The organism is Haloarcula sp. DT43 (assembly GCF_037078405.1).
Lineage (GTDB): Archaea > Halobacteriota > Halobacteria > Halobacteriales > Haloarculaceae > Haloarcula > Haloarcula brevis.
In genome coordinates, this window is the sequence record NZ_JAYMGZ010000001.1 from 1 (window position 1) to 56371 (window position 56371).

At 68.1% G+C, this 56371-nt stretch carries 54 protein-coding genes, 1 rRNA gene and 2 pseudogenes (1 of these 57 cut by a window edge); 33 read left to right on the forward strand and 24 right to left on the reverse strand.

What is annotated here, in order from left to right; all coding sequences use genetic code 11:
• Window positions 1-117 (reverse strand): 16S ribosomal RNA (locus tag VI123_RS00005); the annotation flags it as partial.
• Window positions 118-779: 662 nt separating this feature from the next.
• The gene (locus VI123_RS00010) at window positions 780-1088 is read right to left on the reverse strand and encodes a non-histone chromosomal MC1 family protein (RefSeq protein WP_004516406.1); all 309 of its coding nucleotides are present in this window, start codon (window positions 1086-1088) and stop codon (window positions 780-782) included.
• Window positions 1089-1335: 247 nt separating this feature from the next.
• Here VI123_RS00010 and VI123_RS00015 point away from each other — a divergent pair, with 247 nt between their 5' ends.
• The 3 genes from VI123_RS00015 (at window position 1336) to VI123_RS00025 (ending at window position 3198) form a co-directional block, all read left to right on the forward strand.
• Window positions 1336-1533 carry a hypothetical protein gene (locus VI123_RS00015; RefSeq protein ID WP_004516407.1) on the forward strand — a complete coding sequence of 66 codons (198 nt, stop codon included), beginning with the start codon at window positions 1336-1338 and terminating at the stop codon, window positions 1531-1533.
• Between the two features lie 93 nt (window positions 1534-1626).
• Entirely contained in the window at window positions 1627-2679 is a 1053-nt protein-coding gene (locus VI123_RS00020; RefSeq protein ID WP_336336044.1) for a quinone-dependent dihydroorotate dehydrogenase, read from the forward strand.
• Between the two features lie 39 nt (window positions 2680-2718).
• A complete protein-coding gene (locus VI123_RS00025) occupies window positions 2719-3198 on the forward strand; it encodes an RDD family protein (RefSeq protein WP_336336045.1) in 480 nt (159 codons plus the stop codon).
• A 197-nt stretch (window positions 3199-3395) separates the two neighbouring features.
• On the opposite strand, the gene pheT is transcribed toward VI123_RS00025, so the two are convergent.
• The 5 genes from pheT to VI123_RS00050 form a co-directional block, all read right to left on the reverse strand.
• The gene (gene pheT / locus VI123_RS00030) at window positions 3396-5132 is read right to left on the reverse strand and encodes a phenylalanine--tRNA ligase subunit beta (protein WP_336336046.1); all 1737 of its coding nucleotides are present in this window, start codon (window positions 5130-5132) and stop codon (window positions 3396-3398) included.
• A complete protein-coding gene (gene pheS, locus VI123_RS00035) occupies window positions 5132-6643 on the reverse strand; it encodes a phenylalanine--tRNA ligase subunit alpha (RefSeq protein WP_336336047.1) in 1512 nt (503 codons plus the stop codon). The genes pheT and pheS overlap by 1 nt, the downstream gene beginning before the upstream one ends.
• Before the next feature lie 275 nt (window positions 6644-6918).
• Window positions 6919-8553 carry a tryptophan--tRNA ligase gene (locus VI123_RS00040; protein ID WP_336336048.1) on the reverse strand — a complete coding sequence of 545 codons (1635 nt, stop codon included), beginning with the start codon at window positions 8551-8553 and terminating at the stop codon, window positions 6919-6921.
• A 111-nt stretch (window positions 8554-8664) separates the two neighbouring features.
• Window positions 8665-9666 (reverse strand): tRNA-intron lyase, encoded by a 1002-nt coding sequence (gene endA, locus VI123_RS00045; protein WP_336336049.1) that lies wholly within the window; start codon window positions 9664-9666, stop codon window positions 8665-8667.
• 58 nt (window positions 9667-9724) lie between these two features.
• The gene (locus VI123_RS00050) at window positions 9725-10447 is read right to left on the reverse strand and encodes a PDDEXK family nuclease (RefSeq protein WP_336336050.1); all 723 of its coding nucleotides are present in this window, start codon (window positions 10445-10447) and stop codon (window positions 9725-9727) included.
• 304 nt (window positions 10448-10751) lie between these two features.
• Here VI123_RS00050 and VI123_RS00055 point away from each other — a divergent pair, with 304 nt between their 5' ends.
• A complete protein-coding gene (locus VI123_RS00055; protein WP_336336051.1) occupies window positions 10752-13877 on the forward strand; it encodes a methyl-accepting chemotaxis protein in 3126 nt (1041 codons plus the stop codon).
• A 125-nt stretch (window positions 13878-14002) separates the two neighbouring features.
• Here the strand turns inward: VI123_RS00055 and yciH are convergent, their stop codons facing one another.
• Window positions 14003-14302, reverse strand: coding sequence for a stress response translation initiation inhibitor YciH (gene yciH, locus VI123_RS00060; RefSeq protein ID WP_407066966.1), 300 nt, complete (start codon window positions 14300-14302; stop codon window positions 14003-14005).
• A gap of 142 nt (window positions 14303-14444) precedes the next feature.
• On the opposite strand from yciH, the gene VI123_RS00065 reads away from it, so the two are divergent.
• Window positions 14445-15101, forward strand: a complete 657-nt coding sequence (locus VI123_RS00065; RefSeq protein WP_336336052.1) for an HAD family hydrolase — start codon at window positions 14445-14447, stop codon at window positions 15099-15101.
• Between the two features lie 106 nt (window positions 15102-15207).
• Here VI123_RS00065 and VI123_RS00070 read toward each other — a convergent pair whose 3' ends face one another.
• Window positions 15208-15447 (reverse strand): hypothetical protein, encoded by a 240-nt coding sequence (locus tag VI123_RS00070; protein ID WP_336336053.1) that lies wholly within the window; start codon window positions 15445-15447, stop codon window positions 15208-15210.
• Between the two features lie 205 nt (window positions 15448-15652).
• On the reverse strand, window positions 15653-18022 hold the full coding sequence (locus VI123_RS00075) for a DEAD/DEAH box helicase (protein ID WP_336337350.1): 2370 nt from the start codon (window positions 18020-18022) through the stop codon (window positions 15653-15655).
• A gap of 174 nt (window positions 18023-18196) precedes the next feature.
• Here VI123_RS00075 and VI123_RS00080 point away from each other — a divergent pair, with 174 nt between their 5' ends.
• The 12 genes and pseudogenes from VI123_RS00080 (at window position 18197) to VI123_RS00135 (ending at window position 31522) form a co-directional block, all read left to right on the forward strand.
• Window positions 18197-19078, forward strand: a complete 882-nt coding sequence (locus tag VI123_RS00080; protein ID WP_336336054.1) for an NmrA/HSCARG family protein — start codon at window positions 18197-18199, stop codon at window positions 19076-19078.
• Between the two features lie 101 nt (window positions 19079-19179).
• Window positions 19180-20115: pseudogene (gene lipA, locus VI123_RS00085) on the forward strand (lipoyl synthase); the annotation flags it as partial.
• 172 nt (window positions 20116-20287) lie between these two features.
• Window positions 20288-21394, forward strand: a complete 1107-nt coding sequence (pdhA, locus tag VI123_RS00090) for a pyruvate dehydrogenase (acetyl-transferring) E1 component subunit alpha (RefSeq protein ID WP_336336055.1) — start codon at window positions 20288-20290, stop codon at window positions 21392-21394.
• Window positions 21391-22386 carry an alpha-ketoacid dehydrogenase subunit beta gene (locus VI123_RS00095; protein ID WP_336336056.1) on the forward strand — a complete coding sequence of 332 codons (996 nt, stop codon included), beginning with the start codon at window positions 21391-21393 and terminating at the stop codon, window positions 22384-22386. Before pdhA ends, VI123_RS00095 begins: the two co-directional genes overlap by 4 nt.
• A 3-nt stretch (window positions 22387-22389) precedes the next feature.
• Window positions 22390-24033, forward strand: coding sequence for a dihydrolipoamide acetyltransferase family protein (locus VI123_RS00100; protein WP_336336057.1), 1644 nt, complete (start codon window positions 22390-22392; stop codon window positions 24031-24033).
• Between the two features lie 175 nt (window positions 24034-24208).
• Entirely contained in the window at window positions 24209-26554 is a 2346-nt protein-coding gene (locus tag VI123_RS00105; RefSeq protein ID WP_336336058.1) for a PAS domain S-box protein, read from the forward strand.
• Between the two features lie 62 nt (window positions 26555-26616).
• Window positions 26617-28035: a dihydrolipoyl dehydrogenase gene (gene lpdA / locus VI123_RS00110; protein WP_336336059.1), complete on the forward strand. Its 1419-nt coding sequence runs from the start codon at window positions 26617-26619 to the stop codon at window positions 28033-28035.
• 141 nt (window positions 28036-28176) lie between these two features.
• Window positions 28177-28806, forward strand: a complete 630-nt coding sequence (locus tag VI123_RS00115; RefSeq protein ID WP_336336060.1) for a hypothetical protein — start codon at window positions 28177-28179, stop codon at window positions 28804-28806.
• Between the two features lie 82 nt (window positions 28807-28888).
• Window positions 28889-29728, forward strand: coding sequence for an aldo/keto reductase (locus tag VI123_RS00120; RefSeq protein ID WP_336336061.1), 840 nt, complete (start codon window positions 28889-28891; stop codon window positions 29726-29728).
• Between the two features lie 70 nt (window positions 29729-29798).
• Entirely contained in the window at window positions 29799-30614 is an 816-nt protein-coding gene (pheA, locus tag VI123_RS00125; protein ID WP_336336062.1) for a prephenate dehydratase, read from the forward strand.
• A gap of 45 nt (window positions 30615-30659) precedes the next feature.
• Window positions 30660-31067, forward strand: a complete 408-nt coding sequence (locus VI123_RS00130) for an Hsp20/alpha crystallin family protein (protein WP_336336063.1) — start codon at window positions 30660-30662, stop codon at window positions 31065-31067.
• 2 nt (window positions 31068-31069) lie between these two features.
• A complete protein-coding gene (locus tag VI123_RS00135) occupies window positions 31070-31522 on the forward strand; it encodes a peroxiredoxin (RefSeq protein WP_336336064.1) in 453 nt (150 codons plus the stop codon).
• Between the two features lie 30 nt (window positions 31523-31552).
• Here VI123_RS00135 and leuS read toward each other — a convergent pair whose 3' ends face one another.
• The gene (leuS, locus tag VI123_RS00140; protein WP_336336065.1) at window positions 31553-34249 is read right to left on the reverse strand and encodes a leucine--tRNA ligase; all 2697 of its coding nucleotides are present in this window, start codon (window positions 34247-34249) and stop codon (window positions 31553-31555) included.
• A 147-nt stretch (window positions 34250-34396) separates the two neighbouring features.
• Here leuS and VI123_RS19255 point away from each other — a divergent pair, with 147 nt between their 5' ends.
• The 4 genes from VI123_RS19255 (at window position 34397) to VI123_RS00160 (ending at window position 35922) form a co-directional block, all read left to right on the forward strand.
• Entirely contained in the window at window positions 34397-35194 is a 798-nt protein-coding gene (locus VI123_RS19255; RefSeq protein ID WP_407066967.1) for a response regulator, read from the forward strand.
• A gap of 116 nt (window positions 35195-35310) precedes the next feature.
• The gene (locus VI123_RS00150; protein ID WP_336336066.1) at window positions 35311-35496 is read left to right on the forward strand and encodes a hypothetical protein; all 186 of its coding nucleotides are present in this window, start codon (window positions 35311-35313) and stop codon (window positions 35494-35496) included.
• Window positions 35496-35663 carry a hypothetical protein gene (locus VI123_RS00155; RefSeq protein ID WP_336336067.1) on the forward strand — a complete coding sequence of 56 codons (168 nt, stop codon included), beginning with the start codon at window positions 35496-35498 and terminating at the stop codon, window positions 35661-35663. Before VI123_RS00150 ends, VI123_RS00155 begins: the two co-directional genes overlap by 1 nt.
• Window positions 35664-35706: 43 nt before the next feature.
• Window positions 35707-35922 carry a DUF7535 family protein gene (locus VI123_RS00160; protein WP_336336068.1) on the forward strand — a complete coding sequence of 72 codons (216 nt, stop codon included), beginning with the start codon at window positions 35707-35709 and terminating at the stop codon, window positions 35920-35922.
• Here the strand turns inward: VI123_RS00160 and VI123_RS00165 are convergent, their stop codons facing one another.
• Window positions 35923-36918: an ornithine cyclodeaminase family protein gene (locus tag VI123_RS00165; RefSeq protein WP_336336069.1), complete on the reverse strand. Its 996-nt coding sequence runs from the start codon at window positions 36916-36918 to the stop codon at window positions 35923-35925.
• A gap of 76 nt (window positions 36919-36994) precedes the next feature.
• On the opposite strand from VI123_RS00165, the gene VI123_RS00170 reads away from it, so the two are divergent.
• On the forward strand, window positions 36995-37852 hold the full coding sequence (locus VI123_RS00170; protein ID WP_336336070.1) for a hypothetical protein: 858 nt from the start codon (window positions 36995-36997) through the stop codon (window positions 37850-37852).
• A 316-nt stretch (window positions 37853-38168) separates the two neighbouring features.
• On the opposite strand, the gene thsB is transcribed toward VI123_RS00170, so the two are convergent.
• Window positions 38169-39848, reverse strand: a complete 1680-nt coding sequence (thsB, locus tag VI123_RS00175) for a thermosome subunit beta (RefSeq protein WP_407066968.1) — start codon at window positions 39846-39848, stop codon at window positions 38169-38171.
• A gap of 174 nt (window positions 39849-40022) precedes the next feature.
• Window positions 40023-40412, reverse strand: coding sequence for a DUF7383 domain-containing protein (locus tag VI123_RS00180; RefSeq protein ID WP_336336071.1), 390 nt, complete (start codon window positions 40410-40412; stop codon window positions 40023-40025).
• Window positions 40413-40524: 112 nt separating this feature from the next.
• Between VI123_RS00180 and mutS the strand changes: the two genes are divergently transcribed.
• Window positions 40525-43296 (forward strand): DNA mismatch repair protein MutS, encoded by a 2772-nt coding sequence (gene mutS, locus VI123_RS00185; protein ID WP_336336072.1) that lies wholly within the window; start codon window positions 40525-40527, stop codon window positions 43294-43296.
• Between the two features lie 13 nt (window positions 43297-43309).
• Window positions 43310-43474: pseudogene (locus VI123_RS00190) on the forward strand (HalOD1 output domain-containing protein); the annotation flags it as partial.
• A 31-nt stretch (window positions 43475-43505) separates the two neighbouring features.
• On the opposite strand, the gene nucS reads toward VI123_RS00190, so the two are convergent.
• Together nucS and VI123_RS00200 are read right to left on the reverse strand one after the other, a co-directional pair.
• Window positions 43506-44225 (reverse strand): endonuclease NucS, encoded by a 720-nt coding sequence (gene nucS / locus VI123_RS00195; protein ID WP_336336073.1) that lies wholly within the window; start codon window positions 44223-44225, stop codon window positions 43506-43508.
• 9 nt (window positions 44226-44234) lie between these two features.
• On the reverse strand, window positions 44235-44672 hold the full coding sequence (locus tag VI123_RS00200) for a hypothetical protein (protein ID WP_336336074.1): 438 nt from the start codon (window positions 44670-44672) through the stop codon (window positions 44235-44237).
• Between the two features lie 179 nt (window positions 44673-44851).
• Here VI123_RS00200 and VI123_RS00205 point away from each other — a divergent pair, with 179 nt between their 5' ends.
• From VI123_RS00205 to VI123_RS00230, 6 genes are all read left to right on the forward strand, one after another.
• The gene (locus VI123_RS00205) at window positions 44852-45139 is read left to right on the forward strand and encodes a zinc ribbon domain-containing protein (RefSeq protein WP_336336075.1); all 288 of its coding nucleotides are present in this window, start codon (window positions 44852-44854) and stop codon (window positions 45137-45139) included.
• Window positions 45140-45291: 152 nt separating this feature from the next.
• Window positions 45292-46275, forward strand: a complete 984-nt coding sequence (locus VI123_RS00210; protein WP_336336076.1) for a Gfo/Idh/MocA family protein — start codon at window positions 45292-45294, stop codon at window positions 46273-46275.
• A gap of 106 nt (window positions 46276-46381) precedes the next feature.
• Window positions 46382-47176 (forward strand): aldo/keto reductase, encoded by a 795-nt coding sequence (locus VI123_RS00215; RefSeq protein WP_336337352.1) that lies wholly within the window; start codon window positions 46382-46384, stop codon window positions 47174-47176.
• Window positions 47177-47180: 4 nt separating this feature from the next.
• The gene (locus VI123_RS00220; protein WP_336336077.1) at window positions 47181-47366 is read left to right on the forward strand and encodes a hypothetical protein; all 186 of its coding nucleotides are present in this window, start codon (window positions 47181-47183) and stop codon (window positions 47364-47366) included.
• A gap of 74 nt (window positions 47367-47440) precedes the next feature.
• Complete coding sequence (locus tag VI123_RS00225; protein WP_336336078.1) at window positions 47441-47578, forward strand: hypothetical protein; 138 nt, start codon at window positions 47441-47443, stop codon at window positions 47576-47578.
• A 184-nt stretch (window positions 47579-47762) separates the two neighbouring features.
• On the forward strand, window positions 47763-48476 hold the full coding sequence (locus VI123_RS00230; protein ID WP_336336079.1) for a type 1 glutamine amidotransferase: 714 nt from the start codon (window positions 47763-47765) through the stop codon (window positions 48474-48476).
• Between the two features lie 12 nt (window positions 48477-48488).
• On the opposite strand, the gene VI123_RS00235 is transcribed toward VI123_RS00230, so the two are convergent.
• From VI123_RS00235 to VI123_RS00245, 3 genes are all read right to left on the reverse strand, one after another.
• On the reverse strand, window positions 48489-48956 hold the full coding sequence (locus tag VI123_RS00235; protein ID WP_336336080.1) for a cupin domain-containing protein: 468 nt from the start codon (window positions 48954-48956) through the stop codon (window positions 48489-48491).
• Between the two features lie 87 nt (window positions 48957-49043).
• On the reverse strand, window positions 49044-49208 hold the full coding sequence (locus VI123_RS00240) for a DUF6757 family protein (protein ID WP_004516452.1): 165 nt from the start codon (window positions 49206-49208) through the stop codon (window positions 49044-49046).
• A gap of 54 nt (window positions 49209-49262) precedes the next feature.
• Window positions 49263-50039, reverse strand: coding sequence for a PHP domain-containing protein (locus VI123_RS00245; protein WP_336336081.1), 777 nt, complete (start codon window positions 50037-50039; stop codon window positions 49263-49265).
• A 146-nt stretch (window positions 50040-50185) separates the two neighbouring features.
• Here VI123_RS00245 and VI123_RS00250 point away from each other — a divergent pair, with 146 nt between their 5' ends.
• Window positions 50186-50473 (forward strand): DUF5789 family protein, encoded by a 288-nt coding sequence (locus VI123_RS00250; RefSeq protein ID WP_336336082.1) that lies wholly within the window; start codon window positions 50186-50188, stop codon window positions 50471-50473.
• 128 nt (window positions 50474-50601) lie between these two features.
• Here the strand turns inward: VI123_RS00250 and VI123_RS00255 are convergent, their stop codons facing one another.
• The 4 genes from VI123_RS00255 to VI123_RS00270 form a co-directional block, all read right to left on the reverse strand.
• Window positions 50602-51012, reverse strand: coding sequence for a hypothetical protein (locus tag VI123_RS00255; protein WP_336336083.1), 411 nt, complete (start codon window positions 51010-51012; stop codon window positions 50602-50604).
• Complete coding sequence (locus VI123_RS00260; RefSeq protein WP_336336084.1) at window positions 51009-51695, reverse strand: RAD55 family ATPase; 687 nt, start codon at window positions 51693-51695, stop codon at window positions 51009-51011. Before VI123_RS00260 ends, VI123_RS00255 begins: the two co-directional genes overlap by 4 nt.
• A 73-nt stretch (window positions 51696-51768) precedes the next feature.
• Window positions 51769-52476, reverse strand: coding sequence for an Nmad3 family putative nucleotide modification protein (locus VI123_RS00265; RefSeq protein ID WP_336336085.1), 708 nt, complete (start codon window positions 52474-52476; stop codon window positions 51769-51771).
• Between the two features lie 59 nt (window positions 52477-52535).
• On the reverse strand, window positions 52536-53441 hold the full coding sequence (locus VI123_RS00270) for an acyltransferase (protein ID WP_336336086.1): 906 nt from the start codon (window positions 53439-53441) through the stop codon (window positions 52536-52538).
• A gap of 131 nt (window positions 53442-53572) precedes the next feature.
• On the opposite strand from VI123_RS00270, the gene VI123_RS00275 reads away from it, so the two are divergent.
• Together VI123_RS00275 and VI123_RS00280 are read left to right on the forward strand one after the other, a co-directional pair.
• Window positions 53573-54586 (forward strand): CPBP family intramembrane glutamic endopeptidase, encoded by a 1014-nt coding sequence (locus VI123_RS00275; protein WP_336336087.1) that lies wholly within the window; start codon window positions 53573-53575, stop codon window positions 54584-54586.
• Between the two features lie 24 nt (window positions 54587-54610).
• Complete coding sequence (locus tag VI123_RS00280) at window positions 54611-55663, forward strand: aldo/keto reductase (protein WP_336336088.1); 1053 nt, start codon at window positions 54611-54613, stop codon at window positions 55661-55663.
• 427 nt (window positions 55664-56090) lie between these two features.
• Here the strand turns inward: VI123_RS00280 and VI123_RS00285 are convergent, their stop codons facing one another.
• Window positions 56091-56371, reverse strand: partial view of a PAS domain-containing sensor histidine kinase gene (locus VI123_RS00285; protein WP_336336089.1) — the end only. Its footprint extends 778 nt past the window's final position; 281 of the gene's 1059 nt are visible here — the last part of the coding sequence; its start codon lies off the right edge, out of view — the gene reads right to left on this strand; the stop codon is at window positions 56091-56093.

The following is a 56371-nucleotide window of genomic DNA, read 5'->3' on the forward strand; positions in this document are numbered from 1 at the left end:
CTGTAGGGTAGTTTGGCCACGTGTTACTGAGCTATATGCCACGAGTCTAAACTCGTGCGACTAGCATGGCTAAATCGGACTCCGATAGCAATGGCCTCCGGCAGGATCAACCGGAATGTATCCCGGCACGAGGCCGGGGGGTTAGGCGGGATCACACCCAGATGATGGGTGTGGTCGCTATCGAAGGGTGTTCGAGGACACCCGTCGACCGAGTGTCACCGAACTATCAGGGCTAACATCAGATCCCATCTTGACGGCGGACCGCAGGGGTGGAATCCTCATTTCTTCGGACCTGATTGTTGTCTCGAAGCCACCATAAAGGCTTCGAGTTTCGTTGGCGAGCAGACCCCGCCAGGCCCGTGTCGGCAGGGGTTCGAGCACCCCGACCGAACGTCGTTCGCGTTCTTTCCGAGTGCCCTGTTACACTTAAGGGCATCGGAACGGGCTCGCGTCGAATCGCACGACGCGAGCGACCTTCGCGTTCATTCCGAACACCCTGTTACACTTAAGGGCGTCGGAACGAGTCCGTTCGTTCGGGGGGCGTCGCCCCCTGACCGCGTTCGCATTACATTCCGATGGGTGAGCCACACTTAACCCCGTCGAAGGAAGTCGCCCGCGAGACGGAATTACACGGGTGTGAGTGTCCCACACGTGTATTGACGGAACGTACGTGCTATCGAGTAGACGGACTACAGAGGCACACTTCTGCCCGCGCGCACACGCGAGCGTGGCTACTGAACCACCAGTGATGTCGTCACCGAAAACGTCGGGATTGCGACCTAGATTTCGTCTAGGTGTTCGACGCCCTGCTTCGAGACGTTCCCCTTCGTGATGTCGCCGGGCATCCAGTCGGGTTTGTCGTCCGGTGCCTCCTCGACCCACGCCCACGCTTCGTAGATGTGGACCTTGTGGGTCCCTTTCTCCCGGAGTCGTATCTCCTCGGGGTCAGCCTGGTCTTCGCCATCGGCCGGTTCGAGTCGACGTGCTGCCTTCAGTGCAGCCTGCCGAGGTGTGCCGCCGGAGAAGACGCTCGATTCGTCACCGTCTTCGCGCAGTGCGAAGTTGCGCTTGTCACTGTCGGGTGCCATGGATTTCACCGCTCCATGCCAATTCAGCACATGCCAGAACATAAATATACCCCCCAATCCGGCCTCCGTCTGGGGGTGTTTATATACGCTCGCACAGTCACACGCCCTCTGACCGCCCAGACCGGCCGCTTCAGCCCGGATATTCGGGTCGAAATCGTCACGCGCGCCTGTGAAACCACCAGCCAGCGGCCGGCGGCACGGTAGACTTAAGTGTATCCTGCAGTGAAGTGCGGAGTAGGATAGCGCGATGGTGCGAAAGAAGAAGCTCAGCCCGAGTGGCGCCAAAGATGAGGACGGCGAGTACCACAACGTACATATCAACATTCATGAAGACGAGCTAGCCGTCGCCGGGATGGAGATCGGCGACGAGGTGTTCGTTCGCGTCCGCGACAACAAGATTATCATCCAGAAGGCCGACCCCGAAGAGGTCGAGCACGACTTTTGAGGCACCATCGACGGTGACACAGTGCCACCGGGCGGGGCCGACGACGCCCGCTGTCGGCCGTTCACCACCGTTCTTCGAGCCAACACAGCACACATGAGACCCTACGATATCGCGAAGCCACTCCTGTTTTCACTGCCAGCGGAAACCGCCAACCGGAGCGTCCACCGACTGCTGGAGGCAGTCGACGGTACGCGGGTCGCCGACGCGATGGCCGACCGCTACACCGTCGCCGACGACCGCCTCGCGGTGAAAGCGTTCGGCCACACCTTCGACAACCCGGTCGGCGTCGCCGCCGGGTTCGACAAGAACGCGACTGTCCCGGAGGCCCTGGCGTCGCTTGGATTCGGGTTCGCGGAGGTCGGCGGCGTCACGGCCGAGCCACAGGCGGGGAACGCGCGGCCGCGAATGTTCCGGCTCAGGGAGGACGAAGCCATCATCAACCGGATGGGGCTGAACAACGACGGTGCCGTCGTCGTCGGCGAGCGGCTGAAGCACGTCGACGCGCCGTTCCCAGTCGGCGTCAACATCGCCAAGACGGAACACGTCGGGACGGACGCGGCCCCCGGCGACTACCGGACCACGTACGAACACGTCGCCGAGGGCGGGGACTTCTTCGTCGTCAACGTCTCTTGCCCCAACTCCGAGGGGTTCGAGGAACTCCAGAACCGCGACGCGATGGAAGCCATCCTCGGCGAACTACAGGACGCGGGCGCGGCTCCCCTGCTCGTGAAGCTCTCGCCGGACCTCCCCGAACCGGCCGTCGAGGACGCGCTCGACCTAGTGACCGAACTCGGTTTGGACGGCGTCGTCGCGACCAACACGACGACGGAGCGGCCCGCGAGCCTGCGCTCGCCCAACGCCGTCGAGACCGGCGGCCTCTCCGGAAAGCCCATCGAGAACCGGGCGACCGAGATGGTGCGGTTCGTCGCCGAGCATGTCGACGTGCCCGTCGTCGGCGTCGGCGGCGTCTCGACGCCGGAAGGCGCGTACCGGAAGATTCGCGCCGGGGCCTCGCTCGTCCAGCTGTACACCGGCCTGGTCTACCGCGGCCCGTCCATCGCCCGCGAAATCAACGAGGGCCTGCTCGAACTACTCGCGGAGGACGGCTTCGACTCGGTCGAAGACGCCGTCGGTACGGACCTGTAGCCGGCGAATCTTGAAGTGCCGGTGCGGCGAATCACCGCCATGGCCGACAGTCCCCACACCCTGTACATCGCCGCCTGGGACGACCGCTTTCTCGCGTGGCTCCTCGACGTCGTGCTCGTCGGCATCGTCCTCTCGGCATTGGGGGAGGCCGCGGGCGCGTTCTCGCTCGTGACCGGCAGCCTCTCGTTTACCTCGCCGTTTGCCGGTCTGAACGGACTCGGCCTGTTCGTCTACTGGACGGTCCTCGAAGGTCGTCAGGGGCAGTCAGCGGGGAAGGTCGTCATGAACATCGCCGTCAGGGACGAGCGTGGCAAGGCCATCGGCTACGGCACGGCGGCCATCGAGAGCTTCGGAAAGGCGTTTCTGCTTCCCCTCGACGTCCTCGTCGGGTGGCTGGCCTACGAGGAGGAAGGGCTGCGGCTGTTCAACAAGCTCTCCTCGACTATCGTCGTCGAGACTGACGAGGAGGAGACCGGGAAACCCAGCGACGTGGAGTACGTATACCCGAGCGAGAAGTGAGAGCCCGAAAACCGACTACGCTCCGCTCGCAGTGAAGCTACGCCAGCGCGTCCAGTCGGAACTCGAACGCCGCCACCGGCAGTTCCAAGTCGTGTTGCAACCACCTTTTTCCGCATCGGGTAGCCTCGCTCACTCCGTTCGCTTCGGCACCACTCGCGCAAAAACGTGGGCGAAAAACCGACTGCTCGGAGTCGAGGCTACGCCAGCGCGTCCAGTCGGAACTCGAACGCCGCCACCGGCAGTTCCAAGTCGTGTTCGACGAGCACCTTCGGATGAATCTCGCCGACGACGCCGACCGACTCGCCGTCGAGGACGACCTCGGCGGCGCGGCCGCCGATGAACGACGGATGCGTGGTCGGGGGCGTTTCGAGGTCCTTGTCGAAGGCGTCGGCCAGCGCCTGCAGGCGGGCCTTCGCGTCCTCATAGGAGGCGTCCGTGCGCGCGAGCGCGCCCGAAACGGTTCGGTGTTCCGCGACGCCGGTGTTCTCCGAGTCGTCGAGGCCGGCGGCCAGCCCGATTTCGGCGAGGTCCTGCGGGTAACTCCGGTGCGTGTTGTTCTCCAGGACCATCATGATGGAGGGCAGCGCCCACGTCCGGAGGATGGTGTAGTCCTCGCTGTAGGGCTCCTGGATTGTGACCGGGTCGGCCAGGCCGACGGCCTCGGCGTCGCCGTCGTCCGGCATCGGGAGGTTCATCCGCTCGAAGTTCTCGGCCTCGTTGGTCATGTGGAAGTTCAGCAGGTCCTCGAAGCCCAGGCCGACCAGGGCGTCGCGGGCGGCATCCTCCAGTCTGGACCGGTCGTGGCGGCCGCCGACCGTCGACACGTCGGGATAGGTCGGTTCGAGGCTGTTGAACCCGAGCGCCCGGCCGATGTCGTCGATGATATCCAGCGGGTGGATGACGTCGACGCGGTAGGGCGGGACCTCGACCTCGTAGGCCGCGGCGTCGGTCTCGATGGCGTCGAGGCCCGCGCGCTCGGCGTAGTCGACGACCTCGCGGCTGTCCAGCGAGACGCCGAGGATAGACTCGATGCGGTCGTGCGTGACCGTCTTCGTCCGCACCGAGAAGTCCGGCCGTTCCAGGGTCTTGCCGGCGTACTCGCCGGGCGCGTCGTCGGCGTAGGACACGTCGACCTTCTCGACCTGGCCGCCGCGGGCGGCGAGCGCGTAGCAGACGATGTTACACATGTGGTCGATGGTCCACTGGTCGGTCCCGGTCATCTCGATGAACAGGTCCCGGGAGTCGACGCTGACCTCGGTCCGGCGACCGTTGATGACCGGCGGGAACGAGAACAGACCGATTGCGTCGTAGATGGCCGGCACGCGGTCGAAGTCGGCCACGAGGTCACCGTAGGTCTGGCCGGTCTCGTGGGACGCCATGACCTCGCTGGGCGTCATCTCCGCGTCAGCGTCCAGCGGGACGAACGTCGCCTCGTCGGGGTCGGCGCTGGTGTAGGTGATGGACTTGCCTGTCTCGTCCGTGACTGAGTCGCCTTTCAACATCGTGAGGTCGTGGACCCCAATCGCGCCTTTCGCCCGCTTGCGGCCCATCGTCGCGTGGAGCTTCTCCTGCAGTTGGATGAGCGACTCCAGCGCGGCGTCGTCCATGTCCAAGCCACGGACGACGGCCCCGGTGACGTACGGGCGCTCGTCGGGCTGGTCCTCGACCTCGATGGTCCAGTCGGCGCTGTTCGTGTTGGGGACGTCCACACCCCGGTCGTCGCCGTAGTGGTACCGCAGCGACCGCGCGACCCCCTCGACGGAGAGGCGGTCGAGGCGGTCCGGGGCGAACTCCAGTTGGAACTCGTCGTCCTCGGTCCAGCCCTCGAACTCCAGGCCGAGGTCGAACAGGTCGGACTTGAGTTCGTCGTCGTCTTTCTCGTCGTGACCGGTCAGGTACCGCAGTTCGTCGGGGTCGACGTCGACGACCGGCATCAGTGCATCACCTCCGTCTCCCGAAGCAGTTCAAGGTCACACAGCGTCCCGTGCACGTCGCGGATGTCCTCGAAGCCGTACATGAGCATCAGCAGGCGCTCGAGAGAGAGCCCCCACGCCATCACGTCGCAGTCGACGCCCAGCGGCGTGAGCACCTCGTCGCGGAAGATACCGGAGTTGCCGACCTCGACGACCTCGCCGGTCTCGGGGTGGGTGCCAAAGAGTTCGAAGCTCGGCTCGGTGTAGGGGTTGTAGTGGGGCTTGAACTCGATGTCGGTGATGCCGAACTGCTCGTAGAACTCCGTGAACGTCCCCATCAGGTCCCGCACGGAGAGGTCCTCGGCCATCACCCACCCCTCTATCTGGAAGAACTCCAGCAGGTGGGTCGGGTCAAGCGTGTCGTTGCGGTACACCTTCTCGACGCTGAAGTAGCGCTCGGGCGGTTCGAGGTCGCCGACCTGGTGGCCCGAGAGGTAGCGCATCGACAGCGAGGTGGTGTGGCCCCGCAGGTCCATCCCGCGGGCGATGTCCTCGGTCCAGGGCGAGTGATACCCCTCGCCGTCGGGGCCGACACCCTCCTTGTGGGCCGACCGGACCCGCTCGACGAGGTCGGCCGGTAGGTCCCGAATCTCGTCGGGCCGTTCCAGCGCGAACTGGTCCCAGTGGGTCCGTGCCGGGTGGTCCTGGGGCATGAACAGGCAGTCGTTTATCCAGAACTGGGCGTCGGCGTGGGGGCCCTCCATCTCCTGGAAGCCCATCCCGACGAGCGTGTCTTTCACGCGGTTGGCGGTCTGGCGGAGGATGTGCTCCTTGCCGTGGCGCACGTCCTCGGCGTCGGCCTCGACGTTGTACTCGGTGAACGCCACGTCCTCCCACTCGCCGCTGGTGAGCAGTTCGGGCGTCAGCTGGTCGACGGTCTCGGCAGCCTCGACGCCCTCCATCAGCGCGGTGACGCCGTCGTCGGTCAGCCGCACTGAGCGGACGGTCTCCTCGCGTACGTCGACGAGGCCGCGTCGCTCCAGTTGGTCGAGCGCGTCCGCGTTGGCGTCCTCGACGCGCCCGTCGGCGACGGCTTCCAGCGCGAGCATCTCGGGGTCCGCGCCGGGATCGGCGTCGGGGTTGGCCGTGATCTCGCCGCTGTCGATGTCGCCGTAGGCCTTGCGGGCGTAGTTCGACAGCGCGATGTCGACGGCGCCGCCTTCGAGACCCGAGGCACCGATGACCTGCCCCATCTGGACTGGGGCGTCGGCCGCGCCGGCGTCCGTCGCCGCGGCGTAGAGGTCCTGTTCGGGCAGGCTCTCGCGGACGTACTCTGCGCCTTCCTCGGTGAGTCCGTAGTGTTTGAGCGTCTCCTCGGAGACGGCAACGAGGCCGTCGTCTTCGAGTTCGAACGCCGCTCTGGTGGCTGCTTCGGGCTTGAGGCCCGCGTCCTCGGCCACCTCGTCGATTCGTCTGTCCTCCTGTGCGTCGGCGGCCTGCAGGACGGCCACCTGTGCCTGTGGTCGTTTCATACGGGTGTCTCGGTCTTGTGGGGATAACCGCGGGTCGCTCAGTTAACGGTTCTCACTTCCCGCTCGTGGTTTCGTCCGCCAGCGTCTCTCGACGCCGTCAGAGTCCACGCACGGTCAGGCGGCGAAAAAGAAGCCGAACCCCTGTCTGTCGGATGGCTGGCGCGCGACGCCGGCACGGTGGGATTCGGGTGCCATGTCTCAGCGATTGTGACTGACGAGCAAAAGCGTTGCGCGTGTGGCCGTCCCGACACGAGCCGGGAGAGGCGACCTGCCGCTCAGTCCGCGCCCGAGCGCTTGCGGTCGGAGTCAAGGTCGATGTCCAGGTCGTCGAGCTTGTCTTCCCACTCCGCGCGTTTCTCCTGGTGCTCTTCGAGGAACTCCGCCATCAGTTCGGCGGCCTGCTCCTTGCAGCCGCCACAGAGGCGCTCGCCGCCGACGCATTCCTCGTAGACCTCCGTGGCGAACTCGTCGTCGTCGCCCGACAGCAGGTAGGCGTACAGCTCGTAGACCGGGCACTCGTCGGCCTTCCCGCCCTTCTCGCGCTGTTCCTCGGCCGTGGAGCGGCCGCCCGTCGTCGCCGACTTCACCTTGTCGTAGCCGTCTTCGGGGTCGTCGAGCAGCGAGATGTGCGAGGCCGGAATCGAGGAGGACATCTTCCCGCCGGTGAGACCAGTCATGAATCGGTGGTAGATAGAGGACGGCGGGAGGAAGCCGTAGCCGCCGGTGTCGAGTTCGACCGCTCGGGCCAGGTCTTCGGCCTCTGCGTGGTCGAGGTCGAAGGCGTCGACGTGCTCGTCGTAGACGCGCTTCTCCCCGTCGATAGCCTCAATGAGCGCCTCGAAAGCCCCCTCAGTGGCGTTACGGTCGAGGAACCGAACCCGCGGTCGGAGTGGCTCCTTGCCCGCCTCGTCCAGTTTCGCCGCGACGGCCGCCAGCGCGTCCGCGGGGGCCTGCCGGTTCTCGCGGAGCCAGTCGGCCGCCTCGCCACAGCGGGGCCGGTCGGGCTCCTCGGCGTAGTCCTCGCGGGCGTCGTAGGCCTGGCGGAGGAGCGTGCGCTCGGCCGCGTCGGCCGCGAAGCTGGCGAACGCCTCCGTGACGCCGAAGTACCGCATCCGCGCCGCGAGGTCCCGCGCGAGGCGCATGTGCGGGTCCTGGTCCGGGCCGACGGGGATGACCGTCGGCTTGGGCTCGTCCAGTTGCGGGTAGAGGATGTCGGCCATCTGCGTGACGACCGACTGCATGTGCGAGACGTCGGTCTCGCCGTCGAAGTCGTAGATGGCCTGCAGTTCGGAGAAGTTCGCCTCAGCCCCGAGTTCGAAGGCGAGGTCCTGCACCTCTCGGTTGTCGGACTGGCGGTAGAGCGTGCCGTCCTCGGGGTCGAACCCGAGCGCGAGCAGCGAGAGGACGTAGTCCGTCGCGTGCTCGTCGATTTCGTCCCACGTGAGCCCGCGGGCGCTGTGGGCCTCCAGGTCGGCGATAAGCGCGTGTGCGTCCCCGCCCTGCTGCTGGTGCCAGATTATCTCGTCGAAGACGAGCTTGTGGCCGATGTGGGGGTCGCCGGTCGGCATGAAGCCCGACAGCGCGGCGAAGGGGTCGTCGTTGCGCATCGCCTCGGCGACGGGGCGGTAGTCGCGGTGGCCGAAGATGACGCCCCGGCGCATCAGGTAGTGGGGGTTCGGCACCTCGGGGAGCACCTCGTCGAACGCCTCGATACCGAACTGTTCGAACAGTTTGCGGTAGTCAGCGATGGTCGAGGAGCCCCACGGGTCCAGCGTCGCCTCGTCGGCCCCTTCGGCCTCGGTGCCGCCGTCGGCGCGCAGGGGCGAGTCGGACGCCCGCCACTGCCCGCCCGACTTGTGGCGGTCCTCGTCGGGCGCTGCGTCGTCGTGGTGGGAGTCGTCCGTCGTCATGGATGTGGTCGGCTCGCGGTGAGCCACGTTACAGGTGCTTTGGTCCCGGTCGGCGCAAAAAGGGTTCGTTTCCGTGCGCCGAGCTGGCGGCGGTCCCAGCGCCCGACCGACTCAGGGCGTCAGCCGTTCGACGGCCACCCACTCGGTGTCGTCGCCGGTCGTGAGCGCGAACACCATCGTCTTCCGGACGCCGTGGGCCAGGCGCACGTCCAGCGCGAGGTCCCGCGGCTCGAAGCGGTGGTCGGCCGACAGCACCCGGACCAGCAGCTCCGAGTGGCCGAGGTTCTCGGCGCTCTCGACGGCGGCGTAGGTCCGGAAGTCGGCGCCGAACTTGAAGCCGGTCTTCGGGGCGACACCGCTGGCCCGGAGCGCCGTGTACACGGCCAGCCGGCGGTCGAACCGGTCGCCCTCGACCTCGCGGCCGCGCTCGACGACGGCGTCGGTCCCGCCGTCGACGGTGAGCAGCCCCTCACGGGCGAGATACGCGGCCTCCACGAGCGAGAGCTGGACCGCGCCGTCGTCGCCGAGCCGCTGGCCGTAGAAGGCCTGGTCGTACAGTTCCGCCGGCGGCTCCCAGCAGACCACCCGCTCGGCGAGCAGTTCGCCCGCCGTCGCCGGCACGACGGCGTCGCTGGTTCCGGAGACGTCGCGCTGCTCGGTGTCGAGGTAGGTCACTTCGCTCTCCTCGTCGACGACGGCGAGGACGCACTCGCCCAGGGCCGCCGCGTCGACGGTGTCGCGCTCGCCGACGACCCGGACGCGGTAGGCCACGTCGTCGTCCCACGGCCCCTCGCCCCGCGGGTAGACCACGAAGTCCGCGCCCGCGGCGTCGTCGACCCACCCTTCGCGGGCCGGCGTGAGGTAGAAGCCGCGGTCCCGCAGGTCTTTGTAGACGGCGAAATCGACCTCTGAGACGGCGGCCGACCCCAGGAACGCGCGGAAGTCCATCCCGTCGATGCTCTCGATGTCCCCACGGTAGAGGAGGTGTGCGGCCTCCACCGGGGCCAGGTCGATGTCGCCGTCGCGGACCCGACCGTAGCCACGTGAGTCGTAGAACCGCTCGCGCGCCTCGTACCCGGCCCGGACGACGTCACCGTCGAGCGTCAGTTCCATGCTCCGACGTGGCCGCCGCGGCGACAAAGCCCCTGCGGGTCCGGGCCGCTAGCGGCGGTCACTCGGACGCCGCGCAGGCGCTGTCCAGGCATCGGCGGCCGCCGGCTGTCTCGAACAGGGGCAGGCCGCAGTCGCAGTCGCCGACGACGAGTCCGGACGGCATCGAGAAGCCGGTGTCGCAGTCGGGGTAGTGTTCACAGCCGGCGAGGAGGCCGCCGCGGCGGAGAATCAGCAGGTCGCCTTCGCAGTTCGGACAGGCCCACTCGCGGTCGAAGGCCGCGGTGACGGCGTCGTCCAGCGAGTCACACGCCCGGTCGAGACACAGTTCGAAGGCCCGACCGCGTTCCACCCGAACCGTCGGCAGGCCGCAGTCGGCACAGCGACCGGCGGTGACCTCCGCGTCGGTCGGAATCCCGTAGGAGGCGTCGCAGGCGGTACAGTCGACGGCGCTCCGGGCGCGGACCAGGGTGCCGGGACAGTCGGGGCACTCGGCCACCGGGACGCCCGCGCTCGTCGCCGGGTAGCGGGCGGTGCCGTGTTCCTCGTGGGAGACGACGCGGAGGAGTTCGTCGCCGTCGCGGGCGGTCACCGTCCCGTCCGCCACGGCGACGCTCTCGGCGCGCGTGAGCCACGCGACCGGCTGGTACCCCTCGGCGTCGTGGACGAGCACGGTGTTGTCGGGCTTGACTACCACGAGGACGGTCCCGCGCTGCTCGCGCTCGCGGGAGCCCTCGAAGACGGTCGTACACTCGCCGGCCAGCACGTGAAATCCGTCGTGCATGGACCGGCCTGGGCCCGTGCTGGTATTTGAACGTTCACACGCGGTCCGTGTCGCATAACTATTATATCAAACAAATATTTGAATCGACAATACGTCGGAACATGACAGCGGTCAGTTCAGTCGTAACTGTGTGAAGTCGAATCCGCTAATCCACGTATATTAGCGTTGTGGCCGTTGGTTATCAACGTGGAGAATCGGGAGTAAGAGTTAACTTCGATATTATACGAGCCGAGGTATGGACCTACAAATAAAGCTAATAGTTTTACTTCTTACAATTTCGCTGGCACCGCTTGCCGGGGTCGGAGTGCTCTCGGCCAACAGCATGGGCGAACTGAACCAGAACGCTCAGACCCAGAGCGGGAACTACTTGCGGGGGGCGATGACCGACCAGTTGAACAACAGCGTCGAGGCGCGACAGGAGGGCATCCAGAACCAGGTCAATCAGCGCGAGGTCGACGTCCGGTCGCTGGCGAACTCCGGGACGATGGAGAACTACCTGGCCGCACAGGACGGCGAGATGGAACTCGTCCAGGCGTCGAGCCAGCGGCAACTCGGCTACATGTCCCTCCAGATGCGCACCAGCATCGACAACGCGATGCAGATGGTGCTGGAAAAGCAGTACGACGGCCGGGACTGGGAGGACCTCTCGCCCTCGGAACAGGCGCAAGTGAAGCAGGAAGTCGAGACGATGATAAGCGGCACGTCGGGCGACCGGACGCGGGCGGGCGGGACCATGTACGACTCGTTCCAGCCCGGCTACCTGGGTGACACTGGGTACGCGTACATCACCGACAGCGACTCCGACGTCGTCGTCCACCACAGCCTCGACGACGGACACAACCTCGTCGAGGACAGCGGCGGGACGCTGGTCGTCTTCGAGGACATCGAGTCCGAAGTCGAGTCCAACCAGACCATCCGCGACGGCGAGGCGTGGGGCATCGCCGAGTACGAGTGGGAGGACACGACCCAGGAGGGCAACCCCGAGATGACGAAGTTCATCGCCTACACCTACTACGAGCCCTTCGACTGGGTCATCGCGCCGAGCGTCTACTACTACGAGCTCCAGCAGACCGCGGTCGAGGACGCCGAGGGCGAGATGGCAAACTCCTTCGAGCGGTACCTCCTGACGCGGACGGTCACCGTCGGAGACGAGGAACACCTTGCCTACGAGCAAATCACGTTCGCGGGACCGGACGGAACGGAGATACTCCACGCCGACCGGAGCGGCCGGGACGTGACCACCGGCTCGGACAGGGCGACGTCCTACGCCGACGAGAACTGGTTCACCAGCGCGAAATCCGGCACGCAGGGCGAGGCCTACTTCGACGAGATAGAGACCAGCGACGGCCACGAGACGCTGTACGTCTCGACGCCGGTGTACGACGACAGCGGGACCTTCCGGGGCGTCATCGCTGCGCAGTTCAACTACTCTATCATCACCCAGACGACGAACCGCGTCACGGTCGGCGAAACCGGCTACCTCTACATCCTGAACGACGCGGGCGAGATAGTCAGCCACCCCGACCAGCGGATGGTCGACCAGCGGACGAACGTCGCCGACGGAGAGTACGGGGCCGAGCTGGGCGAACTGGCCCAGTCACGGATGCTCGCCGGCGAGTCGGGGATGACGACCCACACGAAGACCGTCGAGGGCGAGGGCAACGAGACGCGGTACGTCGGCTTCGCCCCGCTCCAGTTCGGTGACAAGCAGTTCACGCTCGTCGCGACGGTCCCGGCCGAGGACATCAACGGACCGATTGCCGCGCTCGGGGCGGCGCTCGAATCCACGACGGCGTCGGCCCGGAACCTCCTCATCGCGCTGTCGGGCCTCGCGGCCGTCGCGGTCGCGGTGACCGGGTACGCCGCCGCCAGGTACATCTCGAAACCTATCGTGCAGGTCCGCGACCGCGCGATGGCGCTGTCTCAGGGCCAGTTCGACCGGACGGAGGACATCTCGACCGGCGACGACGAAATCGGCGAGATGGTCGACGCCTTCGAGGAGATGCAGTCGAACCTGAACCGGCAGGTCGACCAGATAGAGTCCGTCAGCGACTCGCTCAGCGAGGGCCACCTCGACGAGGACATCGAGACCGACCTGCCCGGGAAGTTCGGCGAAATAATGGAGGGGCTCGAAGACGGGATGACCCAGCTCGGGGCGAGCTTCGACGAAATCAGCCGGGCGAGCCGGAACGTCCGTGCCGGGGAACTGGACCAGGACCTCGACACCGACCTGCCCGGTGACTACGGGGCCGTGATGCGGGAACTCGGCTCCGGGCTCGCACAGCTCTCGGAGAGCTTCGACCAGCTCGAAGCCGTGAGCGCGGACCTGCGGGAGGGGCACCTGGACCAGGACCTCGATACCGACCTGCCCGGGGCTTACGGCGAAGTACTCGAAAACATCGACGAGGGCCTCGACGCGGTCGACGAGAGCATCGCCAGGGTCCAGTCGATAGCCCAGGACGTGAGCGAGGCCAGCCAGGAGGTCGCCACGAGCACGGCCGAAATCGAGGAGGCCAGCCAGGAGGTCGCCGAGTCGGTCCAGGAGATATCCAGCGGTGCCGACACCCAGTCGGAGAACCTCCAGGAGGTCGTCGACGAAATGAACGACATGTCCGCGACTGTCGAGGAAATCGCGTCTTCGTCGGTCGACGTGGCCGGAACGGCTCAGGAGGCCGCCGAGCGGGCCCAGGAGGGGAGCGAACGGGCCGCCGAGGCGTCCTCGGAGATACGGGAAATCGAGGACGGGGCCGACGAAGCGGTCGAGCAGGTCGCCGCCCTGGAGTCGGAGATGGAGGAGATAAGCGAAATCGTCGGGATGATAACCGACATCGCCGAGCAGACCAACATGCTCGCGCTGAACGCCTCCATCGAGGCCGCGCGGGCGGGCGAAGCGGGCGAAGGGTTCGCCGTCGTCGCCGACGAAATCAAGTCCCTCGCGACGGAGGCGGGCCAGGCGACCGAGGAAGTCGAATCGCTCATCGACGAAATCCAGTCGTCGACGGGCGAAACCGTCGAGGACATCGAGGAGATGCGCGACCAGGTCGAGGAGGGCGTCAGCACCACCGAGGACGCTATCGAGATGTTCGAGGAGATAGAGGAAGTCGTCGACGACGCCGAGAGCGGCGTCGCGGAAATCAGCGACGCCACGGACGAGCAGGCCGCCACCACCGAGGAGGTCGTGGCGATGGTCGACGAGGTCAGCAGCGTCAGCGAGGAGACGGCCGCCGAAGCGAGCAACGTCTCGGCCGCCTCCGAGGAGCAGTCCAGTTCGCTCACCAGCGTCTCCGAGAACGTCCGGTCTGTCGCCGGCCTCGCGGACGACCTGGAGGAACTGGTCGACGAGTTCGAGGTCACCGACGACACGGCCGACGCGAGCGGACCGGAGTCGCTGGGCGGGGACGGAACCGGGTCCGCCGTCGGGGACGACTGAACGGCGGCGTCCCTACTACCCGGTCGTCGAAGCCCACGAGATGTCGACAAAACGCAAGACTGCTTTTCAATCGCTCGGTGCGTCAAGCAGACGTGTCCAACGCGGCTGCGGGCTACCGCTGCGAATCAACCGTCGACCGCGAACCCTTCGTCGTCGAGCGCGTCGCGGAGTCGTCTCCCGTGGTCGCCCTGGAGTTCGATGCGGCCGTCGCTGACAGTGCCACCGACCGCGAGGCGGCGCTTGAGTGTCGATACGAGCGCGTCGAGGTCGGTCGAGTCGTCCTCGAACCCGGCGACGACGGTCACCGGCTTGTCGTACCGCCGGGACTCGACGCGGATGGAAACACGTTGCTGTGCCCGAGCGAGGTCGTCCCCGACGCCAACCTCGTCGGGTAGCCCCGTGATGTCGCTGAAGTCGTTGCTCACTACGGATTACAGTACGTCGGCCGCGAGCTTACGGGTGTCGTCGGCGCACGCCGAACGACTCGCCGGTCGCCCAGAGCGCGGCCCGGGCGGGGAGTGCCGGAAGTCACAACAGCCAAAGCCGTCGGCGCTCGATTGGGTGGCAATGAGCGACATTCCCGCCGGCGTCTGTTTCGACATGGACGGCGTGCTCGTCCAGTCCGAAAACCACTGGGTCCGCGCACAGCGCGAGGACATCCTCCCGACGGCCGCGCCGAACGACGACATCCCCGTCGCGGCGATTACCGGCCGCGATTACACCGAGGTGTATCCGGACCTCGCCGCCGAGTACGACCTCGAAATCAGCCGCGAGGCGTTCGAGGCGCTGTTCGAGGAGCACGGCGAGCGCATCTACGGCGAGCACGCGACACTGCTTGCGGGCGCACACGACCTGCTCGACGACCTCCGGGAGGCCGGCGTCGCGCTGGCGCTGACCACGTCGGCCCCGTGGGCCTGGATAGACGTGGTCGACGAGCGGTTCGACATCCTCTCGAAGTTCGACGCGGTGGTCAGCGCCGAGGACGTCGACGGGCCCGGCAAGCCCGAACCGGACATCTACGAGCGCGGCGCGGCGGAACTTGGACTCGCCCCCGAGGACTGCTGGGCCGTCGAGGACTCCACCATGGGCGCGCGTGCGGCCGTCGCCGCCGGCATGCGAACAATCGGGTTCCGGGGTGACGGCGACGAGACGGACCTCTCGATGGTCCACGCGGTCGCAACGGACGCCGAAACGCTCCGCGAACGGCTGTTAGGCGGTGTGTAACGGACCGAAGAGGGGCACTACTGTCAGGCACATCGGGACGAGAGTGCGTCGAGCGCGCGAAAACGAACGTCGAGGAGCCAGCGTGGCGGGGAGGACACCGGCCAGGTCAGGCTGAGTCGGCGTAGCCTCGACCCGCCAGCAGGCCGAAGACGTTGAGGGCGACGACACCCACGAAGACGAGGAAGCTCTGGCTGTCCAGCCCACCCAGCAGCAGCGGCGGGTACGCGAGCGGCGTGACGATAGCCAGCCAGAACGCGACGAACTGTAGGGGACGAGTGAGTGACTGGAGGTCGACGCTGCTGGGGGCGGCCTTCGTCGGGGAGCGGAAGGGCGATGCACTGGACATTGTGGGCTTCCTCGATTCTTCCTATGGACCCATACCCCCATATAAACGCCAGACCCTTGCGGTGAGTTCGCGTTCTTTACCGAGCGTTAACGGGATTTCAGCACCTTTCAGCGATGTTTCACGGACCGGCGTAACGCTTTCAAACACCTTTGTAAATTTTATAACGCGTTTTGAAGCCGTCTCGGGAATCCGGGACGGACGCCGCTTACCGGACCAGAACCGACCGGGTTTCGGTGACCGTCGGGAGCGGCAGCGCGGGGAACGCGACCTCGACAGTGAACGTGAGTTCGTCGGCGTCCGCGCCGAAGACGGCCACGGGGAGCGTTGCCTCGCCGAGGTACGACGGCTTGGCGGTCATCTCACGGCCGTTGACCGTGACCCGCAGGCCCGCGCGGGCGCTGCCGCCGGTGTTCCTGACCGTCACCTCCCGCATGTCGTTGTCGCCGGGCGCAATCGTCTCGGGGAACTCGCCCCAGTCGACGGCGACGACGGGGAGGTCCCGGGCGTTCGAGAGCACCTGTTCGGCGACGCCCTCCGAGAGCCCGGCACGGACCAGGCCGTCTTCGCCGGCCTCGACCACATCGGCGGGCGAAGACAGGCCCGCGGCGGCGAGCTTGCCCGCGCGACCGCTGCCGACGCCGTCGATGGCGGTCAGTCCCACCGCGTCGGCGCTGATGCCGTGTTCGACGCGGGCCTCGACCCGGCAGGCCAGGTTCGCGTAGCGGGCCGGCCCGAGCGTGTCGACGAACTCCCGGAGCGCGGCCAGCAGGCGGAGCGCGTTCTGGCGGATGACCCACGCGTCGCTCTTGAGTTCGGTGGGCGTCGTCCCGGTCATCCCCGACCGGAGGATGGCCAGCACCTTCCGCTGGCCGGCGTCGAGGGACTCGTCGACGCTGTCCCCCAGCACCGCGTGGACGGCGTCCTCCTCGTCGGAGCGGGCGCTGACGCTGTCGAACTCGGTCGCGCCGGCCACCGCAGTCAGCAGGTCGTCTTCGTCGACGGTGACTCCGGTGTCGGGGTCGGCGGCGTCCTGACACCGCTCGGCGATGTCGGCGAACCGTCGGGCCGTCGACAGCCGGAGGTAGAACTTCGAGGCCAGCTGGCCGAGTCGCGTCGGCTCGACCGAGAGGCCGTCCTGCTCGACGAAGCCCTCCGAGACGAGCGCCGAGAGGGTGTCGCTGACCCGCTGGCGCAGGTCGCTGCCGGCGTCGTACTCGTCGGGCGCGGACTGCGAGCGGGCGTAGTAGAAGGTCGTGGCGAGCCAGTCCATCACGTCGTCCACGTCGCCGATGGTCCCGAGCGCGATTTCGGCGTTGAGGTGGGCGTCGAGTTCGGCCGCCAGCCGCGACTCGATTTCCTTGCCGTCCCTGAGCAGCCGGCGGTACTTGTCGGCGTCCGAGCGGTCGCAGACGACCCAGGCGTAGCCCATATCGTCGTAGCCGGGCCGGCCCGCGCGGCCGAGCATCTGGAGCACGTCGAGCGGGCTCATGTCCACCTCGCCCTCCAGGGGGTCGTGCAGTTTGGTGTCGCGGATGACGACGCAGCGGGCGGGGAGATTTACCCCCCACGCCAGCGTCGAGGTCGAGAAGAGCAGCTGAATCTTCCCCTGCTTGAACCACTCCTCGACCCGGTTCTTGTCCTCGCGCGCGAGGCCGGCGTGGTGGAAGCCGACGCCGTCGAGCACGGACTGCCGGAGCGTGTCGTTCGAGAGGTCAGCGGCGTCGTTGTGGAAGTCGTAGTCCCCGCGTGCGCCCATCGGCACGTCGCGCTCGGTAATCTCGTCGCGGGCCTTCTTCGCCGCCTGGACGGTGTCCTGCCGGGAGGAGACGAACACGAGCGCCTGGCCCTCCTCGCGGATGTGGGGCTCGGCGAGGTCGAGCGCCCGGTAGAGGCGGCGGTACTTGTCGGCGAAAGCGTTCTCGCCGTGGGAGTAGGTCTTCACGTCGGCGTTCAACGGCACGGGCCGGTACTCCTCGCCGAAGGCGAAGGTGGTCTCGTCGGGGGCGTCGAGCCAGTCGGCCACGTCGTCGATGTTCGGCATCGTCGCCGACAGCGCGACCACGCGCGGGTCACAGAGCCGGCGCAGGCGCGAGACGGTGACTTCAAGCACCGCCCCGCGACGGTCCGAGTCGAGCAGGTGGACCTCGTCGATGACACAGCAGTCCACGTCCGTGATGAAAGAATAGCGGCTCGTCTCGTGTTTCCGCGTGGCCGAATCGGCCTTCTCCGGCGTCATCACGAGGATGTCGGCCCGCTCGGCCCGGCGGGGGTTCAGGTCCCGCTCGCCGGTGACGACGTACACCGAGTACCCCAGGTCCTCGAAGCGCTCCCACTCGCTTTCCTTCTCGTTTGTGAGCGCGCGCAGCGGCGCGAGAAAGAGCGCGGTCCCGCCCTCGGCGAGGGTCTTGCAGATGGCCAGTTCCGCCAGCGCGGTCTTCCCGCTGGCCGTCGGGGCGCTGACGACGACGTTGTCGTCGCGGTTCAGCAGGGCCGGCAGGGCCACCGACTGCATCCGGTTGAACTCCTCGAACGGGAAGGCGTCGGCGAAGTCGGGGAGCACCTCCGCGACCGCCACAGTCGGCTCGCTGTCGGTTCGGGATGGCACGTCACAGTCGCAGTTCCGCGACGGCAAAGGCGTTTCTATGGGCGCGCCTGCGCCGGCGATGGGCCGACGTGCCGCCCCTCTGACGACCGTGCTATCACGGCTCCCTGCTAGTTTATCTATATCTTCGTCGTATACTCATACGTTATGAGAAACATACTCGTCACCGGCGCAACTGGCACCCAGGGCGGCGCAGTCGTCGACCACCTCCTCGCTGACAGCGAACAGTGGGAAATCTACGGCCTGACACGCGACGCGTCCAGCGACGCCGCCGAGGCCCTCGAAACCCGCGGCGTCACCGTCGTCGAGGGAGACATGACCGACGCCGACCGGATGGCAGAGCTCGTAGAGGGCATGGACGCCGTCTACGGCGTCACGGCGTTCATGGAACACGGGACCGATGTGGAAGTCGACCAGGGCGTCACGCTGGCCGAAGCCGCGGCCGATGCCGGCGTGGACCACTTCGTTTACAGCTCCGTCGGCAGCGCGGACGCCGACACGGGCCTCCCGCACTTCGAGTCGAAGTGGGCCGTCGAACAACGCATCGAGGAACTCGGACTTCCCGCGACGGTGGTCCGCCCGGTGTTCTTCATGCAGAACTTCGCGTACATGATGCGTGAGGACATCATGGACGGCCAGCTAGCGATGCCCCTGGAGGAGGGCGTCTCCCTGGCCGTCGTCGACGCGGACGACATCGGCCAGACCGTCGTGGCCGCACTGAGCGACCCCGACGCGTTCCTCGGCGAGGTCGTCACGCTGGCCGGCGACGACCTGACGCTCGAGGAGTTCGCCGCGGCGTTCAGCGAGCAGTTGGGCCACGAGGTCCGGCCGGTCCACGTGGACGTCGCGGACTACCGGGAGATGGCCGGCGACGAACTGGCCGACATGTTCCAGTGGTTCAACGACGTGGGCTACGACATCGACATCCCCGCGCTGGCCGAGTGGGGCATCGAGACCACGACCTTCGAGGCGTTCCTCGCCGACAGCGAGGCCTGGCAGCCGACGGCGGCAGCCGCCGGCGCACAGTAGGGCCGTCGTCCGGGGTAGGGACCGTTTTACATCGTCTTCGAATCGCTCACTGGCCGCGCGCATAGGGGAACCCAACTTCTTTTGACCGGAGTCACCAAGAGAGACCAATGAGTCGTTCGCGCAAGCCCGACTGGCTGAAGATGCGGCCGCCGTCGGGCGAGCGGTTCACCGACATCAAGCGGACGCTCCGAGACCGGGACCTCAACACGGTCTGTGAGGAGGCCAACTGCCCCAATCTCGGGGAGTGCTGGAGCGGACGCGACGGCCCGGGGACGGCGACGTTCATGCTCATGGGCGACCGCTGCTCGCGGGGGTGTAACTTCTGTGACGTCGAGACGGGCGGGATGGAGCCACTGGACCCCGACGAGCCGGAGCGGGTGGCCGACGCCGTCGCGGAAATCGGGCTGGACTACGTCGTCCTCACGAGCGTCGACCGCGACGACCTCCCCGACCAGGGCGCGAGCCACTTCGCCGAGACCATCCGCGCCATCAAGGACCGGGACCCCTCGATTCTCGTCGAGTGTCTCGTTCCGGATTTCCGGGGCGAGCCGGACCTCGTACGGCAGATTATCGACGCCGACCCCGACGTCATCGCCCACAACGTCGAGACGGTCGACCGCCTCCAGTGGCCAGTCCGGGACCGCCGGGCGGGCTACGAGCAGTCCCTCGCGGTGCTCCGGCAGGTCGACCGCGAGAGCGACGTGTACACGAAGACCAGCCTGATGTTGGGCGTCGGCGAGTACGCCCACGAGGTGTACCGGACCCTCTCGGACCTCCGGCAGGCCGGCGTCGACGTGGTGACGTTGGGCCAGTACCTCCAGCCCTCCCGCTCGCACCTCGAAGTGTCCGAGTACCTCCACCCGGACGTCTTCGACACCTGGCGGCGGGTCGCCGAAGAGGAGTTCGGCTTCCTGTACTGCGCTTCGGGACCGATGGTCCGCTCGTCGTACCGGGCGGGCGAACTGTTCGTCGAGAGCGTCCTGCGCGAGGGGCAACGCGCCGACGAGGCGCGGGCCGACGTCCGCGCGAGCGACTGATACGTTCGAGTTATCCCGGCGAGGCGTCGTTGGGCTGGAATCGGAACAAACGGGCCACGGCGAACGAATTGTCGGTAATACCTACGTGAGAAACTGGATTCAGCCCCGCGAAAGCTCTAAGCGTGGCGCGAGTGAACAGTTATCGTATGCTATTTCGAGGGAGGCGGTTCCCGTGAGCGTCCTCCAGCGCGACCCCGCCGACAGGGTACAGGTCCTCGACGAGGACGGGACGGTGGTCGACGGCGCGACGGTCCCGGACCTCCCGGACGACGACCTGGTCGAGATGTACCGCTACCTCAAGCTCGGCCGCCACTTCGACCAGCGGGCGGTGAGCCTCCAACGGCAGGGGCGGATGGGGACCTACCCCCCGATGTCGGGCCAGGAGGCGTCACAGGTCGGCAGCGCCTTCGCCCTGCGGGACGGCGACTGGCTGTTCCCGAGCTACCGCGAACACGTCGCCCTGGCCGTTCGAGGGTGGGACCTGTCCGACGACCTGCTGTACTGGATGGGCTCCGAGCGGGGCAATTCGCCGCCGGCGGACGTACAGGTGTTCTCGCTCGCGGTGCCGATTGCGACGCAGATACCACACGCGACCGGGGCCGCGTGGGCCGGGAAGCTCCGGGGCGACGACACCGCCGTCCTCGTGTACTTCGGGGACGGGGCCACCAGCGAGGGGGACTTCCACGAGGGGCTGAACTTCGCAGGCGTGTTCGACGTGCCGGCAGTGTTCTTCTGTAACAACAATCAGTGGGCCATCTCCGTGCCGCGGGAGCGCCAGACCGCCAGCGAGACGCTCGCCCAGAAGGCGAACGCCTACGGCTTCGACGGGGTCCAGGTCGACGGGATGGACCCCCTCGCGGTGTATCAGGTGACCCACGAGGCCGTCGAGAAGGCCCACGACCCGCCGGAGGGACAGCGCCGCCCGACGATGATAGAGGCGGTGCAGTACCGCTTCGGCGCACACACCACCGCCGACGACCCGTCGGTGTACCGCGAGGACGCCGAGGTCGAGCGCTGGAAGCGGAAAGACCCCATCCCGCGGATGGAGCGGTTCCTGCGGGACCGCGGCCTGCTCGACGACGAGCGGGTCGCGGCCATCGACGAGTCGGTCCGGGAGGAAGTCGCGGCGGCCATCGACGCCGCGGAGGCGACCGAGCGGCCCAGGCCCGAGGAGCTGTTCGCGGACGTGTACGCGGAGATGCCGCGGCGGCTCGAACAGCAGTTGCAGTACCTGGAGGAGCTCCAAGAACGGCACGGCGACGAGGTGCTACTGGAATGAGTACTGACACACCGACACAGAGTCTCACGCTCGTCCAAGCCGTCCGCGACGGGCTCTACGGCGAGATGGCGCGCGACGAGGACGTCGTCGTGATGGGCGAGGACGTCGGGAAGAACGGCGGCGTCTTCCGCGCCACGCAGGGCCTCCACGAGGAGTTCGGCGACGACCGAGTCGTCGACACGCCGCTGGCCGAGTCGGGCATCGTCGGCACCGCCGTCGGCATGGCGGCCTACGGCCTGCGGCCGGTCCCCGAAATCCAGTTCTCGGGGTTCATGTACCCCGCCTTCGACCAACTCGTGAGCCACGCCGCCCGCCTGCGGACCCGGAGCCGCGGGCGATACAACTGCCCGCTGACGCTCCGTGCGCCCTACGGCGGCGGCATCCGCGCGCCGGAGCACCACTCCGAGTCCAAGGAGGCGTTCTACGTCCACGAACCCGGCCTGAAAGTGGTCGTCCCCTCGACCCCGCGGGACACGAAGGGGCTGCTCACCGCGGCCATCCGCGACCCCGACCCCGTCGTGTTCCTCGAACCGAAGCTCATCTATCGGTCGTTCCGCGAGGACGTTCCAGACGAGTCCTACACGGTGGAACTCGGCGAGGCCAAGACCCGCCGCGAGGGGTCGGACGTGTCGGTGTTCACCTGGGGCGCGATGACCCGGCCGACGCTCGAAGCCGCCGAGGAACTGGCCGGGGAGGGCATCGACGCCGAGGTGGTCGACCTGCGGACGCTCTCGCCGATGGACACCGACGCCATCGTCGAGTCGTTCAAGAAGACCGGACGGGCGGCCGTCGTCCACGAGGCCCCAAAGACCGGCGGGCTGGCCGGCGAAATCATCGCCACCATCCAGGAGGAGGCGCTGCTGTACCAGGAAGCGCCGATAACGCGCGTCACGGGCTTCGACGTGCCCTACCCGCTGTACGCCCTGGAGGACTACTACCTCCCCGAGCCCGCCCGCATCAAAGACGGTATCAGAGAGGCAGTCGAGTTCTGAGTCATGTTCGAGTTCAAGCTCCCGGACCTCGGCGAAGGGGTCGCCGAGGGGGAGGTACTCGCCTGGCACGTCGCGCCGGGCGACGCCGTGACCGAGGACCAGGTGCTGGCCGAGGTGGAGACCGACAAGGCCGCCGTCGACGTGCCGTCGCCGGTCGACGGCGTCGTCCGGGACCTGCACGCCGAGGTCGGCGACGTGGTACAGACCGGCGAGGTGCTGGTCACCATCGCGGAGGACGGCGATGCGGAGAGCGAAGCGGCCGGCGCGGAAAGCGAAAGCGTCGACGAGGTAGGAGACGACGCGACAGCGGAGGGCGAAGCGGATTCGAGTACTGACGGCGACGCCGCGGCCGAGAGCGGAACCGCGTCGGCCCGCGGCGGCCGCGTGTTCGCGTCGCCCAGCGTCCGCCGCCTGGCCCGCGAGCGTGGCGTCGACGTGACGGCCGTCCAGGGGAGCGGCCCCGGCGGCCGCGTCACGGAGAGCGACATAGAGGCGGCGGCGCAGTCGGCCGACGAGAGGGACTCAGAGGAGGAGGACGGTCCAACGTCGGTCGTCTCGAAGGTATCGGACGCCGACGAAGGTGACGAGAGCGACGGCCCCACATCGGTCGTCTCGCGGGTCGACGACGGCGAGACGGACGAGGGCGACGACGGGCCGGCCGTGAAGTCGGCCGTCCGGAAGGTCAGCGAGGAGCCACAGGCCGAGCGGCGCGAGCAGACGCTGGCGACGCCCGCCACCAGGAAGGTGGCCCGCGACCTCGGCGTGGACATCGACGCCGTCCCGACCGACGAGCAGCGGGACGGCGAACCGTACGTCGACGCGGGGGCGGTCCGGGCCTACGCAGAGGCTCAGCAGGCCGCGCAGGCGGCCGACGCCGAGGCGGTCAGCGGCGACGGGGCGGCGAGCGACGCCGGGACCGGGGCGGCCGACACCGGCGTCGAGGCGAGCGATGGCGACCGGCGCGAGCCCTACCGCGGCATCCGTCGGCGCATCGGCGAGCAGATGGCGCGCTCGCGCCGCGAGGTCCCCCACGCCACCCACCACGACATGGCTGAGGTCTCGGGGCTGGTCGCGGCCCGCGAGCGCCTCGAACCGCTGGCCGAGGAGCGCGGCGTCCGTCTGACGTACACGCCGCTCGTGCTGAAGTGCGTCGCCGCGGCGCTGGACCAGCACCCGATTCTCAACACGGCGCTCGACACCGAGGCCGAGGAAATCGTCTACCGCGACAGCTACAACGTCGGCGTCGCGACGGCGACCGACCACGGGCTGGTCGTCCCGGTCGTCGACGACGTGGACGAGAAGGGCATCCTGGAAATCGCGCGCGAGGTGAACGACCTCGTCGAGCGGGCGCGCAGCCGCGACATAGAGCGCGCGGAGATGCAGGGCGGGACGTTCACGGTGACGAACTTCGGAGCCATCGGCGGCGAGTACGCCAGCCCGATCATCAACGTCCCCGAGACGGCGATTCTCGGCATCGGCTCGCTAGCGGAGCGGCCGGTCGCGGAAGACGGGGACGTCGTCGCCAGCCCCACGCTCCCGCTGTCGCTGGCTATCGACCACCGCGTCATCGACGGGGCCGACGCCGCCCGCTTCGGCAACACGCTCGAGGCGTATCTGGCGGACCCGACGCGCCTGTTGCTGGAGTAGGCCGTTCCACGTCGGTCACGTCGGCGTGGGCGTCGCCGGAAGCTGCGCCGTAGCTGTGCGTCTGCCATGCCGATGGGGACGGCCACCACCGTGCCATAGTTTGCCACTGAGTACTGCTGTCAGGATTTGAAATGCTGCCCACAGCGTTATACGCGCCAACTGTCGATGACTAGCCATGGAATTACCGGCGGTCGTCCTGTACGTCGGGACGGAGGACGGCGCGGACGCCGTTCGTCGGCGGCTGCCCGCCGGCAACGGAATCGCCGTCGAGGCCGCCGCCGGACAGCGGGCTGGACTGGCCGCCGTCGAGTCCGGGGTCGTCGACTGCGTCGTGACCGAACAGTCCCTCAGCGACGGCGACGGGCTCTCGCTCCTGCGGGCCGTCCGAGCGGCCGACGAGACGCTGCCCGTCCTCCTCTTCGCGGCAGGCGACGACGAGTCGCTGGCCAGCGAGGCGCTGGCGAGCGGCGTGACCGGGTTCGTCCCGCGGGTCGGTGACGCCGGCTACGACCTGCTCGCCGACCGAATCGAGGCGGTCCTCGACCACCGGTCGGCCGAGCGGCGCGCGACGCGGTACGAGCACATCGCCGCAGTCAGCCGGGAAATCAACCGAGCGCTGCTGTCGGCCCGCGACCGGCAGACGCTGGAGGGGCGCGTCTGCGACATCATCACCGAGTCCGAGCCGTACCGTTTCGCTTGGATCGGCTGTCACGACCCGGAGACAGACGCCATCGAACCGCGCGCCGGCGGCGGCGACGAGCAGGGCTACCTCGACGAGATTTCCGTGACGGCCGCAGAGAGCGAGCGGGGCCGGGGTCCCGCCGGACGGGCGATACGGAACGGCGAGATACAGGTCTGCCAGGACATCGAACGCGACTCCTCGTTCGAGCCGTGGCGGGAGGCCGCACTGGAGCGCGGTTTCCGGTCGGTCGCGGCCGTGCCGCTGACCTACGACGGCGTGTCCTACGGGGCGCTGTTCGTCTACGCCGACCGGACCGACGCCTTCGACGCGTCGGAGGTAGAGCTGCTGAGCGACGTCGGCCGGGACATCGCCTACGCTACCAACACGCTGGAACTCAGAGACGAAGTGGAGAAGCTGGCCGAGTTCTTCGAGCACGCCCCGGTCGGGGTGTTCGTGACCGAGCCGGTCGAGGACGGTGTCGTCCTCGAAGCGAACCCGGAGATGGCGACGCTACTCGGGGCCGAGAGCGCCGACGACCTCGTAGGTCGGAAGGTTATCGAGGCGTACGCGAACCCGGCGGAACGCGAGACCGTCCTCGAAGCGATTCGTGAGCGCGGGAAAGTGAGCCGGGAACTGGAGCTGGAGACGGTCGGCGGACAGACGGTCTGGGGGCTCCTGACGGAGATACTGAGCGAGCGCCGGGACGGCCGGCCCGTCATCGTGGGGATGGTCAAGGACATCACCAGCAAGAAGCACATCCAGGAGCGCCTCGGCGAGCAGCTCGCGTTCATCGAGTCCGTGCTGGAGTCGAGCCCGGTCGCTATCGCCGTGCTCGACCGCGACGGGACCGTCCTCCGCGCCAACGGCTACGCCAAGGAGGTGCTGGACCTGGAGACCGTCGAAATCCTCGGTCGACCGACCGAGGGCACGGAGTGGCGGGTCTTCGACGACCGGACGGACCTGCTCGACATCGGCGACCTGCCGTTCGACCGCGTCGTGGCGACCGGTGAGCCGGTGTACGGCCACGAGCACGCCGTCGAGCAGTCGGACGGTGAGACGGTGTGGCTCTCGACCAACATGGTCCCGGTGACGAACGGCGACGGCGAGGTCGTCCGCACGGTGGCTGCCATCGCGGACGTGACCGAACTCCGCAGAAAGGAGTCGGAACTCGAGGCGCGCCAGTCCCAGATAGCCTTCTTCAACAACCTCCTCCGGCACGAGGTGCTCAACGGGATGACCGTCGTCCTCGGCGGGACGGAACGCCTCCTCGACGCGATGGACGAGGACGACGAGCGGCGGGCGCTTGTCGAACAAATCGACGACCGGGGGGTCGAGATGGTCGACACGGTCCAGCGGGTCCGTCGCGTCCTCCGGCAGATTGCGGACGAGTCCCCGGCGGTCGAACCGCACGACCTCGCGTCGGTCGTCGACGACTGCGTGGCGCGACTCGAACTCGACTATCCGGCCGCCGCCGTCACCGTCGACGCGCCAGCGGCGGCCCCGGTCCTCGCCGACGAACTGCTCGAAGAGGTCGTGTACAACGTCCTCGTCAACGCCGTCGAGCACAACGACGGCGACGACCCCAGCGCGTGGGTCTCGGTGACGGTCGAGGGCGAGACGACGGTCATCCGCATCGAGGACGACGGCCCCGGCATCGACCCGGCGATTCGAGACAGGGTGTTCGGCCGTGACGGTTGGCAGACGGCACCGGTCAGCGCGAACGGGTTCGGCCTGCACTTCGTCGAGACGATGGTGACGCAGTACGACGGGTCGGTCCGCATCGAGGACCGCGAGCCCCGCGGGACACGAATCGTCGTCGAACTGCCGACCGCGGACTGACCGGGCACGGCGACGGCACGGGAAGGGCGATACCTTTTCACCGGCCCCTGCGAGAAGCCGCTATGGTTGTCGGAGACGTCACTACGGGAACCGAACTGCTCGTCATCGGCGGCGGTCCGGGCGGCTACGTCGCCGCCATCCGGGGCGCGCAACTGGGACTTGACACGACGCTCGTCGAGCGCGACGCCTACGGCGGGACCTGCCTGAACCACGGCTGCATCCCGTCGAAGGCCCTCATCTCGGCGTCGGACGTGGCCCACGACGCCGGGCAGGCCGAGGAGATGGGCGTGTTCGCCGACCCGGCCGTCGACATGGCCGGGATGACCGAGTGGAAAGACGGCGTCGTCACGCGGCTGACGAGAGGCGTCGAGGCGCTGTGTGAGAGCGCCGGCGTCGAACTGGTGGAGGGGGCCGCCGAGTTCGTCGACGACGGGACGGTCAGGGTCGCCCACGGCGGCGAGGGGCAGGGCTCCGAGTCCATCGCCTTCGAGCACGCCGTCGTCGCCACGGGGAGCCGACCGGTCGAGGTCCCGGGCTTCGAGTTCGACGGCGAGCGAATCCTCTCCTCGAAGGACGCGCTAGCGCTTGAGTCGGTCCCCGAGAAGCTCGTCGTCGTCGGCGCGGGGTACATCGGGATGGAGCTGTCGACGGTGTTCGCCAAACTGGGTGCGGAGGTGACGGTCGTGGAGATGCTCGAGGACGCGTTGCCCGGCTACGAGGACGACGTGGCGGCGGTCGTCCGGGAGCGGGCCGCGGACCTAGGCATCGATTTCAACTTCGGCGAGGCGGCCGACGGCTGGGAGGAGACGGCCGATGGCATCCGGGTCCGGACCCTCGACACCGACGACGAGGTCACCGAGTACAACGCCGAGCAGTGTCTGGTCGCGGTCGGGCGCGAGCCGGTCACCGACACGGTGAACCTCGACGCGATAGCCCTCCAGCCCGACGAGGACGGGGCCCTGCCGACCGACGAGCAGTGCCGGACGGCCGCCGAGAGCGTCTTCGCCGTCGGCGACGTGGCCGGCGAGCCGATGCTGGCCCACAAGGCGATGGCCGAGGGGAAAGTCGCCGCCGAAGCCGCCGCCGGGGAGCCGGCCGCCTTCGACCACCAGGCGATTCCAGCCGCGGTGTTTACCGACCCCGAAATCGCCACCGTCGGCATGACCGAACGCGAGGCCGAGGCGGCCGGCTTCGACCCGGTCACCGGGGAGATGCCGCTACGGGCCAACGGCCGCGCGCTCACCGTCAACGAGCGGGATGGGTTCGTCCGCGTCGTCGCCGACGCCGACGAGGAGTTCCTGCTCGGGGCCCAGATAGTCGGCCCGGAGGCGTCCGAACTCGTCGCCGAACTCGGCCTGGGAATCGAGATGGGCGCGCGGCTGGAGGACGTCGCCGGGACGATTCACACGCACCCGACGCTCTCCGAGGCGGTGCACGAGGCGGCCGCGGCCGCCCGCGGCGAGGCGGTTCACACGCGGTAGCGTCACCCTGCGACACGTGCGCCACAGTAGCGAATACCGGCGGCACAGCCGCTCTGGCGTGGATAGTGGCGAGATTTACACCGTGCAAAAAGGTTATATGGGGGATTGAGTAAACAGACGGTGGATAGGAAGCGGTAAGACATGTCTACTGACTCACAGCCCGACGACACCATCGCCCAAGCCATCATTTCAGGTTCGACGTACGAGCGCGTCCGCTACGAGCGCCACTCGTATCTCAGACAGACCGTTCCGCGGACGCTCGCGCTACAGAGCGCCCTGCTCGGGGCGCTGGCACTGTTGCTCCCGATGTACGGCCTGTACCCGGACAGCACCGCGGCGTTTCTCCCGGCCGTCGACCCCGCCGTCGCCTCGCCGAAGGTGCTGTTGCTCGGGCTGTTCGGCGCGTTCCTGCAGCTGTTCGGCGCGACGTTGCTCGTCGGGTCGGTCCTCTACCGGGTCCGGTTCACCCCGCTGACCGAACGGCAGGCTCACGCGGCGCTCAACGCCGAGGACTTCGCGCGATACGTCGCGCTCGGCACCGGCGGCCTGGCCATCGCGCTCTCGCTCTGTCTGTTCGCCGTGGGCCTGGGCGGCGGCGACGCAGTGTCGACGTACATCGCGGCGATGGGCCGGAACCCGTTCGTCGACTCCGGGTTCGGCGTGTCGGTCGCGGAGGCCTCGCTGTTTGCCTTCGTCGCCAGCGTCACGGTCTTTTACGCCTCGCGGTATCTGCTCGTGCACCTCGCGCTGTTCCACCGCGACGGCGAGTGACGGCGGCCGGCGCGACGGCCCGACCACGGTAACGGTTGTAACATGCACGTCAGTTTTCAGGCGCGGCGACGACGGTACCGGTATGATCTCAAACGAGAGCGACACGTTCGACATCGGCGGAGAGCTGACGGTCCACCGGCTCGGGTTCGGCGCGATGCGGCTCACCGGTGAGGACATCATCGGCGAACCGGACGACGAAGAGAACGCCCACGCCGTACTGGAGCGGGCGGTCGAACTCGACGTCGACTTCATCGACACGGCGGACTCCTACGGGCCGGGCGTCTCCGAGCGGCTCATCGGCGAGGCGCTCGACACCGAGCGCGAGGACCTCGTCATCGCGACGAAGGGCGGCCTGCTGCGCAACACCGACGCCGACTGGCTGGCCCACGGCGACCCGGACTACCTGCGCAACGCCCAGCTGTGCTCGCGGGACCGACTGGGAATGGACCCCATCGACCTGTACCAGTACCACCGGCCGGACCCCGACACGCCGTTCGAGGACTCCGTCCACACGCTCGCCGAGATGAAAGACGAGGGGCTGATTCGCCACGTCGGCCTCTCGAACGTCTCCGTCGAGCAACTGGACCGCGCCCGCGACATCGTCGACGTGGCGACGGTCCAGAACCAGTACAACGTCGCGCACCGCGACGACGAGGACGTGCTGGAGGCCTGCGAGAACTACGACATCGGTTTCATCCCGTGGTTCCCGCTGGGCGCTGGCGACCTCGACGACGTGGACGGCATCGACGACATCGCCGACCGCCACGACGCGACGCCGTACCAGATTGCGCTGGCGTGGCTGCTGGGTCACTCGGACGTGACGCTGCCGATTCCAGGGACCGGCAGCGTCGCCCACCTCGAACAGAACGTCGCCGCCAGCGCCATCGAGCTGTCCGACGAGGAACTGGCCCGGCTGTCCTGAGACGGGGCGACGACGCTGTGGCGTCGTCGCTGACCGCGGTTCTTTTGGTTCCCACCGCTGTACCCCGGGTATGACCACTGTCACGCTGGGTCCGGAGGGGACCTACTCCCACCGCGCCGCGCAGGCAGTCACCGACGGCGACATAGCCTTCTCCGAGTCGGTGACCGCCATCGTCGAGGCCGTCGCCGACGGCGAGGCCGAACGCGGCGTCGTCCCCGTCGAGAACAGCATCGAAGGCTCCGTCACCGAGTCGCTTGACGCCTTCGCGGAGCACGACGTCGCCGTCGTCGAGGAGATTATCACGCCCATCCGCCACGCCCTGCTCGCACAGGACGACGCTTTCTCGCTGGTGGCTAGCCACGCCCAGGCGCTGGCCCAGTGTCGCGGCTGGCTCGACGAGCACTACCCCGGCGTCGACGTGGAGGCCGTCGCCTCCACGGCCCGCGGCGTCGAACGTGCCCGCGAAGACCCGAGCGTCGCGGCCATCGGCCACCCCGAGAACGCGACCAACGGCACCGAACTGCAGGTCCTCGCCGAAGACATCCAGGACCGGTCCTCGAACGCCACCCGCTTCGTCGTCGTCGCCCCGGCGAGCGAGCGCAGCGAGGCCGGCGGCAAGACCTCCTTCATCGTCTACCCCGACGTGGACTACCCCGGCCTGCTGCTGGAACTGCTGGAACCGTTCGCGGACCGCGACATCAACCTCACGCGCGTCGAGTCCCGCCCCAGCGGCGAGCGACTCGGCGACTACGTCTTCCACATCGACATCTCGGCCGGCCTCTACGAGGAGCGCACGCAGGACGCGCTCGCCGACATCGAGGCCATCGCCGAGGGCGGCTGGGTCCGCCGACTGGGGTCGTACGACTCCCGGACGGTCGTCAACTGACCCGGCGGGGCGTTTCTTAAGTCCCGGGCACTCGTACCCCCGGACATGTCAGACAGAGACCCGTTCAGCGAAATCGAGCGCGCGTTCGACATGCTGGGAGCGCAGTTCGGCGTCGACGTGGGCGCTGTCCCGGTCGACGTACTCGACGCGGGCGACGCCTTCGTCGTCCGCGCGGACCTGCCCGGCTACGACAGCGCGGACATCGACGTGCAGTTGGTCGAGGACCGCAAACTCACTATCAGCGCCTCGGCGAGCGAGGAGCACGAGGCAAGCGACGGTCAGTACGTCCAGCGCGAGCGCCGCCAGCAGTCGCTGAGTCGGTCGCTACACCTCCCGGAAGCAGTCGACGAGGAAGAGACCACCGCGAGCTACGACAGCGGCGTCCTCACGGTGCGGCTGGGGAAGGTCCGACACAGCGAGGACGACGACGGCACGGACATCCCCGTGAACTGACGATGGTGCTGGAACCCGGAACCGAGGTGCCGACCATCAGAGCGCGGAACCAGCACGGCGACGCGGTCCGGCCGGCGTTCGCGGAGCCGACAGTGCTGTACTTCTACCCGGCCGACGACACGCCGGGCTGTACGACGGAGGCAAATCAGTTCGAGGAGTACGCGGCGCGGTTCGCGGACGCCGGCGTCGAACTGTACGGCGTCTCGACCGACGGCGTCGAGAGCCACCGCGAGTTCGCCGAGAGCGAAGCCCTCTCGTTCGACTTGCTCGCCGACCCCGAGGGACGTATCGCGGCGGCCTTCGACGTGGACCTGACCGACGGCCGAGCCCAGCGGACGACGTTCGTCATCGCACAGGGGCAGGTCGTCGGCGTCTACGAGGGCGTCGCGCCCGAGGGCCACGCCGCGAACGTCTACGAGGACCTGCTCGACACCGGGCTGGTCAGCGCCGACTAACACGGCGGAGAATCGGCGGACGCGAGCGCGTCACTTGGCGATGTCGATTGCGGGGCGACCGGGGCCGGCCTTGCTCACGAGGTCCGGGTCCGCCTCGTCGGGCCCCTGCACGACGACCTCGGCCCCGAACTCTCGCTCGATGAGCCACGCGGCGCGTTCGAGCGCCTCGCGCTCGCGTTCGGGCGGCAGTTGCTCGTCGAGCGACTGCGCGCGGCCGGCCACCTCCTTGGCGAAGTCCGCGGCCGCCTCGCCCTGTTCGCGGAGGTCCTCGTCCTGCATGACGGTCCCGACGACGTTGCCGTCGGCGTTGCGGGCCAGGTCGAGCACGCGGTGTTTCCACTGGGGCGCGACCGCGAGGGTGATGGTCTGGGGGTCCTCGATGCCGACGGTGTCGACGATGTCGCGGACGTCCTCGCGGGTGTTCTCGACCAGGCGGCGCTCGATGTCGTAGCCGTCGGGGGCCCGCGCGGCCGGCCACTCGGCCTCGGCGATGAGGCCGTCCCGGTCCAGTTCCGCCCACATCTCCTCGGCGGCGTGGGGGGCGACCGGGGCGAGCAGTTTCGCTGCCGTCGCCAGCCCGCGCTCGAAGGTGTCGGCGTCGGGGGCTGTCGCCTCCTGGTACCGGCGCAGCAGCGACACCAGTTCCCGCACGGCCTGGAGCGCGTGGTTGAACCGGAAGTCTTCGAACTCCGCGGTCGCCTTCGCCGCGGTGGCGTCGATTTCGCGGGCGACGTAGTCGGCGATTTCGTCGGCGTCGCCGGCGTGCGCGGTTTCCGAGGCGCTTCCCGCCTCGCCGTCGGCGTACTCCGAGACCAGCGTGTACACGTTCTGGAGGAAGCTGTGGGCCGACTGGACGCCCTCGGGGCTCCAGGCGAACTCCTTCTCGGGCTGGGCGGCCTCCATGATGAACAGGCGGGCCGTGTCAGCGCCGTACTCCTCGATGATGCGCTGGGGCGAGACGCCGTTGTCGAGGCTCTTGGACATCTTGTTGCCGTCCTCGCCCAGCACCATGCCCTGGTTCGTGAGGTTCGTGAAGGGCTCGCGGACGCCGTCGACCATGTCGAGGTCGTCGAGCACCTTCGTGAAGAAGCGGGCGTACAGCAGGTGCATGACGGCGTGTTCGATGCCACCGACGTACTGGTCGACGGGCATCCAGTCGCTCGCCCGCTCGGCGTCGAAGGGGGCGTCGTCGAGGTCGGGCGACGTGTAGCGCAGGAAGTACCACGAGGAGTCCACGAACGTGTCCATCGTGTCCGTCTCCCGCACCGCGTCGGCTCCGCACTCGGGGCAGTCCACGTGCTTCCACTCTTCGGCGGCGTCGAGCGGATTGCCGGTCGTGTGGACGAACTCGGGCAGTTCGACGGGCAGGTCCTCGTCCGGGACCTCGACGTAGCCGCAGTCGTCGCAGTGAATCATCGGAATCGGGGTGCCCCAGTAGCGCTGGCGCGAGATGCCCCAGTCCCGGAGGTTGTACTCCGTGCGGTGCTCGCCGTCGAACTCGGAGACGAAGCGGTCGCGCGCCTCCTCGCTGGTGAGGCCGTCGAACTCGCCGCTGTTGACGAGCAGCCCGTCCTCGGGGTAGGCTTGCTCCTGTACGTCGACGTCCTCGGGGTCTGCGTCGGCGTCGTCGGTCGGCTCGACGACCTGTACGACGTCGATGTCGTGGGCCTGGGCGAACTCGTGGTCGCGCTCGTCGTGGGCCGGGACGGCGTACAGCGCACCAGTGCCCACGTCGGTCAGGACGTAGTCAGCGACGTAGACGGGAATCTCCTCGCCGGTGGCTGGGTTCGTCGCGTACTCGCCGGTGAAGACGCCGGAGGTCACGTCGAGGTCGTCCTCGTCTGCGTCCTCGGCCGTCTCGATGTACTCGGCGACCGCCTCGTTGTCCTCGGCGATTTGCTGGGCGACCGGGTGACCGGGGGCAAGCGAGAAGAAGGTCGCCCCGTGGATGGTGTCCAACCGCGTGGTGAAGATGTCCACGTCACCGTAGTCACCGACCTCGAAGGCGACGCTCGCGCCCTCCTGCTTGCCGATCCAGTTGCGCTGCATCTCCCGGACGTTGTTCGGCCAGCCGTCGAGGTCCTCGAGCGCCCCCAGCAGTTCCTCGGCGTAGTCGGTGATGGTGAAGAACCACTGGTCCATCTCGCGGGCCTCGATGGGCGTGTCACACCGCCAGCAGAGTTCGTCTTCCCCCTCGACCTGCTCGTCTGCCAGCACCGTCTCACAGGAGGGACACCAGTTCAGTTCGGCGGCCTGTCGCTCGACCAGTCCTTCCTCGCGGAACTGCTTGAACAGCCACTGGTTCCACTGGTAGTACTCGGGTTCACAGGTGGCGAGTTCGCGGTCCCAGTCGTAGCCAAAGCCCATCTCCGTGAGCTGCTCGCGCATCGACTCGATGCACTGCATCGTCCAGTCGCGGGGGTTGGTGTCCCGTTCCTCGGCGGCGTTCTCGGCGGGCAGCCCGAAGGAGTCCCACCCCATCGGGTGCAGGACGCTCTCGCCGCGCATCCGCTCGAAACGGGCGAAGGCGTCCGTGATAGTGTAGTTCCGGACGTGACCCATGTGGAGGCTCCCGGAGGTGTAGGGGAACATCGCCAGGACGTACTCCGGGTCGGTCTCGTCGTCGTCGATGCGGAACACGTCGGCCTCGTCCCACGTGCGCTGCCACCGGGGCTCGACCTCGGTGTGGTCGAACCCCCGCTCGCGTTCCTCGCCGGTCGTGGTCATGATATCGGAACATCCGATAGCGACGGTGCTATACCTTTCCCTTCGAGAGACCCAGCGGCCGCCACGGGCGACGCGAGCGGTCCTGTCGGCGCATCGACCGGTCCCGCCGAGATGCTTTTGTCGGCCGGGAACAGTGGTTACTGCAGCGTGCCCGAACCGATTGCCGTTCTCCACGTCGACGACGACCCCGACTTCGCCGAACTGGCGGCGACCCTCCTGGAACGGCAGGACGACCGTCTCACCGTGGTCCGGGCAGACAGCACCGGCGATGGCCAGGAGGTGCTGGCGGAGCGTCCCGTCGACTGCGTCGTCTCCGACTACGACATGCCGCGCCGGAACGGCATCGAGTTCCTGCAGGCGATACGCGAGCAGCATCCCGACCTCCCGTTTATCTTGTTTACCGGGAAGGGAAGCGAGGAAATCGCCAGCGAGGCCATCTCCGCCGGCGTCACCGACTACCTCCAGAAGGGCAGCGACGTCGAGCGGTACGAACTCCTGGCCAACCGGGTCACGAACGCCGTCGCGCAGAACCGGGCCCAGCAGCGGGCGCTCGAAACCACACAGCGCTACGAGACGCTGTTTACGCACACGACGAACGCGATTGCCTCGGTCGAACTGCGGAACGGGGACCCGATAATCCAGTCGGTCAACCCCGCGTTCGAGGCGACGTTCGTCCCGCCGGGAACGGACGTCGCCGGCCGGAACCTGGACCGGGTCATCACGGCGACCGACGCCCAGCGGGAACAGGCCGAACGCATCACGAGTCGTGCGGAGACGGGTGATATTACGACCACGGAGGTCACGCGCCAGACGGTCGACGGCCCCCGGACGTTCCAGCTCCAGTCGGTGCCGATAAACCCCGACGATGCGGACGGGTTCTGTTCGGCCTTCGCGGTGTACACCGACATCACCGATATCGCCGGGGACGGCGGGACGCCGCCGTAGCCGCGTCGGCGACACACCGGCAGTCGCTGTGTGTAACCGGACCCGTCGCGGCACCCGGGCCGACGAAGGGGGACCCACACAAGATTTTTGCCGGACTCGACAGGTGTCACGGACGTATGGTACACTGCCCTGACTGTGAGACCGCGCTCGAAACGGCCGACGACATCGAGTTCGTCGAAGTGGACTCGGCGGTCGGCTTCATCAAAGCCTCCAAGCGCTTCTACACCGCGAACTGCGCGGCCTGTGGCGTCACTATCGGCAGCGGCGTCGCCGGCGCGAAGTCCAACGGGGGTGCGGCCTGATGGTCCACTGTCCCGAGTGCGACGCGGAGCTGACCGACCAGGACGACGTGGAATTCCTCGACATGGACTCGACGACCGGCTTCTTCACGGCCTCGAAGCGGTTCTACCTCGTCGCCTGTGGCGACTGCGGGGCCGCCATCGGCAGCGGCGTCGCCGGCGCGATGTAGCCGCCGGGGCTAGGCTTATACACGTATCAGCGCAAGAGAGCGTATGGCAGATTCACCTGACGACACGGACGACAGCGGACGACTACCGGCGGCGCTCCGGTCGGTCACGCCGGGGACGCGGAGCCGTCCCAACGAGGGCATGGACATGATCGGCTGGGGCATGCTCGCCGGCCTGCTCGTCCTGCTTTTCCCGCTCCTGCCGTTTATCGTCATCGTCTGGGGCATCTCGAAGGTCACGGACGCCCTCACGCCGACCTAATCAGGTCGCGTCGGTGTCGACCAGCGGGAACGCCGTCCCGTCGCCCTCGGCGCTCGCGTTCTCGTAGACGACGTGTGCCGCGGCCACGTCCTGGATGGCGAGCCCCGTCGAGTCGAAGACGGTGAGGCCGTCGTCGTCGGTCCGGCCGTCGAGCGTGCCGGCGACGATGGCCCCGAGTTCCCCGTAGAGGTCGGCGTCGGTCAGGACGCCCTCGCTCCAGGGGACGTTTATCTCGCCGGAGTGGGTACACTGTTCGTAGTTGTCGATGACGACTTTCGCGTCCAGCAGCGTGCGCGCCTCGTGTTCCTGCTTGCCGGCGGCGTCGGCCCCGATGGCGTTGACGTGCGTGCGCTCGCCGAGCCACGCCCGCTCGACGATGGGTGACTCGACGGGCGTAATCGTCGACAGCACGTCACAGCCGGCGGCGTCCTCGATGGTGCCGGCCCGCACGTCGAACCGGTCGTCGAAGGCGTCGACGAACGCCCGCTGTTTCTCCGCGTCCCGGTCGGCGACGACCACCGTCTCGATGTCCCGGACCGACGAGATGGCCGCCAGTTGCGTGTAGGCCTGCGTGCCGGCCCCGACGAGCCCCAGCGAGTCCGCGTCGGCGACGGCGAGGTGGTCGGTGGCGACGGCGGCCGCCGCCCCGGTCCGCAGGCGCGTCAGGACGGTGCCGTCCATCACGGCGAGCGGGAACGCCGTCTCGGGGTCCGAGTAGATGAGCGTCCCGAGCACGGTCGGCAGGTCGTGGTCGCGGGGGTTGTCCAGGTGGACGTTGACCCACTTGACCGCGGCGGCGTCCCACGTCTCAGCGTCGACGTAGGCCGGCATCGACCTAAAGTCGCCGTTGTACTGTGGCAGGTCGATGTAGGACTTTGCCGGCATGACGGTGTCGCCCCTCGCGTCGGCGGCGAAGGCGGCGGCGACCGCGTCGATGACGGCCGGCATCGTCGCGTGAGTCTCGACCGCGTCCGCGCCGAGAAGCAGCGTCTGCATACGAACCGTTGGCACTCGACCCCACTTATACCCACGCCGTCACAGGGACTATACCGCCACGCGACCAGGTACTGGTATGCGTCGCGGGGCGGCGATTGCCGCGGTCTGTCTCTGCCTGCTGAGCGCCGGGTGCACCGGCCTGTTCGGCGACGACGCCGCAGGGGGGACGGTGACGCCGGCACCGGTCCCGACCGCGGACACCCCGACGAGCCCGGACCGACACGCGCCGGGCATCGTCGGCGACCGCGTCGGCAACGCCACCGCGCTCGCCCGCGCCCACGTCGCCGGGCTCTCGAACACCTCCTACCAGGTCCGCCACACCAGAACCGTCAGGCGCGACGGCGACCTGTACAGGCGCGTCCGGACGCGAGCCAGCGTCAGCGCGGGCTACCGGTCGTACACGGCCACCCGAACGGTGACCGGCCAGGGGGTTCACGCGCGGGAGGTCCACGAAACCTGGCGGGACGGCCGCGCACTCAGGCGGACCACCGTCAACGGGTCGACGACGACCGCTGTGGTCGCGGACAGTCGCGGTATCGGCGGCCCGCCGCGCCCCCCGCGGGCCGCGCTGTTCTTCGAACCCACGTTCAACGGCCGGCTCATCGACCTGCTTTCGGCGACCAACGTAACATCGGTTCGCCCCGGCCAGCCGGTCGTCGAGCAACTGTACGGAGTCTCGCTGTACCGCATCGAGGGCACCGGCGCCGCCGAAGCCGGCGCAGTCGCCACCCGCCCCGCCGACCGCGTGAGGAACGTCTCCCTCTCCGCGACCGTGACGCCCGGCGGCGTGGTCCGGAGCTACGCCCTCCAGTACACGGTCGTCGACGGGTCGGACGCGCACCGCGTGACGGAGACGCTCCGCTACAGCGACCTCGGGACGACCGAGGTGGTGTTCGACGCCCGCGAGCGAAACCGGACGGCACGGCCGGACTGACGCGGGTACAGAAACAGCCTCGAACCCCCACCCACCGTCACCGGTCCGTCCCACCAGGCGGACCGGGACAGTCGGTAGTTCGCAGCGACACAGGTGACTGTTCGTTCAGTTTCACGGGTCGATTCCGCGTTTGGCTAACACGGGTGCGAACGCCGTGCCCGGTCGAGACAGTTCGGCCTACGCGGCGAAACAGCGGAAAACGGATTCGTCGTTCGTGCGTTCGGAAGTCTCCGCTCGACCGTGAGGTAGGCCCTCGCTTCGCTCGGCCCTACCCTGCTCGCGTATACGAGGTGTTTCGCGTTGCTCAAAACCTCGCTTACATCATGCCGCCCATGCCGCCGCCCATACCGCCCATGCCGCCGGGCGCGCCGCCGGGGCCGCCGGCACCCTCGTCCCCGTCGCCGGAGGTCGAGAGTTCGCCGGCAGCGATGATGTCGTCGATCTTGAGGACCAGGTTCGCGGCCTCGGCAGCCGAGGAGATGGCCTGGCGCTTGGCGTGGGTCGGCTCGACGACGCCGGTGTCGAGCGTGTTCTCCACGTCGCCGGAGAAGACGTTCAGGCCGGCGCTGACGTCGCCGTCCTCGTGGGCGGCGCGCAGGTCGACGAGCGTGTCGATGCTGTCGAGGCCGGCGTTCTCCGCGAGGGTGCGCGGGATGATTTCCAGCGCGTCGGCGAAGGACTCGATGGCGAGCTGCTCGCGGCCCTCGATGCCGTCGGCGTAGTCGCGGAGCCGGCGGGCGACCTCGACTTCGGGTGCGCCGCCGCCGCCGAGGACGCTGCCGTTGGCAACGGTGGACGCGACGACGTCCAGCGCGTCCGTGACACCGCGTTCGAGTTCGTCGACGACGTGGTCGGTCGAGCCACGGAGCAGGAGCGTGACGCCGTGGGCGTCGTCGCCGCTGCCCTCGACGTAGAACAGGCCCTCGGCCTCGTCGCGGGTGACGGAGCCGTGGCCGAGGTCCTCCGCGGTCGCGGAGTCGAGGTCGGAGACGATGCGAGCGCCCAGGACCTCTTTGAGGAACTCGATGTCGGACTTCTTGGCGCGGCGCACTGCCAGAATACCCTTCTCGGCGAGGTAGTGCTGGGCCATGTCGTCGATGCCCTTCTGACAGAAGACCACGTCAGCGCCGGTGTCGGCTATCCGGTCGACCATCTGCTTGAGCTGCTCCTCTTCCTTGTCGAGGAAGTTCTGGAGCTGGCTCGGGTCGTCGACGGAGAGCTGGGCGTCGACCTCGGTCTCGTCGAGTTCGATGGCGGTGTCGACCAGCAGCACGTCGGCGTCGTCGACCTCGGTCGGCATCTCCTCGTGGACTGGGTCCTTGTCGATGACCGCGCCCTCCAGCAGCTCGGAGTTGCCGGCGGAGCTGCCGGTCTGGGTCTCGATGTTGAGGTACTCGAGGTCGGCGATGACGGAGCCGTCCTCGGCCTCGACGGTGACGGCGTTGACCGCGTCGACGATAATCTGGGCGAGCAGCTCCTTGTTGAGCTCCGCGCCCTTGCCCGTCATCGAGGTCTCGGCGACCTTCTTCAGGAGTTCCTCGTCGTCGGGTTCGACGTCGGTGGCGATGTCGTCGAGTTCGTCCTTGGCCTGCGTGGCGGCCATGTTGAAGCCCTTGATGATGGCCGTCGGGTGGATGTCCTGTTCGAGGAGGTCCTCGGCGTTCTTGAGGAGCTCGCCCGCGATGGCGACGGCGGATGTCGTGCCGTCACCGGCCTCGTCCTCCTGTGTCTCCGCGACCTCGACGATCATCGAGGCTGTCGGGTTGTCGATGTCCATCTCCGAGAGGATGGTGACGCCGTCGTTGGTGACGGTCACGTCGCCCATCGAGGAGACGAGCATCTTGTCCATCCCCTTCGGGCCGAGCGTCGAGCGTACCGACTCGGCGACCGCGCGAGCGGCCGAGATGTTGTGTTCCTGTGCGGACTTGTCCTTCATCCGCTGGGAGTCCTCTCCCAGGATGATCATCGGCTGGCCCTGCATCTGGCGTTGGCTCATAATCAAGCGAAGATTGCATGTGGTTCTATATAAAAGTAGGGGTTATAGGGTGCTCGCCGACCACCGGTCGACGCGGCCGGAACAGGTGAAATCACCCGACTGAGGTAGTACTGTCTGTCAACAGTGGTAGCTGTTGGCACGCCCCATCGGGACGGCGACGGACTGTTTATATATTCACTCGACGGGCTCCGTCCAGTGGACCGTGACCGACCCGACGACGAAGGCGTCCTTCGAGTCGGGGTTCCGGCGGAACTGAATCGTGTTCTCGCCGCGGTGGAGGCGCTCGGGGGCAATCGTGTCCATCCAGAGCTGCCAGCCCTCGCCCGGCGCGATGTCGAACCCCGACAGCGGGTCGCCGTTGACCACGATTTCGTGGTCGAAGTCCGCGACGTCGAACACCTGCATCTCGACGTACGGGTCCGCCGGCGACGCGGTCGGGAGGTCGAACGCGACCGGGTCGGTGGCGTCGCCGGTGAACTCGGCCCAGGGGACGGCGAGCGAGTCCGCCGACGGACCGAGGTGTTGCTGGAACTGACAGAGCGCGTAGTTGGCGCGACGTGACATACAGCCTACGTCTCTCGGACGGTATAAAAATCAGTGGCCGGACGGCGACGGCGGGCGGTCACCCGGGGCGGAGAGCGGAGCGCCTATCAGGAGTCGGCTGTTGCCAACGGGTATGGACGCTGCGCTTGGCCCGCCCGAGCAGATGGCCGAGCTCGAGGAGGACCTGACGCCGATGATGGCACAGTACTACGAGCTGTGCCGCCAGTACGACGACGCCCTGGTCCTCTTTCAGGTCGGGGACTTCTACGAGACCTTCTGTGCGGCCGCGAAACGGGTCGCCCGGCTGTGTGAGATTACGCTGACTCAGCGCGAGGACTCGACCGGCGAGTACCCGATGGCCGGCATCCCCATCGACAACGCCGAGTCCTACGTCGAGACGCTGCTGGACGCGGGCTACCGGGTCGCCATCGCCGACCAGGTCGAAGACCCCGACGAGGTCAGCGGCGTCGTCGAACGGGCGGTGACCCGCGTCGTCACGCCGGGGACCCTCACCGAGAGCGAACTGCTCGGCGGCGCGGACAACAACTACGTCGCCGCGCTCACCGCCGGCGAGCGCTACGGGCTGGCGCTGCTCGACGTGTCGACCGGCGACTGCTACGCCACGAGCGTGGGCTCGGAGGCCGCCGTCGCCGACGAACTCAGCCGATTCGGGCCGGCCGAGGCCATCGTCGGCCCGGACGTGGACGTGGACCGCGACACCGTCTTCGGTCCGGCCTGTCTGGTGACGCGCTACGAGGCGGCGGCCTTCGACCGCGAACGGGCCGACGAGCGCGTGGCCCAGTACTTCGGCCCGCCCGAGCGTCTGCTGGGCAGCGACGCGGAAATCCGTGCCTGCGGCGCGCTGCTGGCGTACGCGGAGTACACGCGCGGCAGCGCGGGCGCGGTCGGGCCCGACGGCGAACCGGTCGACCCCGACGTGGACCCCGCGGGGACGCTCGACTACCTCAATCACCTCACGCGGTACGACCCGCGGGAGTACATGCTGCTGGACGCGGTGGCCGTCGAGAGCCTCGAACTGTTCGAGCGCCGGTCGGTGCGGGGCCACGAGAACCGCACGCTCGTCGACACGGTCGACGAGACGGCGTGTGCGCTGGGCCGGCGGAAACTGACCGACTGGCTCCGCCGCCCGCTGCTCGACGCCGACCGCATCGAGGCCCGCCACGGCGCGGTCGCGGAACTCCAGCGGGACCCCGCGACCAGGGAGGCGCTCGCGGACCTGCTCGCGGACGTATACGACCTCGAACGGCTCATATCGCGCGTCTCTCGCGGCCGGGCGAACGCACGGGACCTCCGGTCGCTGGCCGCCACGCTGTCGGTCGTGCCGGACATCCGGGACCGCCTCGCCGACGCCGACGCCCGCCTGCTCGCGGACCTGCACGCGACGCTGGACCCGCTCACGGCGGTCCGCGAGGAAATCGAGGCGGCGATTCGCCCGGACCCGCCACAGGCGGTGACCGAGGGCGGGGTCGTCCGCGAGGGCTACGACGAGGAACTGGACCGACTCCGCTCGACCGAGCAGTCGGGCAAACAGTGGATAGACGACCTCGAAGCGAGCGAGCGCGAGCGCACCGGCATCGACTCGCTGAAGGTCGGCCACAATTCGGTGCACGGCTACTACATCGAGGTGACCAACGCCAACCTCGACTCCGTGCCCGACGACTACCAGCGCCGCCAGACGCTGAAAAACAGCGAACGCTACTACACGCCGGAACTCAAGGAGCGCGAGGAGGAGATTCTGCGCGCCGAGAGCGCGGCCGACGACCTGGAGTACGACCTGTTCTGTGCGGTCCGGGACGAGGTGGCCGGCGAGGCCGAGCGCGTCCAGGCCCTGGCCGACCGACTGGCCCGCCTCGACGTGCTTGTCTCGTTCGCCGCGGTCGCGGCGCAGTACGACTACTGCCGGCCGACCGTCGGGAGCGACGGCATCGACATCACCGCCGGCCGCCACCCGGTCGTCGAGCGGGCCGAGGACGCGTTCGTCCCCAACGACACGGGGCTGGGCAGCGGGCCAGTCCAAGCGAGCGGGGACAGCAGCGACGACGGCGTTGCTGCGGACGATATCCGGCCCTTCCTCGCCGTCGTCACAGGCCCGAACATGAGCGGGAAGTCGACGTACATGCGCCAGGTCGCGCTGATATGCCTGCTCGCGCAGGCGGGCAGTTTCGTCCCCGCGAAGGCGGCCGACCTCCCGATACTGGACCGGGTGTTCACCCGCGTCGGGGCCAGCGACGACATCGCCGGCGGCCGCTCGACGTTCATGATAGAGATGACCGAACTGGCGACGATTCTCGACGCGGCGACCGCCGACTCGCTCGTCCTGCTGGACGAGGTGGGCCGCGGCACGTCGACGGCTGACGGACTGGCTATCGCCCGCGCCGTCACCGAGTACCTCCACGACGAGGTCGGCGCGTACACGCTGTTTGCCACCCACCACCACGACCTGACCGCCGTCGCGGCCGACCTGCCCGGCGCGACCAACCGCCACTTCGAGACCAGCCGGGAGGACGGCGATGTCCGCTTCGACCACGAACTCGCGCCCGGGCCCGCGGCGGCCTCCTACGGCGTCGAGGTGGCGAGCATGGCCGGCGTGCCCGAGGCCGTCGTCGAGCGGTCGCGAGCCCTGCTGGCGGACGCCGACGGAACGGCGGCCACTCCCGATGCGGAGACGGACCCAGCGACGACAGGGCCGGCGGAGAACGGGGCGACAGCGGCGAACGGAGCGGCCCCGGCCGACGAAGCGACGGCGGACGGCGAGGCGCTCCGGACGAACGGGCGCGAACTCCCGGCGTCGGTGGCCGCGGAGTTGGCGTCGCTCGACGTGGCGACGATGACGCCGATAGAGGCGATGAACGCGCTCGCGGACCTGCAGGACCGGCTCGAATGAGTCAGCCGTCGTTCGGGCCGTCGCGGTCCCAGAGGGACGGCCGACGCGGACCCTGCCACCGCTGGCCGACAGCATCAATCCGGACGCACTGACGGCGTGCACCGTCGAATCGGACACCGGCGGGCACGTCGCGTTCGATTACAGGGGCCACCGCGTGGTCGTCGACACCGCTGGGACGGTCGCGGTGGACTGGGAGCCGACACGGGGCGTTACGGCGGCTCCAGCGGGACGAACTCCAGTCCCTTCTCCGCGAGCAACTGGCGTGCCCGGTCGGTCACCGACGGGGCGACGAGGACGCCGCGGACCTCGGTGTCGGCGTGCAGGTCACGTTCCAGCGCGTCGACGTACCGACCGAGCTGGCCGACCGCGTCGGGGCCCACGCGCCGGCGCTTGAGTTCGAGTATCGTCGTCCGGCCGTCGGCGTCCTCCCCGTAGATGTCGACCGCACCGGCGGGCGTCTCGCGCTCGGTCGCGAGCGGCGTAAAGCCCGACTCGACCAGGGCCGGCTCCTCCAGGATGCGGTCTTTCAAATCGGCCTCGGTCCCGGTGAGCGCGAGGTCCTCGGAGTCGGTCACGTCGAAGGCGGCGGCGTGGGCGACCGTCTCGAAGACAACCTCCAGGAATTCCTCGGGCGTCGACCGCGTCGACCGGACGACGAGCGAGCCGTCGGCGACGTCGACGCTGTGTTCACAGCCCGGCGGCTGCCAGTTCACCGGCTGCTGGCCCTCGTCGGTGTGGACCAGCGCGGCCCCGTCGGGCTTGAGCATCACGTGGCGGTCCCCGGGCCCCAGCGAACTGGCCGCTCGGCCCTCGTACTCGACCGTACAGGTGCCCACGAGCGTCACCAGCGCGCCGCGGTCGGTGGCCCGCGACGCGAGGTCCAGGGCGGCGGCGGGGTCGGGGTACGTCAGCGTCTCGACGGCGGTCACGGGCGGCGGTTAGCGGTCCCCGCGTAAAAAGGACGCGTCGTCGGGGGAGTGGACCGACGGAACGCAGTCCCGGAGAGCGTCGAGGAGGGCGCGCCGGACGGTCACCGGGTCCCGGTCGGCGCGGTCGAGCGTCCGACAGGCCTCGTCCTTGCGGTCGACCCACCACTGCCGGAACGCGCCGGGGTCGGCAGTGCGGGCCAGGACGATGTCCGTCGGGTCCGACAGCGTCGGGTCGAGCCAGCAGACGGCGAACGAGCGGACCGCGCCGTCGCAGACGACCAGCCGGTCGTAGGTGGCATCGAGCGTCCCGAGGACGGCCGACGCCGTCCACCCGGTCCCGAGCGGCCTCGACTGGGACAGGGGGTCGGCGTCGACGCCCCAGTGTGCGAGACGGGGGTCGTATCGGCCGTCGGGCCGGGCGACGGCCACGAGTGTTCGACGGCCCATCAGGGACCACCGAGCGCGTGAGCGGGCATAGGGGCCCTGACCGCGTTGTCCTATTTGAACGCTGGCCTACACCGTCCGGCGTCCCGCTGGGCCACCGTTGAGGCGTGAGACCACCCGAAATTGCCGGGTATTGCTAACTCGGCACAACCCTCAAGTAGTACGTTCACGTATCATTACATATGATGGTGAGCGAGTGGCTCTACGGCGCAATCGCGCTTCTCGTGGGGCTCCACGTCCTGACCATGCTGTACGCATATCGGTACCGGGGCGACCCCGCCGGCGCGACGGGGCAGGGCGATACCGAAGCGCGCCGTGGTAACGCCACCGACGACAGCACTGCCGCCGTCGACTGTCCACACTGCGGGGCGAGAAACGAGGAAGACTACCAGTTCTGTCGGCAGTGCGCCGCGGACCTGACGAACGGGAGCCCGAAACGCCAGCCGACGGACCGGAGCCAGCCGTACTGAGACGGCATCCGGTCGAACCGGCCGGTGCGGGACCACAGCAGTCGCTTCTGCGGGAGCGCATCCGAATACGCTATCCGGTGGCGTCATCGACGGACAGAGAGGCCTGACCGAAATGTCGATAATTGTTTATCGGAGGGGGTTCGGGTACCGGTATGCGCTTTGGTGTCATCTCGACGGCGGCAATCGCACGCGAAGACGTGATTCCGGGCATCCAGAAGTCCGAGCACACGGTCGCGGCAATCAGCTCCCGGTCCCGGGACCGGGCCGACGAGGCGGCCGAGGCGCTCGGTATCGAGAGCGCCTTCGGCGACTACGAGACGATGTTCGCCGAGGCGGACATCGACGCGGTGTACAACCCGCTCCCGAACGGGCTCCACGCCGAGTGGAGCCAGCGGGCCGCCGACCACGGCCTCGACGTGCTCTGTGAGAAGCCGCTGACGGTCGACGCCGCCGAGGCGGCGGACCTCTTCGAGTACTGTGCCGACCAAGACGTCGCGCTGATGGAAGCGTTCATGTATCAGTTCCACCCGCGAACCCGGCGGGCGAGGGAAATCGTCGAGACCGAACTGGGCGAGATTCACACCGTCGACGCGTCGTTCAAGTTCCCGCTGTCCGACCCCGACGACATCCGGCTGGACCCGGAACTGGCCGGCGGGAGCCTGATGGACGTGGGCTGTTACGCCGTCAGCGCGGCCCGGGGCTTCCTCGGCGAGCCGGACCGGGCGTTCGCTCACACGCGGGACTCGTGGGACAGCGGCGTCGACACGAACCTCAGCGGCGTCCTCTCGTACGACGACGGCCGGGTCGCCTCGGTCTCCTGCGGGTTCGACGGCCCGGACCGGGACTACTACCGGGTCGAGACCGACGACGGCTGGCTCGAAGCGCCGAACTGCTTCGGCCCAGAGCACGACCAGTCGGTGTCGCTGACCTACAGCGTCGACGGGCGCGAGGTCACCGAGACGTTCGACCCCGTCGACCACTACCAGCTGCAGGTCGAGGCGTTCGCCGAGGCCGTCGAAAACGGCGACGCGCCGCCCGTAGACCGGGCCGAGACGCTGGGGAACATGCGGACCATCGACGCACTGGCCCGGAGCGCGGACCTCGGCGAGCCGGTCGACGTCGCCAACCCCGACTGAGCCGCGCGGCCGCCGCGACGAGCGCGAAACGGTTTTGACTGCGGCGAGTGAGGCATCTACTGTGACACCCCCAACAGTGACGCTTCCGAGTGGCGACGAGCTACCGATGGCCGGTGTCGGGACGTGGGACATCGACGGCGACACCGTCCGAGAGTCCGTCCGCGCCGGTCTCGACGCCGGCTACGGCCACGTCGACACGGCCGAGGGCTACAAGAACGAGGCCGAAGTCGGCGAGGCGCTGGCCGACTACGACCGCGACGACGTGTTCCTCACGTCGAAGGTCCTGCCAAAGCACCTCGACTACGAGTCCGTCATCGAGTCCTGCGAGGCGTCGCTGGACCGCCTCGGCACCGACTACCTCGACCTGTACCTCGTCCACTGGCCCAACCCCGCGACCTCGATTCGGGAGACGATGGACGCGATGGCCACGCTCCACAACCAGGGCAAGGTCCGCAACGTCGGCGTCTCGAACTTCAGCGCGTACCAGCTGGGGGCTGCCCAGCACGTCGCCGACGTGCCCATCGCCGTCAACCAGATAGAGTACCACCCCTGGAACACCCAGGACCAGGTCGTCGAGTTCTGCCGCGACACCGACACCGTCGTCGAGGCCGCCGCGCCCCTCGCCCGGACGGAGGTGTTCGGCGACGACGTGGTCCAGGACGTGGCCGAGCAGTACGACAAGTCACCGGCCCAGGTCGTCCTGAAGTGGGCAGTCGAGAACGGCGTGGTGGTGCTGCCCAAGTCCTCCTCGCCCGAGCACGTCCGGCAGAACCTCGACCTGTTCGACTGGGAACTCGACGACGTCGACCGCGAGCGCATCGACGGCATCGACCGCGAGCAGGCGGTCTACGACACCGGCATCAACGACTGGGAGGACGACACCTACGGCATCTCGCAGTAGCCGCATGGCCACACCGCCCGCGCTGGACCGCTGGGACGCCGCGGCCGCGGCGAGCGTCGCCGCGTCGCTGGTCACGGCGTACGTCCTGGTGCCCGACCCGACGGTCCAGTACGGGGCGTGGCTGGTCGTCTTCTGCGTCTGGATGGCCTGGTTCGTTTCCTTCGGGGCCAGATGGTTATACGGCCCCTAGAGGGCCGCGCTGAAGCTTTTACTCGATTCCGTGTCAGCGGAGATTTATTTACTCCCACTGCCTATGCACACTTGATGCCTCGTATCGAAGTCTCGGAGAACCTGTACCGGCAAATCGAGAGCGAAGCCAGCGAGGACGACTTCAACGACACGCTGTGGAAGATGGTCGGCTCCTATCGGCGCACGCACAACCCTGAAGCGGACCGAGCGTAACGCGAGAGATCGGCGACGGCCGCGAGGAGAGGTGTTTCTGAGCGTTCTGTGGACGAGTAGCCGCCGTGCCGCCGTCACGTGACGGCGTAGTCGCCGCGTCGAGAGCCCCCGGCGCTGTCACCGTGAGCGGCAATCACTGCCGTCGGTGCTATGTTTTTACGAGTTGAGACGCTTCGTGTCGATAATGAGGCCACGAATCGCCCTGCTGAACGCGGCCCACGACGGCGACGACAACCGCCGGAACTTCCGGCGTGAACTCGACGCCGACCTCGTGGAATACGACGTGACCGAGCGCGAACTGCCCGACACCTTCGCGTTCGACGGCTGTCTGGTCACGGGCAGCCGCGCGTCGGTCTACTGGGACGAGCCCTGGATTCGGGACCTCGAATCCTGGGTCGGGGAGGCCATCGACCGCGACATCGCGTTCCTGGGCGTGTGTTTCGGCCACCAGTTGCTCGCCCACGCGCTGGGCGGCACCGTCGAGCCGATGGACGAGTACGAAATCGGCTACCGAACCGTCGAACACGACGGCGAGAACGAACTGCTCGCCGGCGTCGACGAGTCGTTCACCGTCTTCACGACACACTCCGACCGCGTCACCGAGTTGCCGCCGGGCGCGACGCGGTTCGCCGAGAACGACTACGGCGTCCACGGGTTCCGGAAAGGCCCCGTGTTCTCGGTGCAGTTCCACCCCGAGTACGACCCCGAGACGGCCGAGACGGTGACCAAAGGCAAGGACGACCAGCTCTCCGAGGAGCGCATCGAGGCAGTGCTCGACGGCGTCACCGAGGAGAACTACCGCGCGGCCTGTGAGGCGAAACAGCTGTTCGACAACTTCACCGCCTTCGCCGCGCGTCGCACGGGCGACGCGACCGGCTCCGCCGCGGCCGACGACTGAGCCGCCGCGGCGTCAGGTGAACCGCCCGGTCTCGCTGTCGCATTCCTCGCAGCGAGTCACCAGCGCGTCCCGGTCGTCCGTCATCTCGACGTAGTTGTGCGTGCGGCCGCCACAGTTCTCGCAGTGCCGGAGCATGTCGGTGTCGCCCATCGACTGTGGCGCGCCGAGCGCGAGCGCGACGACGCGCTCGTCGCCCTCGTTGTGGCCGCGTTGCCACTCGCCGGGGGCGAAGCGGACGGCCTCGCCGGCCCCGACGCGTACGTCGCCGTCCTCGGTCTCGAACGTCGCCGTGCCCGACTGGACGAAGAACACCTCCTCCTGGTCCGGGTGGCGGTGGTAACCGAAGGCGAAGGACTCGCCGGGGGCTAGTTCGTAGTAGTTCACCGCGATGGCGTCGGTGCCGAGCGGCCCGGCGAGGGCCCGCTTGACCGACGCCGGCCCCATCCGCGATTCGACGGCGTCGACGCTGACTTTCTCCATAGTTGCCACGTAGAGTCGGCCAGTCCTTAACAGTTAGTCAGGCCGCCGACAGCCGTACCGCCGGCACAGAAGGAGAGACGGCGTCGGTCACTCGCGTCGGTCGATATCGAGTTCCTCGTCGAGGTCTTCGAGCCAGTCGGCGTCCTCCAGTTCCGCCATCTGTTCACGGAAGTGCGTCTTGCAGACGCCGACCTTGACGCCGTCGTTCTCAACGGCGATGTCGGCTTCACGGTCGCAGTAGTGACACTGCATACTCGAAGGGAAGTCCCGGACGACATTGAACCCTCGGGTTCCGTCTGCCGGTCGTCAGACGCCGAGGGCCGTCCGGACGCGGTCCCAGGCGGCCCCGTCGAGGCCAGTGTCGCCCAGCGTCTCGCCGTGGGCGTCGCTGCCGCCCGTCGGAACGAGGGCGTATCGCTCGATAGCGTCGTCGACGAGGCCGTCGTCGACGGCGCGGCCGTAGGGGTACCACCGCTCGACGGCGTCGAGCGAGTCACACGTCGACAGCGCGGCCGCGGTGTCCGGGTAGCGAAACGGGTGCGCGAGACCGACCAGCCCGCACGCCTCCGAGAGCACCGCCCGGCCCCGCTCGAACGACGGGACCTCCCGGGCGACGTAGCAGGGACAGTTGCCGCCGATGAGTTCGTCGAACGCGGACTGGAAGGTGTGATCGGACACCTCGGCGATGGCGCTGGCGATGTGGGGACGCCCCAGGCCGTCGCGCGGTTCGACGGGCAGCGACACGCCCAGGCGGTCCTCGACGCAGTCGATGATGCGCGCCCCACGCTCGCGGCGGTTCCGCTGGATGCGGTCGCACTCGGCCCGGAGTTCGTCGGTCGGGTCGACACCGTAGCCCAGCAGGTCCAGCCGCTGGGTGCTGGTCTCGACGCGGAGTTCGATACCGTGGAGTAGCGTCACGCCGTCGCGCTCGGTGACAGGGCGGTCGAGATCTGGCTGGAGACGGTCGTGGTCCGTAACGGCGACGACTTCGACGCCCGCTTGTTTCGCGGCGGCCGGGACCTCGTCCAGGGAGAGCGTCCCGTCGGAGCGGGTCGTGTGTACGTGCAAGTCAGCGACGACCATACCGTTCGCACGACCCCCAGCGGGAAGCCGCTTCTGCCGGAACCACGTGGCGTGTGTCCACGCCACGTGAGTGCCTTATACGCATTAAGGGACATTATGATTATCTATAGTGAAGGTTTATTAACGACCATGAACTTTCGTCGGATATGCGAATGCTAAGCAACGCGACGGACGCTTTCCAATCGTACGACTACCCGATTTCCGCCGAGGAAATCATCGAGAGCGACGGTGACATGGAACTGGAGCTCCCGAACGGCACCGAGCGGCTGGGCGACGCGCTGAGCCGGTCGGCCCCGGAGACCTTCGAGAGCGCGGAAGACGCCGAGTTCGCGGCGTTTTCCGGCGTTTCGAGCAAGGCAATCGGCCGGAAGGGCTACTCCGACCGCGACCCGATCTGCATGGGCGAGGACGGTCCCGAGGAAGTCTCCTTCTGACGCGGTCAGCCGCTGTGCGGCACCGACCGCTCGTCGCGGTCGCCCCAGCTCCGGACGGAGTTTCCGTCCGTTCGTTTCTGTCCCCGCGAGCGACAGCGCCGTCGCTGGCGAGTGTGCGGGCGCGAGCGCTACCGGTCGAGGAAGTCCGGCCTGTCGACGGCGTCGGTGCTGTCGATGGACTGCTTGTCGAGTAGTTCGGATGGGTCCAGCGCCGAAGGCAGGCCGTCGCGTCCGCCGGTCGGCACGTCATCCTCGTCGATGTGGGTCTTCTCGCCGGTGACGAGGTCTGCCCAGACGGCGTCCCGGTCGGCGCTGGACCCCTCCGCCGCTTCCTTCGCTTCGTTGCGCCCCTCGTCGTACGCGAGTTCGACCATGCTCTTGTGGTACGCGGAGTTCATCTCGGCGTAGATGGCCTCCAGTTCTTCCCGGTTGAACTCCCCGAGGCGCTCGGCGACCCCGATGGCGTAAGCCCGGTCCGTGGCCTCGTCCTTGTCGAGAGTCTCCCAGTCGGTCCCGAATTCGCGCTCGTAGCGGCTCATGTCTCCACTTTCCGGTCGGCGTGGACCTGCAGGCCGGCGTCGGAGAAGGAGATTTCGCGGATGTCACAGTCGATGGCTGTCCCGCGCATCTTGATGACCTGGACGCCGCGGGTCATGCTCCCGTTTTCGAGGAAGTTGTGGAAGAAGACGACCCCGTGGGCGAGGTAGTGCTCGTCGCTGTAGGAGGAGGGGTCGGTCATCTCGGAGATGAGCAGCGTCGTCGCGTCGGTCTGTTTCAGCGCGGAGAGAAAGCCCGTAATCTCGTCCTCGACGTCGTTCATGAAGTGCTGGAGCAGCATCGTCGAGTCGATGACGACCCGCTGGATGTCGTTTTGCCTGATGTAGGCGACGAGGCGGTTGGTCAGCCCGCCCTCGCTGCCGAACTGCGTGATGGTGCGTTTGCCGCTCTCGGTGACGAGGTTGAGAAACTGGATGGCGTCGGACTGCATCGCCCGGTCGAAGCCGAAGTCGTAGCCGGCCATGTCCTGCATGAGCTCCGATTTCGTCTCGTGCATCGTCACGTAGAGACAGGTCTCGCCCTCCTTGACGCCCTGCGTGATGAACTGTGAACAGAAGGTGGTCTTCCCGCTGCCCGGCGGGCCGCTGACCACGTAGAGGCGGTTGGGTAGCAACCCCCCCTGAATGAGTTCGTCGAAACCGGGAACCCCGCTAGAGAGACGCATATCAGCTACCTGAGTCCGTCTGGACATATGCTTTCACCTTCTGTTTTCACCGGTGATAACTCATTCGGCTGGGTCAGCGGCCGATAGCGCCGGGGTGACTATCGGCCAGGTCCAGCAGTCGCTCAGTGCCGGCCTCGTCGAACCGCATCGGCCGCCGCCACCACGGCCCCTTCCCCGAGTCCGACGACAGGTCAGTGACCAGTTCGTTGGCGTCGGTGCCGCCGCTCGGGGCCGACAGCGGCACGGCGGTGTCGTACAGCCGCGAGTCGTCGGCGTTGCCGCGAATGAGAACGCGAGCGTCGAAGGGGTCACGTTTCACGTGGGCGTTCGAGGCGAACCGGGCCTGCTCCTCTGGCGGGAGGGCGCGGTACTCGTCGCCGGTCACCGCGTCGCCGGCGAGGCGGAAGTGGCCGACGACGTACGCACCCCACTCCGGCGGGGCCCAGGCCGGCGCGTCGCCGACGGTCGAGAGCGTCGCGTAGAAGAAGAGGTAGTCGCCGGCCGACAGCTCCGAGAGCGGACCGGCCTTCACGCCGTGTTCGTCGCCGTAGGTGTAGCGCTCGCCGCCGGCCTCGGGGAACTCCGGGTCGAAGTGGACCGGCTGGTCGGCCACCGCGGAGACGTCGGTCCGCAGGTCGAGGTCGGCGTAGGTCGGCACCGGCTCGGCGGTCGGTTTCGACTCGGGAATCGGGACGTACTCGAAGGAGCCGTCGGGAAACAGCGGCCCGCGGAAGCCGGGCTCGTTCGTGTTGGCTCCGACGTTGATGGCGACGCTTCGCATAGCCGAGGTTGGTCGGTTCCGGAGAAAGGGTTTCGGTTACGCTCGTGGTACCGGCGCGCCTACTGGCGGTCCGGCGGCGAGAGGTCGCGCTGGAACTCGTCGAACGGCTCCAGGTCGTCGGGCAGGTCGACGGGCAGTTGCCGCTCGGCGCGGCGGTCGACGTTCGCGCCGTCGATGGGGTCCGCGACGGACTCCCAGCCGTCCTTGACGGTCAGGGACTTCGCCGGCGTGCCGGCGGCGATGTGGTGGGCGGGGATGTCCTTGCCGGCGATGGACTTCGCCGCGAGGATGGCGTTTTCCCCGACCTTCACGCCGGCCCGGACCATCGAGTCGTAGGTCAGGCGCACGTCGTCCTCGATGATGGTGTGGTAGTTGTCGACGTGGGTCTGGTCGACGGCGTCGTGGTCGTGGCTGTAGACGTGGGTGTCGTCGGAGATTGAGACGCGGTCGCCGATGGTGAGCTTCCCGCGGTCGTCCAGGTGCACGTCGTCGTGGACGACGACGTTGTCGCCGACCTCGATGTTGTGGCCGTAGGTGAAGGAGATGCCCTTGAAGAAGCGACAGCCCTCGCCGCAGGACTCGAAGAGGTGGTCGGCGAGCATCCGTCGGAACCGCAGGGCGAACTCGACGTTGTCGGCCATCGGCGTCGCGTCGAACTGCCGCCAGAGCCACTGGAGGTGCTTCGAGCGTTTGAACCGCTCCTCGTCTTTCTCGGCGTAGTACTCGCTTTCGAGGGTCGTGTTGCAGGGGTCGTAGCCCTGGAGGCGGACCCGCTCGGCCGGGGAGATATCCGCGCCGTCCTGCCAGCGCTCGTAGGCCTCCCGGTCGCCGTGGAGGTCGATGAGCACGTCAGTGACGACGTCGCAGGTGTCCTCGTCGCCGGAGAGGCGCTCGTCGACCTCGTCGATAAACGCCCTGAGCCCCTCTTCGGCGAGCGGTGGCAGCGACACGTGACGCTTCGTCATGTCGAGTACGTGGCCTCGCGGGCAGATAGGGGTTTCCGTTACGTGGGCCCCATCCAGTAACGCGCGTGTCACGACACCACGGAACACGCGGAGCAAGCCACAGTTAAGACGTCCCCGGCCAAGGCGACGACATGGTCAGGTCGGACTTCATCATGGAAGTGCGGCGCTACATCGTCAACCCCACGGAGCACCGACTGCGGGCCCCGTGGCGGGTCACGCTCTGGCTGTTTCTCGCCGGGTTCGGCCTCGTCCTGCTCTCCGGGGTAGTCGCGCTGGCGTCGTCGGCGGGCCGCGCGACCCCGGCGGTCGCCGTCGCGCGCCAGATTGCGCTCTTCGCCGGCGGGACCGCCCTCGCCGTCGGCATCGGCTACCTGCTCGACCGGCGGACGCTCGCCGACTACGGGCTGGGGCTCGACCGCCAGTGGTGGCGCGACGCGGCCTTCGGCCTCGCGCTCGGGGCGGGGCTTCCCGCGCTGGTCCTGCTCGCCGAGTTGAGCGTCGGGTTCGTCGAGGTCAGCGTCGCCCTCGCGACCGTCGACAGCGGCCCGCTCCCGCTGACCGCGTTCGGGCCGGCGGTCGCCGTCCTCGTCCTGGGGGCGTTCTTCCTCGTCCAGGCGACCGCCGAGGAGGTGCTCGTCCGCGGCTACCTGCTGACGAACGCGGCCGAGGGACTGGCCGGCTGGGTCGGCAGGCGGCGGGCGGTCGTCGTCGCGACGGCGCTGACGGCCGCGCTGTTCGGCGTCCTCCACTGGACGAACCCCGGCGCGTCGCTGCTCAGCGTGGCCAACATCACCCTCTACGGCCTCCTGCTGGGCGCGTGTTACGTCCTGACCGGCCGGCTCGGCGTCGCCAGCGGCTTCCACGTCGCCTGGAACTACGCGCTCGCGGTGCTTGGCTTCCCCGTCAGCGGCCTCCGGATGGGCGTCGCCCTGCTCTCGACGGAGGCGACCGGTCCCGCGCTCGTGACCGGCGGGGCGTTCGGCCCCGAGGGCGGGCTCGTCGCCCTCCCGCTGCTCGGCGTCGGCGGGGCCGCGCTGTACTGGTGGGTCCGCCGCGAGTACGGCGGGGTTGAACTGCTGGAGAGCGTCGCCACCCCCGACCTCCGGGTTCGAGTGCGGTCCGACACCGCAAACCAAGACGGCTAAGTGGACAGCGCCGCTACGTCGGGTATGGAATACGCGACACTCGGAAACTCCGGCGTCGAGGTCTCGGAAGTCGGCTTCGGTGCCTGGGTCGTCGGCACGGACTGGTGGGGCGACCGCACCCGCGAGGACGCCGTCGAGATGGTCCAGCACGCGCTCGACGAGGGCGTGACGTTCTTCGACACCGGCGACGTGTACGGCCACGGCGACAGCGAGGAGATAATCGGCGAGGCGCTGGCGGAACACCGCGACGAGGTGACGGTCTCGACGAAAATCGGCTACGACTTCTACAACAACCCACAGGCCGGCCACGGCGAACTCCCGAAGAAAGTTACGCCCGAGTGGGTCCACACCGCCTTCGACCGCTCGCTCGACCGCCTCGGCATGGACCACGTCGAACTCCTGATGCTCCACAACGCCAACGTCGACGAGGTCGACGAGGACGTGCTGGAGGCGCTGGACGAACTCCGCGAGGAAGGCAAAGTCGAGGCCATCGGCTGGGCGCTTGGCCCCTCCATCGGCTGGCTCGCCGAGGGCGACGCCGCCGTCGCCAACGAGTTCGACGCGCTCCAGACCGTGTTCAACCTCTTCGAGCAGACTCCCGGCCAGCACTTCATCGACACCATCCGCGAGCAGAACGCCGACACGTCGGTTCTCGCCCGCGTCCCCCACTCCTCGGGCCTGTTGAACGAGCAGGTGACCCCCGAGACGGAACTCGGGAAGGGCGACCACCGCTCGCACCGACCCAGCGAGTGGTACGAGACCGGCTGGGAGAAGGTCGAGGAAATCCGCTTCCTGGAACGGGACGGCGCGCGGACGATGGGCCAGGCCGCCATCCAGTGGCTGCTGTACAACGACGAGGTGGCGTCGGTCACCCCGACGTTCCGGACCAACGCCGACATCGACGAGTGGGCCGGCGCGCCCGACACGCCGCCGCTCAGCGACGACGAGTACGACCGCGTGCAGGACCTGTACCGAGACAACTTCGGCATCGACCGCGACGACGGGATGGACGCCCTGCGCTCGTCGGTCGGCGGTGCGGACCTCGAAGAGACCGGCATGAAATCTGCCGGGGACTGACGGCGAGGCGTTGTAGCGCCGACGCACAGTCCCCGGCAGACCAGGCGGGCGACTGATTCCGCTACACAAACTGAGTTTTGCGTTCCAGTACGGCGTCGTCGTCGGCGGTCGAGCACTGACAGATGGACCCGAAATCTCCAGTCGAGAACTGACCCCCGGAAATCAGCGGCGACCGGATAGCCGTCTGTCGGTTCCCGTCTCTTACCCCTCTGTTTCGACAGGAGATGTATCGCTGTCCGGCGGTTAGGGTGATGAAGTTTCACATTCACTCCGGTCCGTCAGACGAACGCAAGACGCCGGACGGGAGCGGGTTCGACCTGAAACGAGGGGGTTCGGGTCGCGGGACCAGTCCACACGGGTGCCGAGAAATCGCCCGGACAGGGCTGGGACTCGGCGGGAGTGGGTTCGCGGCTCCAGAAACAGAGCCTCACTCTGACATGCTCGCACCGGAGACGACGACCATGGCACCGCCGCCGGGGGCGTCGGTGGCGCGGACGGACCAGCCGTGAGCTCTGGCGATCTCCCTGACGATGAGCAGCCCCAGCCCCGTCCCAGTTCCCTGGGTGCTGGTCGTGAATCCGGCGTCGAACACCTGCTCGCGGCGGTCGGGCGGGATGCCGGGACCGTCGTCGGTCACGGCGAATCCGTCGTCGCGGGCCGTGACCGTGACCGCGACCGCCCCGGCGTCGGTTGACGGCGGCTGGTCGT

Coding starts and splice junctions, on each gene's coding strand:
- VI123_RS00130 (WP_336336063.1), top strand. CDS start 30,660: ATGTCAGACAGAGACCCGTTCAGCGAAATCGAGCGCGCGTTCGACATG.
- VI123_RS00120 (WP_336336061.1), top strand. CDS start 28,889: ATGATCTCAAACGAGAGCGACACGTTCGACATCGGCGGAGAGCTGACG.
- VI123_RS00250 (WP_336336082.1), top strand. CDS start 50,186: ATGCGAATGCTAAGCAACGCGACGGACGCTTTCCAATCGTACGACTAC.
- thsB (WP_407066968.1), bottom strand. CDS start 39,848: ATGAGCCAACGCCAGATGCAGGGCCAGCCGATGATCATCCTGGGAGAG.
- VI123_RS00095 (WP_336336056.1), top strand. CDS start 21,391: ATGAGTACTGACACACCGACACAGAGTCTCACGCTCGTCCAAGCCGTC.
- VI123_RS00215 (WP_336337352.1), top strand. CDS start 46,382: ATGGCCGGTGTCGGGACGTGGGACATCGACGGCGACACCGTCCGAGAG.
- VI123_RS00100 (WP_336336057.1), top strand. CDS start 22,390: ATGTTCGAGTTCAAGCTCCCGGACCTCGGCGAAGGGGTCGCCGAGGGG.
- VI123_RS00260 (WP_336336084.1), bottom strand. CDS start 51,695: ATGCGTCTCTCTAGCGGGGTTCCCGGTTTCGACGAACTCATTCAGGGG.
- VI123_RS00015 (WP_004516407.1), top strand. CDS start 1,336: ATGGTGCGAAAGAAGAAGCTCAGCCCGAGTGGCGCCAAAGATGAGGAC.
- VI123_RS00010 (WP_004516406.1), bottom strand. CDS start 1,088: ATGGCACCCGACAGTGACAAGCGCAACTTCGCACTGCGCGAAGACGGT.
- VI123_RS00070 (WP_336336053.1), bottom strand. CDS start 15,447: ATGTCCAGTGCATCGCCCTTCCGCTCCCCGACGAAGGCCGCCCCCAGC.
- VI123_RS00105 (WP_336336058.1), top strand. CDS start 24,209: ATGGAATTACCGGCGGTCGTCCTGTACGTCGGGACGGAGGACGGCGCG.
- pheS (WP_336336047.1), bottom strand. CDS start 6,643: ATGAAACGACCACAGGCACAGGTGGCCGTCCTGCAGGCCGCCGACGCA.
- VI123_RS00275 (WP_336336087.1), top strand. CDS start 53,573: ATGGTCAGGTCGGACTTCATCATGGAAGTGCGGCGCTACATCGTCAAC.
- VI123_RS00155 (WP_336336067.1), top strand. CDS start 35,496: ATGGTCCACTGTCCCGAGTGCGACGCGGAGCTGACCGACCAGGACGAC.
- VI123_RS00165 (WP_336336069.1), bottom strand. CDS start 36,918: ATGCAGACGCTGCTTCTCGGCGCGGACGCGGTCGAGACTCACGCGACG.
- VI123_RS00255 (WP_336336083.1), bottom strand. CDS start 51,012: ATGAGCCGCTACGAGCGCGAATTCGGGACCGACTGGGAGACTCTCGAC.
- lpdA (WP_336336059.1), top strand. CDS start 26,617: ATGGTTGTCGGAGACGTCACTACGGGAACCGAACTGCTCGTCATCGGC.
- VI123_RS00210 (WP_336336076.1), top strand. CDS start 45,292: ATGCGCTTTGGTGTCATCTCGACGGCGGCAATCGCACGCGAAGACGTG.
- VI123_RS00265 (WP_336336085.1), bottom strand. CDS start 52,476: ATGCGAAGCGTCGCCATCAACGTCGGAGCCAACACGAACGAGCCCGGC.
- VI123_RS00065 (WP_336336052.1), top strand. CDS start 14,445: ATGAGCGACATTCCCGCCGGCGTCTGTTTCGACATGGACGGCGTGCTC.
- pheA (WP_336336062.1), top strand. CDS start 29,799: ATGACCACTGTCACGCTGGGTCCGGAGGGGACCTACTCCCACCGCGCC.
- pheT (WP_336336046.1), bottom strand. CDS start 5,132: ATGCCGGTCGTCGACGTCGACCCCGACGAACTGCGGTACCTGACCGGT.
- VI123_RS00245 (WP_336336081.1), bottom strand. CDS start 50,039: ATGGTCGTCGCTGACTTGCACGTACACACGACCCGCTCCGACGGGACG.
- mutS (WP_336336072.1), top strand. CDS start 40,525: ATGGACGCTGCGCTTGGCCCGCCCGAGCAGATGGCCGAGCTCGAGGAG.
- VI123_RS00160 (WP_336336068.1), top strand. CDS start 35,707: ATGGCAGATTCACCTGACGACACGGACGACAGCGGACGACTACCGGCG.
- VI123_RS00220 (WP_336336077.1), top strand. CDS start 47,181: ATGGCCACACCGCCCGCGCTGGACCGCTGGGACGCCGCGGCCGCGGCG.
- VI123_RS00050 (WP_336336050.1), bottom strand. CDS start 10,447: ATGCACGACGGATTTCACGTGCTGGCCGGCGAGTGTACGACCGTCTTC.
- VI123_RS00200 (WP_336336074.1), bottom strand. CDS start 44,672: ATGGGCCGTCGAACACTCGTGGCCGTCGCCCGGCCCGACGGCCGATAC.
- VI123_RS00225 (WP_336336078.1), top strand. CDS start 47,441: ATGCCTCGTATCGAAGTCTCGGAGAACCTGTACCGGCAAATCGAGAGC.
- VI123_RS00080 (WP_336336054.1), top strand. CDS start 18,197: ATGAGAAACATACTCGTCACCGGCGCAACTGGCACCCAGGGCGGCGCA.
- VI123_RS00170 (WP_336336070.1), top strand. CDS start 36,995: ATGCGTCGCGGGGCGGCGATTGCCGCGGTCTGTCTCTGCCTGCTGAGC.
- VI123_RS00205 (WP_336336075.1), top strand. CDS start 44,852: ATGATGGTGAGCGAGTGGCTCTACGGCGCAATCGCGCTTCTCGTGGGG.
- leuS (WP_336336065.1), bottom strand. CDS start 34,249: ATGACCACGACCGGCGAGGAACGCGAGCGGGGGTTCGACCACACCGAG.
- VI123_RS00115 (WP_336336060.1), top strand. CDS start 28,177: ATGTCTACTGACTCACAGCCCGACGACACCATCGCCCAAGCCATCATT.
- VI123_RS00040 (WP_336336048.1), bottom strand. CDS start 8,553: ATGACGACGGACGACTCCCACCACGACGACGCAGCGCCCGACGAGGAC.
- VI123_RS00150 (WP_336336066.1), top strand. CDS start 35,311: ATGGTACACTGCCCTGACTGTGAGACCGCGCTCGAAACGGCCGACGAC.
- VI123_RS00230 (WP_336336079.1), top strand. CDS start 47,763: ATGAGGCCACGAATCGCCCTGCTGAACGCGGCCCACGACGGCGACGAC.
- VI123_RS00135 (WP_336336064.1), top strand. CDS start 31,070: ATGGTGCTGGAACCCGGAACCGAGGTGCCGACCATCAGAGCGCGGAAC.
- VI123_RS00270 (WP_336336086.1), bottom strand. CDS start 53,441: ATGACGAAGCGTCACGTGTCGCTGCCACCGCTCGCCGAAGAGGGGCTC.
- VI123_RS00240 (WP_004516452.1), bottom strand. CDS start 49,208: ATGCAGTGTCACTACTGCGACCGTGAAGCCGACATCGCCGTTGAGAAC.
- VI123_RS00235 (WP_336336080.1), bottom strand. CDS start 48,956: ATGGAGAAAGTCAGCGTCGACGCCGTCGAATCGCGGATGGGGCCGGCG.
- VI123_RS00280 (WP_336336088.1), top strand. CDS start 54,611: ATGGAATACGCGACACTCGGAAACTCCGGCGTCGAGGTCTCGGAAGTC.
- VI123_RS00020 (WP_336336044.1), top strand. CDS start 1,627: ATGAGACCCTACGATATCGCGAAGCCACTCCTGTTTTCACTGCCAGCG.
- VI123_RS00025 (WP_336336045.1), top strand. CDS start 2,719: ATGGCCGACAGTCCCCACACCCTGTACATCGCCGCCTGGGACGACCGC.
- VI123_RS00180 (WP_336336071.1), bottom strand. CDS start 40,412: ATGTCACGTCGCGCCAACTACGCGCTCTGTCAGTTCCAGCAACACCTC.
- endA (WP_336336049.1), bottom strand. CDS start 9,666: ATGGAACTGACGCTCGACGGTGACGTCGTCCGGGCCGGGTACGAGGCG.